Genomic DNA, 49945 nt, shown 5'->3' on the forward strand with positions numbered 1-49945 from the left:
GTCGAGCCAGCTGTTCCGCGGTTGCCGACGTGCCTGTGGCCGTCGTGACGGTCAGGATCGGCCCAGCGACAGCTGTCTGTCCGGCGGCGCGCAGTGCCTGCACGATCCGCTGGCTGGCGGCGGTGTTCACGGCGATTCGGCTGGAGCCAAAGCCTAGCTCGTCCACACTGCTGAAGCCTTCTGCCGTCTCGGCCCCGAGGTCGGCAGCGATGATCGCGTCCGCAACGACGACGCTCTCCAGCGCGGCTGACTCAACGAAGCCGCCACCAATCCCGGCGCTGATGACCAGGCGAAAGTCACCAGCAGCCAGCGCCAGTGCGGTTGAAGCCGCTGCGGACGGAGCGCCCACACCTGCCAGCTCGACTGCAAAGCGAGTATCGCCTTTCAAGCCGCGCAGCACGGCTTCCCGTTCGCCTTCAACCGCGGTCATGACCAGGATGCGTCCATCTGATGTTGTATGCTCCATCGGTTGATTCCCCTTTAAATTCAGGTAATATGCCCCCTTATCATACTGCTTTTTGCAACGATGTTCAAAAAAAGTCGACAAAAAAAAGCGCTCTATGGCGCTTTTTGAGTGAAATTTCGAGCTTTAGCTGATATACAAGCCAAGCATTATCTATAAGATAAAAACAATTCTAATCTGGAAGAACCGCGCATGCAAGCTTATAATAATTATATCGGTTGATCTTTCGTGATCAACTGAAACATGGTAATGTTGCGGTCATAATGGCTTGGGGTCCCATCCTGATTGCGCACTCGAATCATCTCGCTGCTGAACAACTCGATATATCCACAGCCGATCTCGCAATATACGCCCGTAGGGTCCTCTTGCCAGACCGAAACGAGGTGTTGAGACAGCGCTGCGGTGAAAAATTCGATGTTTTTTTGCAGTACGCGTGGCGTTTTCTTGGGTTCCATAACGAAAATCCTCCCTATATGATGCCATTAAAAATCAGCAATTGAGTGTGGTTGAAAAAGATATGCTTTGTCATTCTACTCTATGAAACAGACGTAAACACTGTACCCCTTAATGCTATTTTTGTAAAGCATCCGATTGACCTTTTCAACATCCAGTTGCGTTTACATAGATTTTACATTGTGTTTACACAGCTGTGATGCTAGTGCGTTTCATCTAATAGTACAATAAAGGTTAACAATACTGCATGAATTGATGGAGGCCATATGTTGATAGAGAGTCAGAAAAAGGATAAAGCCGGGTCAGAACGTTATTTTAATCGGGATTTAAGCTGGATTGAATTTAACCGTCGTGTGCTTCAGGAAGCTCAGGATGCAGATACACCGTTGCTGGAGAGAGCCAAATTTTTGGCAATTGTGTCTAGCAATTTAGATGAGTTTATGGCCGTTCGCGTGGCAGAGACGAGAGAGAAGATCAAGGCTGGTTTTATGCAAAAGGATTTTACCGGATATACCCCCTCCGGTTTGTACAAACGCCTGATCAAGCGCACCGTCTCGATGGTATCCGAGCAATATCGGACCTATCGTGATATTTCTCGCCTCTTGACGAAAAAAGGGCTTTTATTACTTGAATATGAAGACTTGAATACGACACAGCGCAAGTCGCTGGATGCGTATTTTCATGAAATTATATTTCCGGTGCTAACGCCGATGGCGGTCGATCAAAGCCGTCCTTTTCCATTGGTTCATAATAAATACGTATATTTAGCAGTCGTCTTGAAACGTCCAGGGGATACCGAGGAGGATAAACCGCTTTTTGCCATAGTGCAGGTGCCTTCCAATATTCCACGTGTTGTTACAGTACCGCTGCGTTCCAACAGTAAGAAGAAATCATTTATTTTAATTGAAGAACTTATTAAGCATCATATCCAAACGCTTTTCACGGGCTATGTTCCGGAGGCGGTTCAGGCCTTTCGGGTTACGCGTAATTCCGATTTGTCCATTAATGAAGAAGAGATTGAAGATTTGCTCGAAGAGATTGAAAAAGAGCTGCGTCGAAGAAGACGCGGTGCACCGGTAAGACTGGAAGTGGAAAAAGGGATTCATCCCTTTGCTCTGGCGGAGCTTCAACGTGAATTTAAGCTGTTCGATCATGTGTTTGAGATAGATGGGCCGCTCGATTTGACGTTTTTATCGTCTTTTGCCGATCATTTGGAGGGGTATTCGCATCTGAAATTTCCGGTAATCAAACCGCTGTATCCCGAAGAGTTGCCCCCGCAAGAGGATATTTTCAACGTACTTCGCAAACGGGACGTGCTGGTATATCATCCGTATGAATCGTTCGATGCGGTGACGGACTTTATTATAGAAGCGTCAGAGGACCCCGATGTGATGGCCATCAAAATGACCCTGTACCGGGTCAACGGGGAATCCAAGCTGATTCCGGCACTGGCACGTGCGGCCGAATCCGGCAAGCAGGTCACGGTGGTGGTGGAACTGAAGGCCCGTTTTGACGAGGAGCGTAATATTGCCTGGGCGCGTACGCTTGAGAAAGCAGGCTGTCATGTGGTGTACGGACTGGTTGGTTTGAAGACGCATGCCAAAATCATTCTTGTTGTGCGCCATGAGCGTAACGTGCTCAAACGATACGTGCATGTGGGAACTGGCAACTACAATGAAAGCACGGCACGCGTATATACGGATATCGGGCTGTTCACGTCAGACCCGGTGCTGGGCGAGGATGCCTCTGAGATGTTTAATGAAATTACGGGCTTCTCCGCACTCAAGACCCTGCAAGCCTTCACGGTAGCCCCGACGGGAATGAAAAATAAGCTGTTCGAGCTGATCCGCAGGGAAGCGGAGCAAGCACTTGCAGGCAAGCCAGCCCGTATCATTGCCAAAATTAATTCTTTATCCAATCAGGAAATGATTGATGAGCTATATGCGGCTTCTCAAGCAGGTGTGAAGATTGATTTAATCATTCGAGGGGTCTGCTGCTTGCGTCCCGGGGTGGAGGGCTTTAGCGAGAATATTCGGGTTATCAGTATTGTCGACCGTTTCCTGGAGCATTCCAGGCTGTTCTACTTTGAAAATGCAGGAAATTCGGAGCTATTTCTGTCCAGCGCGGATTGGATGACTCGCAATCTGACTCGCCGAATTGAGCTGATGTGCCCGATTTATGATGACCGAATCAAAGAAATGCTGGCGGAAATTTTACATTTATCCTTGACCGATAATGTGAAAGCACGGCAGCTTTTGTCTAACGGCAGCTATCAGTTTGTAGCAAGAAACGACGAAGAGGCTCCCATCAGGAGCCAGTTCGAAGCGATGAAGGTTAAAAACTGGAAGAAGGAAGAATGGACCACGACAACGTAAGATTCCAAGCCTTTTGAAAATCTTTAGCGACAGCTACCAGTTCCCGTTGTTCCAGAATCGGTTCACTCTTACTTTCCAGACGAATATGCAGTGCATCGTCTCCTATAGTGGGATGGATGCTGGTAATGATGCCGGACTCACTTCGATCCATGCCGATTGCGAGCTGAAGCAGGGAACCGAGCCGATGCACGCGTTCTTCGTCCGAAGGCTCCAAGATGTCTGCATGTGTACGTAACAGACGAGGCGTCCGATTTTTGGGATGGTAATCAGCGATCAGCGCGGCTAGTACCGTTTCCCGGTGGGATAAACCACCTATGCCAGCGTGCAGGATCCAGAACACGGAATGCTGGCGGAAATGATAATAATTCAAGGCAGCTCCCGTCTTGTAAAGAGTAGCTGCGGTCAGCAGCAAGCGCTTGTCCATGGCTGCGGATGGTGTGTCAGTCAAAACGTCATAAAGCAGCACCGCATATTCATTAACGCGCCGGACATGTGCTTCGCTAACCGGAACTGCGAACGACAGTATATTGCGTATGGAGGCGATGAGCGGATTAGCCACCACGGGCTGCTCGGTATTGACCAGCTCGTGAAACAGCCCGTCCCGCAGGCCCGCTCCACTGATCAAATATGCGCTGCCTTGAGCAGCCTCAAATATCGTTTTTAATATAATGAGTCCAGGTACAATGATGTCGGCTCTGTCTTTGGACAGGCCGGCTGTTTTTTTTCGTTTTTCATAGGGAAGATGGGGCAGAGTATCGTAAAAATAATTGACATCTTCAGCCGTCATTTCGTAATGGTGCGTAACAGGCAACGAGTAATCCTGCCGCTTTTGATTGATTTTCGCCAAGGTGCGCAGAGTGCCGCCCAAACCGATGAATGGCAGGCCCGGATTGGAAAATATCCAGTCATGGCTTTGCAGTGAAGAACGGACAAAGCTCTCCATTTCCTCGATCTGCTGAGGAGACCATTCGCCATTCCTGACCTCCCGTCCAAAGCGCCAATTCATATTGACCGCACCAAAGGGAAAAGAAACGGTATGCAGCCGCTTCCGCTCGCGGAACAGTGTAATTTCGGTACTGCCGCCTCCGATGTCAATAATAATACCGTCGTTTACAATCATTGTATTGACGACACCCAGAAAACCGGCATAGCCCTCCTGCTCCCCGCTCAATATTTCCAGCGTTAAGCCTGTTTCCTCCGCAATCCATTGAACAATTTCGTCCGAATTGACCGCATTGCGGATAGCAGCAGTCGCTGCTGCACGCATACGATCAACCTTATGCATACGGCATACGGTCATAAATTGGCGCAGTAATGGAGCGATGCTTCGAATCGCTTCCCGTTCCATACGACCGCCTGCCCCAACCTTTTCACTTAGTCGGGCAGCCTCTTTGCATTCCTGGACAATCCGGTAAGCTCCTGTCTCTGTTATTTCATAGATCACCAGACGGATGGAGTTGGAACCAATGTCCATAATGCCAATTTTGCTGTTCATGAGTTGACCTCCTTGTCGAAAAAAAACCATTTGCAGGTAAAATCCGCTGCTCCGGGCAAATAAAAATCAGATTATTGTCATTGTACCAGTCATGTCCGGTCCATGCTACCGTTTGCAGTGATCTTGCCGAATTGATATGTGCTCAGGCAATCATCCAAGAATAGCGCATCCCTGTTGAGTATGTATAAGTATGCTGGCGGCGAAAGGAGAGAGGGTTGATGAGACAACTGGCAAGCAAGTGGTTAAAGACGAAGGCGCTGCTCCACCATCCACATACCGCCGTTTATATACCGGACACGTGTCTATACAGTGAAGAACAGCTGCGCATGATGCTGCGGCGGCATGCTTTTGTATTCATAAAGCCCGTGAAGGGAGGCGGAGGAAACGGGGTTATGCGGGTTGCAAGGGAGCGTAGGGAATATACCTGTACGCGTATGGAGAACACATATCGTTTCAATCATTTTAAAGCACTTGTGGCCGGAATCAACGCACTTCGAATCCAGCGTCCATATCTTATTCAGCAAGGCATCCAATTGGCACGCATTCAAGGTAGACCTGTCGACTATCGGGTCAAGGTGGTGAGGGAAGGACAAAATTGGGTTTTTCGTGCAGTGGTCGCACGTCAGGCCCGCCCTGGATTGGTCATTACGAATATGTGCAAAGGTGGGACTCTATTGAAGGGAACAAAGGCGCTTCGGATGATATATCCCCGACGGTTAGCTATCCGGAAGCAGCGGGAAATTGCGGATCTCACCCTGCGCTGCATTCCGGTACTGGAGAGAAGGTTTCCAGGAATCGGGCAGCTGGGGTTTGATTATGGACTTGACCCAAATGGACGGGTATGGATTTTGGAGGTAAACACAAGGCCCCAGTAAAACGTCTTAACAAGGCGCTAAATATAATATATTTGTATAAACTATGAAAATATTTTTTTTGTGTTAAGGCGTCAAAATTCTGTGTATAAATATTGTCCACATTATCCCCTGTCACATACAAGGGTTAACGACACTTACCAACAATTTATACACAGGATTTCCACAATTGACTGTGGATAACAGAACGCTTGTTCCGTTTTTAGTATTTTGATAGAATAGATTTTGAAATAAAAGGAAAGGTTGTGTCGAGGATGGCTATGCTGACGGATGAAATGCTTTTGGATTCCTATCAGATGGCAATCGAGCTTAAACTTGAATGTGACTTCATTGCACTGTTGCTGGCTGAGATTCACAAAAGAAATTTAGAGATGAATACAGCCGTAGTCCTTCATTAGACCGGACAAGCTCTCGTACTGCGACTGTAAAGCCATTCAGGGTTCGGATGACTTTACAGACAATCACTGCAACGAATAGGCACACCGTGAAAAAGGGTATTTCACTCCAACGATTCAAATTTGGAGTAAAATACCCTTTTTTGTCATAGTCTAAAATAAACTACAATTTCATGTTACTGCTGTGACCTGGCGAAAGCTTGGCGTCCGGATCTACATAGACCTTGGCGTTGTTGACTGCCGTAGGTGCTTCACCAAAGCCGACAGCAATCAGCTTGAGCTTGCCTGGATAGGTTGTAATATCCCCTGCGGCGAAGATGCCGGGAATGTTTGTTTCCTGACGAGAATCGACCACAATGGAGTTACTTTCGATTTCAATTCCCCACTCAGCAATCGGGCCAAGGGTGGACACAAATCCAAAGTTAACGATGACATCGTCTACTTCAATTTCTTGAGTCTCTTTGGTTTTTACATGTGCGAGAGTAACCTTTGTAATGGTATCTTCCCCATGCAGTTCTGTAATTTCTGTTGGTGTAATAACATTTACCTTGGAAGCGAGGAGGTTTTCCACACTGTGTTCATGCGCACGGAATTTGTCGCGGCGGTGAATCAATGTAACCTGTTCTGCAATCGGTTCCAGCATAAGCGCCCAGTCGACAGCAGAATCGCCGCCACCGCTGATCAGCACTTTTCGGCCTGCAAATTTGCTCAGGTCGCTGACAAAGTAATGCAAGTTCGTTTTTTCAAAATGCTCTGCACCCGGCAGTTCCAATCTGCGTGGTTCAAAAGCACCTACACCAGCGGTAATGATAACCGCTTTACCATGATACTCGCCGCCCTTGTCCGTTTTTATGATAAAGTGGCGTTCTTCCTTTTTCTCCAACGAAACAACTTTTTCTTCCAATTGTACCTCTGGATTGAAATGGTTCATCTGCTGAACCAGATTGTTGACCAGCTCCTGTGCGGTCACTTTAGGAAAGCCAGCGACGTCGTAAATATATTTTTCAGGATAAAGGGCTGCAAGCTGGCCGCCCAGTTGGGGCATACTTTCAATTAAGGTGACGGATGCCTGGCGCATTCCTCCGTAGAAAGCGGCGAAAATACCGGCTGGACCGCCCCCAATAATGATCAGGTCGCGTAGTTCCGCACCTGTGGATTGAGCTGTCACTCTAAAAACACCTCCAAAAGGGATTATAGTATGAATTGTGGATATTGAATCAGCCGCATAGAGGTTTAATTAGCCATTAGATGCTTGATTCACTGCTTCTTATTATAAACTGCCGGGTTCTACTTGCAAGGCTAAAGCGATTAAAATTTGATGAACAATTCCTGCGTGTATAAAACCTGTTTTAAGAGAAAAGCTTGAATATTTAATGATTAATATACCGGAAGGGGTAGGAATATGAGCAATATTCCCAAAATTGTGATTGTTGGTGCGGGATATGGCGGTATTTTAACAGCTCAGCAATTGCAAAAGGAGCTCAAGCATAATGAGGCGAACGTCACACTGATTAATCGTCATGATTACCACTACATTACGACACATCTCCACATGCCTGCGGCAGGTACGGATACGATTGAGCATTCAAGGATTCCAATTTCGCAGCTAATAGATGAGTTCAAGGTGGATTTAGTCAAAGGAACTGTGAAGGAAATCCTGCCAAAAGAGAAAAAAATCGTGCTTGAGAATGGTTCGTTATCCTACGATTACTTGGTGATTGGGCTGGGAGGGGAGCCGGAAACATTCGGTATTCCAGGAATGGATAAGTTCGCGCTGACGATCCGTAGTATTAACTCTGTTCGCCTGATTCGTGAGCATATTGAATACCAACTCGCTTTGTACAAAAATGACGGTAAACCCGGTCGGCTAAACTTTGTAGTAGGTGGCGCCGGCTTCAGCGGCATCGAATTCATTGCGGAGCTGGCGGATCGTCTGCCACAGCTGGCAAAAGCTTATGACATTGATTTTAATCGGATTCAAATTATTAATGTTGAGGCGGCTCCTACGGCATTACCGGGATTTGACCCAGAGCTGGTGGAATATGCAATGGATGTGCTTAAGCGCAAGGGGGTCAACTTCCGTATCGGTATTCCCATTAAGGAATGCCTGGAGGATGGCGTAATCGTGGGTGAGGGTGAGAAAATCGAAGCCTGCACGGTGGTCTGGACGGGAGGTATCCGTGGAAACGGATTGATTGAGAAAGCCGGATTCGAAGTGATGCGTGGAAGGGTGAAAATCGACGATTTTCTACGTGCACCAGGGCACGATGGCATTTTTATTATCGGGGACAGCTCCCTGATGCTTAATCCTGAAGGGCGCCCCTATCCACCAACAGCCCAAATTGCGATGCAGCAAGGGGTAGTCTGTGCCAAGAATCTGGCAGCCACCCTGCGTAAAAAGGAGCTGCACAAATTCGTATTTTCCAATAAAGGGACCGTTGCTTCGCTTGGAAAAGGCGAGGCTGTTGCAGTGGTGGGCAAACGCAAAATAAAAGGCTGGGTCGCAGCACAGCTGAAAAAAATCGTGGATCTCCGCTATCTGTTCATCATTGGCGGGATTCCGCTAGTGCTGAAAAAGGGACGATTTTTCTAGAGCAGAAAAGGTCTTCACGGTCCTGTACAGGAGCTTGAAGGCCTTTTTAGTCTAGATCAATAGAAAAAAAGTATTGACTTATAACTATACGGCGTCTTATAGTATGGTTGCGAAATACATAGGAGGTCCTTAACGTTGGATTCTGAATTTAATTTCAAGCATGACCCTAATAAAGTAAAAATGTTGTCTGACAAATTTCCCAATCTGGACCCTCAATCCTTGAGCACGCTCGTCCTTTTTATGCAGACATCTCATGAGATTTACAATGGTGTATCCTCCCTGTTGTGCGAATACGGATTATCTGTCGGAAACCTGAAAATTTTAATTTATTTGTTTTTGTATGACCGTTCGTTGACTCCGTCAGAGTTGGCTGAGTATTCCGGGGTTACACGATCAACGATAACGAGTGTAATTGATAAGCTGGAACGGGACGGTCTGGTCCGGCGAAGTACGCTGACGGATCGACGTATGACCGCGATCTCCTTGACTGATAAAGGAAAACAGTTAATGACGGAAAAAATTCCGAAGTTTACTCTGCTATTTGCTGATTTAATGAGTGAATTTACGCAGGAAGATCATATTTATTTTACTATGTTATTACAGAAGCTTTCCTCAGGTCTTGAACGGATAAAACGGGAATAATTAACTCTCCCAGCAGCAATAGTTAGACGTCGTACTATCAGATTGCTTATTAGTTTTTTTTAACTATCATTTCTCAGCGATTATTGGCTAAATCATCATGAAGGAGAGTTTACTGCAATGAATAAAAAGATCATCGTGTACATTCTACTTGTTGTCGCATTAGGTACTGGAGGTACGCTGATGGCAATGAGCGGCAAGGACGCTGTGAGTGTGGCAGCCCAACAAAAAAACACACTGCTTGCCGCAGATACCGTAAATGTCGCTTTTCAGGGCGTAGGGGGAAGAGTGAATACCATTGAGGTGAAGGAGGAACAACAGGTGAAAAAAGGGGATGTGCTCATGACCCTGGATCCTGTGGACCTGAACCTGCAGATTGAGAAATTAAAAACAGATATCGCGCAGGCTGATGTGAAAATAAAGCAGGCTAAAGACGGCTTGCAAAATCAGTCTGAGAAAATTTCAAATTCAGAAAAACAGGGACAATTGGATATTCAGGCTGCGGAAGCCGGAGAATCCTTATTGAACGAAGGTGCACGTGCGGAGGACATCCAAAAACAAAAGCTGGCGATTGAAGCAGCACAGCAATCGTTGGATGCAGCTCTGACAGGAGTGGAGACAGCCAAAACAAACGCGGAGATCGCACAAAAAACAGTAGCATCCAGGCAAGAGGCTCTTGACTTGGCCAAAGTGAATTACAACCGTATCCAAGCGCTGTACGCTGCCGGTGCCGGAACCAAAGCAGAGCTGGATAATGCCAAAAATCAACTGGATAATGCCCAAATTGCATTAGCTGCGGCTAAGGATCAGGTTGCGATTGCGAATAATCAGATTACTGCCGCCAGCAAGCAATCCGACATTGCTCAAAATGGTATCGCTCAGCAGCAAACCGCTTTGGAAAAAATGGAGGCAGGTGCAACCGCTGAGGAACGTCAACAGGCACGTATCAAAACAGAAAAGGCCAAGGAAGCCCTGAATCAAACCTCGCAAACGCGAAGAGATGTCAAGAATAGTGAATATAACGTAGATCTTCTGGCTCAACAAAAGCAGGCATTAAGCGTTCAACTCAAAACCTTGGAATTGCAGCGCGGACGCATGGTGTTGAGGGCATCTACAGACGGTAAAGTGTCCCGCATTGTACCCAAGATGGGAGAAATCGTTGCTACGGGGGCAACTGGCGTCGTTATTGAAAACAACCAGCTATACTACGATATTTATGTGGATGAGGATTCTATCTCGCAGTTTAAAGCAGGGGAAAAAGTGACTTCGCACGTCGTTGCTTTAGACAAAGATATCCAGGGCAAGGTGAGATATATTACCTCTGCTCCGCAGTATACCAACATGAGAATGAGTCGGGATAAAGGTTTATCAGATATCAGCTCCTTCCAAGTACGGGTTGATGTCCCTCGAACATCTGAATTGTTACCTGGAATGACGGTAGAGGTTGTGACGAAATGAAGGCGTTTATAGAAGAATGGAAGCTATTGATCAGCGGCAAGCTGGTATTCGTTATGCTGCTCGTCCCAATTCTGGTAGCGGGATCCCTTGGGTATGTTTTTAAAAACAATCAGCTGAATGATGCCCCTGTCGCCGTAGTCGATTTAGATCATAGCAATTATAGCCGACAGCTTATTAATAAATTGGATGCATCCCAGTATATTGACGTACGCTATGTGCAAGAGAATGAAACCGATCCGAATTTACTTCTATATAATGAGAGGTTTCTTGCAGTGATTTATCTTCCGGCAGGGCTAGAGGAAAACAGGATTAAAGGGGTTCAGAGCAACATCGGCTTTTATGTAGATAACACAGTAGGTCAGGCCACAGGGAATCTGCGTTCGGCGGTCACAGAGATCATTGCCACGGAGAATGCAACACTGGCTGGTGGTGGTTTGAAGGGCATGGGGATGAGTGACAGCCAGGTAACAGGTCTTACTTCCAACATGCTACTCCAGCAGCGTCTGCTGTATAATCCCACCAATGCTACTTTAATGACTTCGGTTATGGGGTTCATCAATACGGTCATGATTTCACTGATTGGTTCTGCTGCACTGACCATTGTCCCGCGTTTACGGGAGCAAGGCAGATTAAAAGAAGAGCTACAGCATTCATCCGGTTTGATTCTAAGGGTGCTACCATATGCGTTAGTAGCATGTGTGTCCTTTTACTTGTCCATTGGTTTGCTCAAGCAGATTGGCGGACTTCGGTTTGAAGCGAATGTATGGCAGATCAGTATTCCGTTTCTACTGTACACGATTAGTCTGAGCTTGTTTGCGATGGCTTTGGGGTGGAGTGCAGCGAATCCGGGAAAAGCCTCTTCGCGTCTCATACTGATTTTAATGCCTTCGTTCTTGCTCAGCGGTGCTCAATTGCCAGTAGCTATGCTGCCTCCATCGCTGCAATATGTTAGTAATATTCTCCCATTGACCTGGCATTTCAAGTTTTTGAGAGGACTGGGATTTAAAGGGGGAAGTCTGAAATATTTTATTCCTCAGCTTGGCGGCTTTTTGATCTTGTTAAGTGGTCTGTTGCTTGTTATTTTTATTCAGATCGCTCTGGAGAAAAGAAAGCTGGCAAAAAGCGAGGATACATCTGCAGTGGTGGAGCCTGTGCTATAATAATCACAGCTATAATCACTTGGGTTGCTATCTTGTTAATAATACAAATATAAATTTTGAGGCGCCCGTGAGGGGGCCTATTCTCTTCTTTCATGGCTTTGAGGTTGATAAAAAAGGATTCCGTGTCCCGAAAGCGGGAATTCACGAAATCCTTGATTGGGTGTTGCAAAATGGTTTCGACGTTTATGCTTTACAGCTTCAGCATGTCTTCGAATGTTTCTTCGTTCAACACACTGCCTACATAGAAGGAGCCAAATTCTCCGTAACGGGCACTAACTTCGTCAAAACGCATTTCGTAGATTAGCTTTTTGAATTGAAGGGCGTCGTCGGAGAACAGCGTTACCCCCCATTCCCAATCGTCAAAGCCAACGGAACCGGAAATGATTTGCTTCACCTTGCCAGCATAACTGCGTCCGATCAAACCGTGGCCGCGCATCAGGGTGCGGCGCTCGTCCATTGAAAGCATGTACCAGTTGTCGTTCAGATCACGTTTTTTGTTCATCGGATAGAAACAAATATAACGGGCCTTGTTCAAAACAGGCTTCAAGCGAGCGACGATTTGCGGATTTTGCATTGGATCTTCATCCTTGCCCAAATAGTTGCTCAGTTCTACTACGCTCACATATGAGTAGGTTTTAGTTGTATATTTGGCGAAGGTTGTTTTATTAAAATCGTTTTCCAGCTTATTGAGATCTTCCAGTGTTTCACGCAGATGCATCATAACGAAATCCGCCTTTTGTCCAACGATCGTATAGACAGCAGAGCTACCTAGACCCGCTTCCTCGGTCACGTCCCATTCTTTCATAAATTCTTGAAGCTCGTCCAACGCTCCGGCGCGTTCCTCGTCGTCTGCCGTTTTCCATGCCGTCCAGTTGATGGACCGGAAATCGTGAAGCGCATACCAGCCTTCCAGTGTGGAGGCTACTTCGTTAGGTGTTGCCAGGGGTTGTTGAGGTTGATGTTGATTCACGATCTACACTCCTTTGCAATCTGTAAATGATAATCGGCACAGCCGAAAGATGTGTGCTTCAATCTGTCTTGTTGGTATCCAATCCGTAATGCTTAACCATTATATTGTAGCTCAAAGCAAAGCTTTTCACCAATGAAAGAAGTGTGAAGAATTTTATTTTTGCCGTGATGCAGGTCACAAAGTCATAAAATAGTTAGTATTCACGAAAAAAGGAGAACACAGACGAATACGGCTGCCAAAATGGAGAACAATTGCCCTTATTTTGTTGGTCCCAGTAGAGGGCAAGTATGATAGAATAGAAAAACATCTTGGAGACCGTTATGTCAGGAAAGGAAGAATGTTGGGATGCGGATGAAAAACCTGCTGCACTATACTGAGAACCACCGCTACTGCGTTTATCGGGAATTTGGCTTGAGCGCACTGGATGAATTGATGCTGGGAAGCGTCTATCAGCCGATGGTAGGTGCATTTGCGGTCAGTCTATATCGACTGTTGTTCCAGCATGTGCCAGTCGGACAGATCGGTTATTCGCCGCTGGAGCAGCAGCGTCGTCTTTTTTTGACACTGGGACTGGAGCCGAGTGAGAAGGGACGCAAGTATTTGATTGAACAGACCTCCAAGCTGGAGGCTGTCGGTCTGCTACAGACGTCCAGGCTGTATGCACCGGAAACGGACGACTATATGTATGAATATGAGATGCAGCCGCCGCTTGCACCTGCCGAATTTTTCAGAACGCAGCATCTTACCCTTTTGTTGAGAGACAAAATCGGTAAGTTTGCGGTGCTTTCTCTGAGAGAGTCGTTATGGAGCAGAGAATCTAGCGAGTGGTCGCAATCTTCCTATAATAAAGAGAATATTTCGGTTCCGTTTTATGAGCTGTTTGAACTGAACACCCATGTTATAGATTATGAGCTGGAGCAGGCGCTGTCTGAAGTGTCCACAGGCCGTCAGACTGGGGCATTGACGTCAGGGACGGAAGAAGCGCTGAACTACGCAGACATCATTCTTCGTTTTCCGCGTGAGTCTGTCAATCGTAAACACGTGGAGCGTCTGCGTTTTGAGCATGAGCAGTTAGGCATGGTGAATTACGTTGTCCGCAAATTTGGTCTATCTGTACAGGACATCAGCCGCTTGCTGGATGAGGACGGTATTTTTACCGAAGCAGGCGATTTACTGCTCGACGAGCTTCAGCTTCGGGCTAGCCAGCAATCCAGACAGGATCGGAAGCGGCAGGAGGAACAGCAGGTGCAGGCTGCCAAGGTGGTTGCTTTACGTCAGAGGGAAGCTTCTATACCTGAAGAGCCGCCCGCAGAGCAGGCGGTTGAAATGGAGTTTTATGTGGAGGTGCCACCACAGTTCACAGCCAAGTGTGACATTCATCAATATAATATGATGTTGCGCAACGAGCCTTATCGCCGTTTGCTGCAAACCTTTTTTCCCGGCACAGTTCCCGGCAACCTGCTGGATATATTCGAAAAAATTGATATCAGCTATAAGCTGCCCGGTGAAGTCATCAACGTGCTTATTCATTACTTGATGTCCCTGCTCGTGTCGGGGAGTGATCAGCGGATCAACCGTAATTTTGTCGAGGCCGTTGCATCCAACATGCTGCTAAAGCAGGTAAATACTTATGAAAAAGCCGTTCAATATATACGGGATCAAGCCAAGGTAAAGGGAAAACAGTCCGCTGCTTCTACTTCCGGCGGCCGCACCCGCTCATATGGCAAAAATAATGGCTCTGCCAAGCCATCCATTCCGATCGTACAGGATCAGCCTTCCGAGGAATCCGTATCCGAGGAAGAACTGGATGAACTGCTGCGGCTGGCCGAACGTATGCAATCCGGTAAACAGAAAAAGGTGTAGTGGATTTTAAGGTGTTAAGTTTTTAGTCCTTAACTTATTAAGCGAAGCCAATTCAAATATGTGTCGACTTTATGGCGGTCGGCAGCGGAGCGGGCAGAATTGTTCTGAAGAAGCGAAGCGTTTGCCTTTATCCCCGGATTTTAACCTTTAAATCCCTATTTCAATAGGAAAAATCTGGGGATAACAGCAATCGGAAGAACAATCTGCACGCGAAGCGTCTCCCCCTCCATAACTCCGCACATTTTAGAAAGGAGGAGTGTTCTTGGAATCACTGGGGGATTTGTTACAGCAGATGCAGAACCCTTCGTTCCGCCAGCGCACGCGCAATGTGGCCGATCAGGTACTCAATGATCCACTGGTGCGGGAATTTTGCAATGCGCATCCTGATGTGGATGAAGCGCAATTGCGACTCAATATGAGCATGCTCTTTCAGTATGCCCGGGATCGTCGAAATTGTGACAATTGCCCGGGACTGGAACGGTGTCCTAACGATTTTCAGGGTCACTTTTGCAAGCTGGGTGTAGAATATCCGAATGGAACAGCGGAAATCGTGGACATTCGCACCCCGTGCGCCAAGCTGGTTGCTTCCCAGCATGAACAACGGGTGCGTCAGCGAATTAAAAGCTTTTATGTGGACGAGCGCGCACTGTTGGAAGGATATAATGCTGTTGAAATTGCGCGCAAGGATTTGCAACGAGTGCCTGCTGTTAATCAGGTATTCCGTTATATTGAAGAAACCAAAAGTCAGGGTTTATTAAAAAAAGGACTGTATCTTGAAGGTACGTTTGGTACGGGAAAAACCTTCTTAATGGGATACTTACTGCACGAGCTGGCCTTGTTCGGGCTGAACGGTGTGATCGTGTATATGCCTGATTTTGTAGAGGACTTAAAGTCCATGTTTCAGGATGGGCAGAAATTGAAGGAAACGACCGAAATGCTAAAAAATTGTGACCTGCTCGTATTTGACGATATTGGAGCGGAAAATTTAAGCCCTTGGGTACGGGATCATGTGATGGGCTCTATTTTGAATTACCGAATGAACCGCAAGCCCACCTTTTATACCTCCAATTACACGTTGGAAGGGCTGGAGAAGCATCTCAGCTTTACGAGCAAGGATGGAGAGGAAATGTACAAGGGACAACGTTTAATGGACCGGATTCGTCCTTTTGTAGATGTCATTGCTGTGAAGGGGAAAAACCAGCGGGGGTAAGGGGACATCTGTCCGCTATTTTGATATCTTACAATTAAAAAACTATTGTGATATACTTAAAAGGTGTCGAAAAAGACATTACAGGTTATAATAATCTTGACTTTTCTATAAAGGAGGAACATACAATGGCAATTGTTAACGTGTCCGATCAATCCTTCAACGCAGAAGTCGAAGGCACAGGAACCGTTTTGGTTGATTTTTGGGCGCCATGGTGCGGTCCTTGCAAAATGATCGCTCCTATTCTGGAGGATCTGTCCACAGAGGTTGGCGATAGCGTCAAAATCGCGAAAGTGAACGTGGATGAAAATCCAGAGTCTGCTTCCCGTTTCGGTGTTATGAGTATTCCTACCCTGATCGTCTTCAAAGACGGACAGCCTGTTGATAAAGTTGTAGGTCTGAACTCAAAAGAAGCGCTGAAAAACATGCTTACCAAACACCAATAATCATTGCATGTGACCCATGCTCCTGCGGGGGTCTGGGAGCGGCATGAATGGTCAATGCCTCCGGTTGAATATACCGGGGGCGTTTTTGTGTATTATTCCTGTATAATTATAACGTAGTTAGAAGTCATTTAAGAATGGAAGGAGGAACCGGGCAGATGAAATCTTATGCGGAGGACTTGCACGATCAGGAGAAGGCGCTGGAGAACATACGGCATAAATTAGCATTACTGCCGGATGCATCGGGGTGTTATCTGATGAAGAACGGCGAAGGCACCATCATTTATGTCGGCAAGGCCAAAGTGCTGAAAAACCGGGTCCGTTCCTATTTTACAGGTAGCCATAACGGCAAGACGCAGCGACTGGTTGCCGACATCCGTGATTTTGAATATATCGTAACAGCCAGTAATATGGAGGCGCTCATTCTGGAGTGCAACCTGATTAAAAAGTATCAGCCACGCTATAATGTGCTGCTGAAGGATGATAAAACCTTTCCGTATTTGAAAATTACGAACGAGGCCCACCCCAAGCTGGAGGTGACCCGGCGCGTTCTGAAAGATAAAGCAAAGTATTTTGGACCTTATCCCAACTCCTACGCGGCACATCAGACGAAGAAGCTGCTGGATCGCATGTATCCTTTACGCAAGTGCGGTGTGATGCCCAAGGAAGTATGCCTGTATTATCACATGCATCAATGCTTGGGACCTTGTGTGAAAGAGGTCGATAAGGAAACGTATGACCAGATTGGTCAGGAGATCGGTTCCTTTTTGAGCGGGGGACATGAGGAAATTAAAAAAGATCTTCAGCGTAAAATGCAGGAGGCCGCAGAGGAGCTGTACTTTGAGCGTGCCAAGGAGCTGCGGGATCAAATTATCAGTATTGACGCCATGATGGAAAAGCAGAAAATTACAACCTCTGATGCCAAGGATCGCGATGTATTTGGGTTTTCGGTAGACAAGGGCTGGATGTGTGTGCAGATTCTATATGTTCGCAAGGGTAAAATGATCGAACGGCATATGTCGACTTTTCCTTTCTACGGCGAGGCTTACAGCGATTTTATGTCCTATGTGACGCAATATTACAGTGATAATCCCGCAGTACCACAGGAAATTTTGCTGCCGGATACACCCAAGCTGGTAAGGCAGACGGAACAGGCTGCACAGAATGCAGAGAATTCTGCCGAGCATTCTGCCGACACATTGCTGGTGGCTGAAGAACGAGCTTCTTATGCGGAGGCAGCACATCCAGAAATAGAAGCCCAACTTTCCGGTGGACTCGAGGAACCGGCTACGGCGGCTCTTGCTCTGGCTGAATGGCTGGATGTAAAGGTGTATGTACCACAGCGTGGGCTAAAGAAACAAATGACGGAGATGGCAACGGAAAATGCACGTGTCGCTTTGGATGAGAAGTTCAAGCTGATCGAACGCGACGAGGAGCGGACAACCAAGGCTGCAAGCAATCTGGGACGTGCGATTGGACTGGATCGCTTGCACCGGGTGGAGGCATTTGATAACTCCAACATACAAGGCTCTGACCCTGTATCGGCCATGATTGTGTTTATTGACGGCAAGCCTGCCAAAAAAGAGTATCGGAAATATAAAATCCGTTCTGTGCAGGGGCCAGATGACTATGAAACGATGCGTGAGGTTATTCGGCGCCGATATGAACGTGTGCTGAAGGAGAATCTGGAGCGTCCCGATCTGATTGTTGTCGATGGTGGACGTGGGCAAATTAAGGCAGCGACCGATGTGCTGGAAAATGAGCTGGGTTTATTCATTCCGGTGTGTGGTCTCGTGAAGGATGCTAAGCATAGAACTTCCCAGCTACTGGTGGGAGAATCCAATGAGGCTGTGAAATTAGCACGTAATAGCGAAGAATTTTATCTGCTGCAACGGATTCAGGACGAGGTTCACCGTTTTGCGATTACATTCCACCGGGAGCAACGTGGCAAATCAATGGTAACGTCCCGTCTGGACTCCATTCCGGGCATTGGCGAGAAGCGGCGCAAGCTGCTGCTGAAGCATTTTGGTTCCCTCAAAAAAATAAGAGAGGCCAGCGTCGAAGACTTCCGGCCTCTCTCTATTGGTGATAAGCTTGCGCGTCAAATTATAGCTGCCCTTCGGGAGGAGGAGTCGTAGAATACGGCTCCTCTTTTTTCACAGGCTCAAACATGATTCGATTAGGCTTTTTTGGACTAAACCAGTAAATAACGTAACCCACAATGGCTGGAAGTAAGATCCAGAACAAACCTGCGCTCAGGTTCACGGTATCTCCCAAACTCATCACACTAAAGCCCATGAGAATGCTGTCAAAAATAACGTGGCTGAACATGGCGGCGATAAAGCCGTAACGCAGGAACACAAAGCTGAACAACAATCCGATGAAGGTCAGCTCAATCGGTCTAGAAATCACCGGATAGATTGGATACAGTGTATGTCCCAGTGCCCATATGAGCGTGGTGATCAGGCAAGCGACAAAAGTGTTTCTCACTATTTTTTTCACCATTGGAATACCGAACAGACGATATACGGCCTCCTCTCCAATACCTGCCATCCAAGCCATAATCGGCAGCAGCCACGGATAAGCCATGTTGTAAGGAGATTGCGTGGCATCTGTTGTGGAGAACGTATTGAGTGTGCGTTCCAGCACAAAGAACAAAATGGATTGTACTCCGAGCAATATAAAGGCCCACAAGTAGCCGACATACATACTGCGAAGCACATACAGCCCGTAGCCCGGCTCTTTGGCACGTGGCCATGCATTCAGTCCAACCTGACGCATGAGCCCGTCACCGCCGACCAGGGAGAAGTAGAGTGCTACGGCCATAGCGAGGGAAACACCAATCTGGAAAATCATCAGAAATATAAGCATTCCCTTACTGCCTGCTTCTGCTTGTAATAAAGGCAGCATGTTCAACGTCCCCGCTATGGTAGCAACAAAATACACAACGGACAGAACAATACCGCGTACGAAGGAAGTATGGCGCCGTGTGAGTGATGCGTACACGATCGCGAGTATGCCCAATACTAAGCTAAACAAGGCATAACCCGCATAGGTCATCCAGTTCGCCCAGTACGTTTGCTTGTTGACATAATCGGTATAGGACGATGGGGCAGAAAAGCTCTGTGTGAACGAGCGAACATCCCCGTCTTCAAAAGTAAACGCCAGTGTAAGTACCGAGGAGCCGATTTGTTTACCGACTACAGTATAGCTTAATCCCCCCTCCCCTTCACTGGTCGCGAGCTTCAAGTCCGATGGCTTAAAGCCAAAGCGTTTGACCCATACGGACGCCGCTTGCTCTTTTGCTTCAAGCGTCATGTCGCCCTCAGCCACACGTATCAGCCTGCTGCGAGCTTGCTTATCCGTAGAAATATCGGCTTGTGTGTAATTGGTACTGGAGGTCACACGTTTAAAGCTAACAACTTTCCCGGTCGATAAATCCACATGAATTTGCAATTTGCCCTTCGTAGAAGGATCAGCAAGATCGACTCGAAAAGTTTCATAAGGGTAGCTTTTTTTCCATGTACGGTCGTACTGTTGAAGCAGTTTTTCTCTGGATAAATAACCGTAAAAATCCGTTTCTGCCTGATAGGTGACGACAGGCTTTTCTGACGGTGATTCCGTATAGCCCAGCTCGGAGCGGGCGAATTCTAATGCGTGTATAACCGCTTCTTGTTTGCTGATCGTCGCTGTGTTCATCAATGATTCCGAACTTGGATTGCTAAGCGAGGGAATAAGCAATTGAAAGATAAAAAAGCAAATCAGGCCAATCCCGCCCAACAAGCCTAATCTTTTGAAATTGGCCGAGAGCACGACCGGTTTCCCGATAGGATTCATGAGTTTCCTCCTTAATCTGTAAATAAGTGCATCCATTAAAGATATCACACTGCACAGGTTCCCGCCAACACAGCTGTGATATTCATGAAAATGGAGTGAAAGCATCCTAAAGTTTCAATAAAATAAGATAAACTGCGATTAAACGCTACCTATTCGCAAAATAAAGCGAAATTAACGTTTTTTCGACGAAATCGGTTTTGTGATCTGGATACAGAAGGATTATAATCTTGAGGCAATGCCTATAAAACAATAGGTAACGCTATACATTTGAGCCGAATTTCCATAGGAAAACGGGGGAACCATGTTACTGGGGTGAATTTTACAGCCGGTCTTGCACCGGACGTGTGAATAGGGCTACTGTACTGCCCGAATCCGTCAGCTAACCTCGTAGGCTGTGAACAGGAACCCAGTCAGGCACTCGGTTTTCCGGTGTCTTTTTTTGTGTGTATAAGTGTGAGTAAAAGTTTGCTGAGTTAAGGACGCTCCGCGTTCCATTTGATCTTCCGATCGCTGTTGACTCTGAATTTTATTGGATTAGATAAACCCTGATAAGGTTAAAATTCAGAGGCAAAGGCGAGCGCTACCGCTTCTCCAGATTCAAATGGACCGCTGCGCTGCTGCCCGCCTTAAAGTCACCAAACGTTTCATAAGGTAGTGAGGTATGAAGTAGTGAGTGTTGAAAGGCAAAAGTATCCCGCTTTGCGGATACTTTTCTGTTTTCTCTAAAAGAAACGGACGAAAGAAACTGAAAAGAGATTGGTGATTTTATGAGCTGGCAGTAGCGGAGGAACAATCTGCACCCGGAGCGATCTCCATACTCATAATTCAACAAGTAGGAGAAGTGATGATTCATGAACCCCAATGCCAGCTGGCTTCGGCTTTCTCCACCACAGATATTTGTTGCAGGCTTTGCCGTTATCATACTGATAGGCAGTTTATTGTTAATGCTACCCATTTCAAATACAACGGGGAAGCCGCTTGCGTTTGTAGACGCTTTATTTACAGCGGCCTCTGCGACCTGTGTCACAGGGCTTGTCGTTAAGGACACGGGAACCTTTTTTACAACCTTTGGTCAGGTGGTGATCGCTGCGCTCATTCAGGTCGGCGGTCTCGGTTTTATGACCATGGCCACCCTGATCGCGCTGGTGTTCAAGCGTCGCATCTCCTTGCGGGAGCGTCTCATTTTGCAGGAGGCGATGAATCAGACCTCTGTAGAGGGAATCGTTGGCTTGATCCGTAAAGTTTTATTGTATTCGCTGGTCATTGAGGGTGTGTGCGCTACGATATTTGCCGTTCGCTGGTCTTTTGATATGCCTGTAGGCAGGGCGATTTATTTTGGAATCTGGCATGCGATTTCCATGTTTAACAATGCTGGGTTTGATTTATTCGGTCACTTTCACAGTCTGACAGGTTATGTATATGATCCCGTTGTTAATTTTACAGCTATTTTTTTGATTATCTCGGGAGGCATCGGCTTTGTGGTGATGTCGGATCTGGCAGAATATCGCAAACGCAAGAGACTGTCCTTGCATACCAAGGTCGTACTTAGCATGACCGCTGTACTGATTATAGTCGGTACCCTCGTCATCTTTGTTTTTGAGTTTACGAATCCGAAAACATTAGGCTCGTTGAATTGGGGAGGCAAGCTACTGGGATCATTATTCCAGTCGGTAACCCCTCGTACCGCTGGTGCTAATACGCTGGACATCGCAGGCTTGCGGCAGGCTACGCAATTTTTCATCATTATATTAATGTTCATAGGGGCTTCCCCTGGCTCAACTGGGGGCGGGATTAAGACAACAACGTTTGCGCTGCTCATTGGAGCAGTGTTTTCCATGCTGCGAGGCCGAGAAGATATTGTATTGTTCAAGTATCGGCTTGCACAAGCACGAATTTACAAAGCTTTGACCATAACTTTGCTGGGGCTGTTGTTCGTGATCGGGGTAACGATGATTTTATCGGCAACCGAAGATCATCATTTTCTGATGATTTTGTTCGAAACAGTGTCTGCCTTTGGAACGGTGGGACTGTCGATGGGGCTTACATCTGATTTGACAGTTATCGGCAAGCTGGTCATTACCCTGACGATGTTTGCAGGCCGACTCGGCCCGCTCACGCTGGCTTATGCACTGGGACCCAAAAAGGGTAAGGAGTTATATCGGCATCCGGAAGGCAAAATGATTATAGGATAAGGGAGTTTTCGAGTAATATGAAAACGCAGCAGTTTGTAGTTATTGGCTTGGGACGATTTGGCTCAAGCCTGGCTTTGCAATTGGTGGACATGGGGTGCGAGGTACTTGGCATCGACCGGAACGAGGACGTTGTAGACAGTATGAGTGAGATGCTGACGCATACTGTCGTAGCCGATGCTACCGATGAGGATTCTTTGCGGTCACTGGGTATCCGTAATTTCGATTGCGGTATTGTTGCTATTGGAGATGACATTCAGGTAAGCATTCTGACCGCCATATTGCTGAAGGAGCTGGGTGTGAGAAAAGTCGTAGCGAAAGCTATATCTATTCTGCACGGACGGGCGTTGGAAAAGCTCGGTGTAGATCGCGTCATTTATCCTGAACGGGATATGGGAATACGGGTGGCCCACCAGCTGGTTACGCCTAATTTGCTCGACTATTTGGAGCTATCCAAAGAATACAGCATTGTGGAGCTCAATGTACCTGGATGTCTCAATGGTAAAACGTTATCAGAGCTGAATGCCCGTACCCGCTTTGGCTGCAGTATTGTAGCGCTTCATACGGCTAACGGTATTCTCATTGCACCAACGGCTATGGATCGGCTAAAAGCAGACGATATTATGGTCATCATCGGTTCCAATGACAATATCGCCCGCTTCGAGGATGAGGTCGTTAACGTCAATGAAGAAGGCTAGCCCTACTACACCATACGATAGCCTGCAAATGAGGCACGTGTCTCACTAATCCAGCTTCGCGCTGTCGAGCTGAGATCTGCCGTCTCCGAATAAATGAGAGAGGTCGTTCGGCGTGTCTCCTTCAAGTCGGGCAAGTACAGCGCAGTGAGTCCGTTATCCCGCAGCAGTTCGCTGCGCAAATAGGATTTGGGCAGCAACGCCGAAGCCTTACAGGTTGGAAGCAAGCGTACAATGGCCTCGAAGGAGTCGATTTCCATCCGGATATCGGGCATAATGCCGCTGCGCTGGAACAAGTCATCTGTCAAGCTGCGATACCAGGTTCCTTTGGAAAAAATAATCATCGGCAATCCTTGCAGGTCTTTCATTGAGACCGTTCCTGCTCTGGCTGTTAATTCATGTCCGATCGGAACGACCAGCTCCAAGTGATCGTCAAATAGCGGAATGCAACGCAGCCCGGCCTCATGAATGGCAGACCCGACAACCCCGGCGTCTGCTTTTTTGTCGCGTACAAAAGCGACGATTTCATGGGTTTTGCCTGTGAGCAGCTTCAGCTCGGTTTGGGGATGCTTGCTCATGAAAGCTTCAACGAGGGTGGGCAGCGTCGTTTGGAGTGTCGTGAGACTTGCACCCAGGGTGAGCATGCTCTGGGCTTCGTTCTTGTGCCGGGACAGCTTTTGCAAAAAGCGGAGCTGTCGTTGCCGCTGCTCCAGCGCGAAGGTATATACAAACCGTCCTGTAGACGTAATTTCGAGCCGTTTGCCCCTTCGATCAAAGAGCAGTACACCCAGTTCTTCCTCCAGCTTGGCGATTTTACGGGATAGGGCAGGCTGGGAGAGATTAAGCAGTTTGGAGGCTTTATTCAAGCTGGATTGCTCCACAATGACGGCAAAGGCGTTCAAATCCTCAAACATACCATCCACTTCCTCTCTATATGCAAAAAAGACATAATAATTAATACGTATATTGCAATTCCATTATAAGCCGAAAAGGAGTAACATAAAAGCGACACAAGATGTTCACACTTTAGTTTTTCCTTTTAAGGGGCACCTTGTTGGACATTTCCTGTCGGGATCTGTCATTTTATATGTTATATCACTATTGAAAACGCTATTATTAGGAGAAGGGAGCATTACCTAGATGAGAGGATTTTATTCCAGAAAGCTGCATTCACTTCTTGGCGTCATTCCGCTGGCTCTTTTTTTTGTTGAGCATTTGGTGACGAACTTCACTGCAGTGGAGGGCGGGAAGGAAGGGTTCAACCGCAGCGTGGCCTTCCTGAATGGTTTGCCACTGGTGATTGTGCTTGAAACATTATTCATTTACTTGCCATTGCTATTCCACGGAATTTATGGCTTGTATATCGCTTACCAGGCTGATCCGAATGTCAAAAATTTTGGCTATTCGCGCAACTGGCGCTTTCTGTTCCAGCGTATTTCCGGCGTTATTACGTTCGTGTTCATTATCTGGCACGTGTTTGACACGCGCATCCAGGTGGCACTGGGCAATGTAACACATGAGGAACTGGGCGGTGTAATGTATGGCATTGTAACGAACCCGGTTTATTTTATTTTGTATTTAATCAGCGTTGTGTCGGCATCCTTTCACTTTGCTAACGGACTGTGGGCATTTATGGTCAGTTGGGGGATCACAGTGGGACCGCGTGCGCAAAAGGTATCCTCCTATATTTGCATGACCCTGTTCGTGGTGGTGTCTATCGGTTTCATCGCTTCCCTGTTGGCATTCCGCAGCGCGGAATTCCAGGAAACGGCCACCGCTTTGGTGCAATGCAGCGCTATTCAACAGCTACTGTAAAAAACGAATTCACATGATATATCATTTGCATTACATCGTTTGCAGATGCTATTTCCAATCGTAAGAGAGGATTTGGCTAAAATCCTGAAAAAAAGGAGTGAGCAGAAATGGCAGCATCCAACATTATTGTCGTGGGCGGCGGTCTGGCGGGTCTGATGGCTACGATCAAGGCGGCAGAGGCAGGGGTTCACGTTCATTTATTTTCTTTGGTTCCGGTAAAAAGATCCCACTCCGTTTGTGCTCAAGGCGGCATCAACGGGGCAGTGAATACCAAGGGCGAGGGAGACTCACCCTGGATTCATTTTGATGATTCGGTCTATGGCGGGGATTTTCTGGCCAACCAGCCCCCGGTAAAAGCAATGTGTGAAGCGGCTCCAGGGATTATCCATCTCATGGACCGTATGGGTGTCATGTTTAACCGGACACCGGAAGGATTGCTGGATTTTCGTCGCTTTGGCGGTACTCAGCATCATCGGACAGCCTTTGCTGGAGCAACGACCGGCCAGCAGCTTCTGTATGCTTTGGATGAGCAAGTTCGGCGCTGGGAATCCGAGGGCTTGGTGACCAAATATGAAAACTGGGAGTTTTTACAGGCGGTACTGGATGATGAAGGGATCTGTCGAGGTATTTGTGCGCAGGATTTACGCACGATGGAAGTGAAAACTTTTGCGGCGGATGCCGTTATTTTGGCATCGGGTGGTCCCGGCATTATTTTCGGCAAAACCACGAATTCCGTGATTAATACCGGCACGGCTGCCGGTGCGGTGTATCAGCAGGGTGTACGCTATGCGAATGGTGAATTTATCCAGATTCATCCGACGGCTATACCGGGTGATGACAAGCTGCGTCTGATGTCTGAGTCGGCACGGGGAGAGGGTGGCCGTATTTGGACGTACAAAGACGGCAAGCCGTGGTATTTCCTCGAGGAAAAGTATCCGGCTTATGGAAATCTGGTTCCACGCGATATTGCGACACGTGAAATATTCAGCGTATGCGTCGATGAAGGGCTCGGCATTAATGGCGAGAATATGGTATATCTCGATTTGTCCCACAAGGACCCGAAAGAGCTGGACGTGAAGCTGGGCGGTATTATTGAAATTTATGAAAAATTCGTCGGTGACGATCCGCGTAAAATCCCGATGAAAATTTTCCCGGCTGTGCATTATTCAATGGGCGGCATGTGGGTCGATTACAATCAGATGACGAATATACCGGGGCTGTTTGCCGCTGGAGAATGTGAATTCCAATATCACGGAGCGAACCGTTTGGGCGCAAATTCGTTGTTGTCAGCTATTTACGGCGGGATGGTGGCTGGACCGAAGGCTGTGGAATACATTAAGAGCATCAAAAAGTCCGCACAGGATGTAGCTTCCTCCGTGTTCGATGCGGCGGTAAAACAGCAGTCGGAGAAGTACGAGCGTATTTTGCATATGAACGGGAAAGAAAATGCCTATGTGCTTCATAAAGAGCTGGGTGAGTGGATGACGAACAATATGACGGTGGTTCGTTATAACGACAAGCTGGAAGCTACAATCCAAAAGATCAAAGAGCTGAAGGAGCGTTATGCCAACATTAACATCAATGATGCTTCACGCTGGAACAATGCGGGTGCGGCGTTTACACGCCAGCTGTGGAATATGATGGAGCTGGCTGAAGCGATGACCAAGGGGGCGCTGCTGCGCAACGAAAGCCGTGGTGCTCACTACAAGCCGGACTTCCCAGATCGTAACGATGAGGAGTTCCTGAAAACGACCATTGCGGAATGGACACCGGAAGGACCACAAATTTCGTATGAACCGGTTGACGTCTCACTGATCAAGCCGCGTATTCGGGATTATTCCAAGAACAAATAAATAGAAGGGAGTGTATTTTAGATGTCGGAGCAAGCAGTGAAATCGAATAAAACAGTGAAGTTCGTTGTGACCCGTCAGAATGATCCTAACTCCAATTCCTATACGGAAGAATTCGAATTACCTTATCGCCCGGGCATGAATGTGATTAGCGCACTGATGGAAATTCAGCGCAACCCGGTAGACAGCCATGGCAAAGAGACCGCCCCGGTATGTTGGGAGTCGAACTGTCTGGAGGAAGTATGCGGAGCCTGCTCTATGGTAATTAACGGCAAGCCGCGTCAGGCCTGTGCCGCGCTTGTAGATAAGCTGGAGCAGCCGATTACGATTGCGCCGATGAGCACATTCCCGGTTGTGCGGGATTTGGTCATCGACCGCAGCCGGATGTTTAACGCACTCAAGAAGGTCAAAGCATGGATTCCGATTGACGGCACCTACGATCTGGGCCCTGGCCCTAGAATGCCGGAGAAAAAGCGTCAATGGGCGTATGAGCTGTCCAAGTGCATGACCTGCGGAGTTTGCCTGGAGGCTTGCCCGAATGTCAACGAGAAGACAACGTTCATTGGACCTGCGGCGATATCTCAGGTTCGCCTGTTTAACAGCCACCCGACAGGGGAAATGAATCAGGAGGAGCGGCTGGATGCATTGATGACAGACGATGGGCTGGAGGGCTGTGGTAATTCACAAAACTGCGTACGTTCTTGCCCGAAAGGCATTCCATTGACAACCTCCATTGCTGAAATGAACAAGCAAACGACAAAACATATGTTCAAGCGTTGGCTGACTGTATAGCCCGACCAGTAATATGTCATTCAAATCAAAACAGGCTTTTTCCCATCGGAGAAAGCCTGTTTTTGTGTTCATAAGAGATGGAGGGAGCATGAGGGAGGAGAGTAGTATAGCACTTATGGTATAATTATGGTATTGTGTATCGTTTTTGGAGAAATGGAGGCTGGACAGGTGACTGTGCAAATGATAACGAATCGACCCGTTACCAGGTCGGATGTAATGAAAGGATTAAAGGAGCTGGGGGTTCGCAGCGGTATGACGCTGCTTGTTCATTCGTCGATGCGCAGCTTCGGACGCTTTGTTCCAGGCGGGGCCTCCGCCATTCTTGCGGCATTGACGGAAGCGATTGGCCCGGAAGGAACGCTGGTCATGCCGACACAGTCTCATGACTTGACTGATCCGTCGACCTGGATGAACCCGCCTTTGGATGAGTCATGGTGGGAACTTGTACGCGAGGAAATGCCCGCTTATGATCCGACTTGGACGCTGACCGGGGGCATGGGGGTCATTGTAGAAACGTTCCGCGGTCTACCGGGAACAGAGCGTAGCGGGCATCCGCATGTTTCCTTGGCGGCGCGTGGACCTGCAGCTTCGGAATTACTGGCAGATCACCAGCTCGACTATGGACTGGGTGAGCATTCGCCGCTGGCGAAGCTGTACGAGGCAGATGCCTACGTGCTGCTCCTGGGCTGCGGACATGACAGCAATACGTCTTTGCATTTGGCGGAATATCGAGCAACGTACAACGGACGTGAAAAAATCACCCATCAAGCCCCCATAATAGTGGATGGAGCCAAAGTGTGGGTCACTTATGAGGATTATAATATTACCTCCGATGATTTCGAGCAGCTGGGATATGATTTTGAACGGGATTGTCCTAAGTGCTTTACACGGGTCAACATCGGAGAGGCTTCATGCTTTTTTGCAAGGCAACGCGATTTGGTAGATTATGGGGAACAGTGGTTGTCCACCAATCGTTAAAGCTTCCGAGGGAGTGAAAAGTTCTGAATAATAAGCTAGAGGAATAGATAGCAAGGGGGCACGCATATGGAGAAGACGCCGCAAACCCGCCGCGAGAGTCAGGATGATCCTTGCAAAGAGGCCGCAATCCCTCCCGGTTCTTCGCGGCGCTCCACTTCTAATGAGCCAGCCAATCCTTCGCGCCGCCGTTTTTTGAAAAAAGCGGCTTTAGCCACAGCGGGAACCGCACTTTTGGCTGGAGGATACGCTTCCTTATGGGAGCCTAATCATTTGGAAATTACACGCTTCACCTTGTCTCTGCCCCGTCTACCGGCTGCTTTTGACGGTATCAGAGTTGTACATTTCAGTGATGTGCACTTGGGCTTTCATATGGATGAGCAGGACCTGCGCGAGCTTGCTGACCGGATTGCCGGACTGGAGCCGGATTTGCTCTGTTTTACAGGCGATATTGTGGATGATTATGCGATATCCATGAAGGCTGCTGTTCCGATTATGGCTTCCATGCACGCCACTCTTGGCAAATTCGCTATTTTGGGCAATCATGATTATAGAGGCTTACCAGCCGGAGTACAGGAATTATACCCGAAGACTGGATTTACGTTGCTGCGAAACGATCATGTGATTGTGGAACGCGCTGGACAGCGTGTGGCAATGGTGGGTTTAGAGGATAGCATTATGGGAAAACCTAATCCGCGGCGTGCCGTTCATGGACTTCCTGATGAGATGTGCAAGCTGTTGCTGATGCATGAGCCGGATTATGCGGACGTGGCGGCCCGAATGTCCTTTGATCTTCAACTGTCGGGGCATACGCATGGAGGACAGGTGCGTTTGCCTGTCATCGGAGCACCAATGCCGCCTCCGGGTGGACGCAAGTACATCCAGGGATTATTTCATGTAGGAGCAAGCAGGATGCCTCTTTATGTCAGCAGGGGGATTGGTATGACACATCTGCCGATTCGTGTGCTGTGCAGACCGGAGCTGAGTGTCATTACGCTAAAATCTGGTCAATAGACTGGAACTACATAAAGAAGGTTTGAATGTAGTGTAGAAGATGTAGCTGTTTCGGACAAAGGAGTGAGATTCAGATGGAGCGTATTGCTGTCATTTCAGATATTCATGGCAATTGGCCTGCCTGTGAGGCGGTACTGGAGGATATTGCTTCCCGAGGTATTAGCCGTGTATTTTGTTTGGGGGATCTGATCGGCAAAGGGCCTAGCCCGTGCGAGGTTCTGGATGCAGTCCGTCAGCATTGTGAAATTGTCGTGCGGGGGAATTGGGATGAGCTGGTCAGCATTACCGATGATCTCAATTTTAGCTGGCAAGCCGAGCGCTTGGGTAAAGAGCGGGTACAGTATCTGGCACAGTTACCGTTTCACTATGATTTCGGGATGAGCGGTCATCGTATCCGTCTGGTGCATGCTTCGCCCCAAAGTGTGTATCACCGCGTACAGCCTTGGGATGAGCCGGAAAAAAGATTAGCTATGTTTGATCCGTTGGCTGAGGAGAATGAAAAGGACGCTTTTGCTCCGGATGTGGTGGGTTATGGAGATGTACACAATGCCTTTATCCAGCATTTTCAGGGGAAGACGCTATTTAATGTCGGAAGCGTCGGGAATCCGCTGGATGTCACTCAGGCTTCGTACTGTATTCTGGAAGGAAATCTGGGAGAAGAGCAAGCTACTCCTTTTTCCATTCAGTTTGTACGCGTACCTTACGATATAGAACTGGCGGTAAAACAAGCGGAGGAAGCAGATGTCCCTTCTCTGTCGTATTATATTCGTGAGTTGCGCACAGGCATTTACCGGGGAATTCAGGATCTGGATTAAGTGTGAAAAACGCTCATTCCAACAAGCCAATCTATCTCCGCAGGAGGGATCATTGTGCTGACTAAAGAAATGCTTCGTTTGGGGCTGCCGGAGCTTTACACCCACCGTGTCCGATTACGCCAGCTAAGAGCGGAGGATTATCCTGCATTGGAGCGAATGCTGTCCGATCCTTTAGTAATCCGATACGTAAATCGGATTCGCAAGCCCGTCTACGTACGAATGCGGCGTCTGGTTGCCCAGATCAAAGTAGCTGGGGATTCTCTGGATTCCCTGCACTTTGCGGTGGAATGGCATAGAGGAGATACACGCGCAGATAACGGAGTGGATGCATCAGATGATACCGAGATAGCCAAGGGATTTCCCTCTTCACAGCTGCTCGGTATCGCTTCGTTTCAGCAGTGGAATGAGGGTACGGGTGAGGCGAAGCTAGGCTATATTTTAGATCGTCCATTTTGGGGACAGGGACTGGCTACAGAGATCGTGGAAGTGATGCTGAAATTTGGTTTCGAATCTTTGAAGCTCAGGCGAATTGAAGGTCGTTGCCAAGAGGATAACCAGGCTTCCGTGCGTGTGCTGGTCAAAAATAAGCTGCGTTTGCTCCGCAGCATTCGTTCCTATGATCCTTCAGGAGAGGTACCGAGTGTATTGGTGTTCTCGATTACCCAAGGGGATTATGCGTAGAAATGGAAGAGGAATATTTTGTTACAAAGATGAAATATAACTGCAAAACAACTCTAACACAGGACGGGTACAATACAGACATGACCCCCTTTTGAATAATATATGTTGCTGAGACCCGAAGCTTCGGGTCCTCTTTTTTTGTGTTTTTATTGCCCTACCTGCCATCAGAGGCGCTTCCTATGATTCATAGGAACGGTTCAAGCTGGTTACCAATTCTGGAAGCCATTCATGTAGGGATATAAACGAATACCCCTCTGACTGTGCTTTGGTCGTATCCATGTGTACCACGATTGCTCAATACCGAATGGAGTCAGTACCAGTATTTTTCCCGTTCCTGAATCACTCCTTATGGGCTTGTTTTTATTATAAAGAGAAGACGAAATCTTGGCTGCAAAGGATATGAGGCAATAAATATTATGTTATCTACAAAAAAATGCTTAATATCGCTTAACAAATCGTGCAATAATGCTTATAATTGATGTATGGAGGTGATACTTATTTATCAAGAAGAACGGTTAGTGAAAATTCTTGAAAGGCTTCAGGAAGAAAAAATGATTTCGAATCAGGAAATATGCGATATGCTCGGTATTTCCAGAGACACTGCGCGGCGGGATTTCATTAAATTAGTGGATGAAGGTACCGCGATACGAACTCATGGAGGTATTGCTCTACCCCAGTTGAAGGACAAAATAAAAGCATATAAGGAAAGAGTTGATGCTTCTTCTGAAGATAAATATGAAATTGGAAAAATAGCTGCCTCTTATATCAACAAAGGCGACCTTTGCTTTCTGGACGTCTCAACGACAGTAAAATTTCTTTGTGATCATCTCAATACAATCTCTACAGTGTATACGCATTCCCTTGATAATGCAGAAGCTCTATCTAACAACAATAAGGTCGATATATGCCTGTTAGGTGGAAAGTTTAATCATGAAAATCGCTTTTTTTTCGATGTTCATGTGGCATCTCAGTTAAATGATATTTACTTTGATAAAGTTTTTCTGGGTGCAGCTGGTATTTTAAAGGATGGCATCTATTTTTCAAATCTTGAAGACGCGGTCATCAAAGATGTAGTAGCAAAACGATCGAAAGAGGTTATTCTGTTGGCGGATTCACGGAAATTTAATCAAATCAGTTCCTATAAGGGGATTGATTTTAGTGATATTGACATGATCATTACAAATGAAAAGCCACCAGATAGCTTTAGAAAGATTTTTGAGGAGAATAACATTGAGATCAGGCTTATTAAATGAAGGGAAGACAGTCAAAGATTATTTCGAGGGGGGCTAATATGACAAAGATAAAAGCAGTTTTCAGTGACATAGACGGGACTTTAATTAATTCAAATCATGTTATAACCGAGAAGACCAAGCTTGCAGTCCAAAAAGCAACAAACCTGGGTATTCCATTTGTCCTTGTTTCTGCCAGAATGCCAAGTGGAATCTTGCCACTCCAAAAAGAATTGGAAATCAATTCACCCATTATTTGCTACAGTGGTTCCCTGGTAATAGACTGTAGAAGTAATACAACTATTCTCAGCAAAAGCTTGCCCCAAGAGAATGTTATTGGTATTTATGAGGTTGTAAAAAGCAAATTCTCCAACATTCAAATTAACATCTACAGCCATGATCAATGGGTTGTTGAAAATCCGCAAGACGAATGGGTTGTTCAAGAGCAAGATATCACAGGGGCTCAGCCTACTCAGGCCAACCTTAAAACCTTCATAAACGAAAACCCTCAAGTGCATAAAATTCTCTGTATGGGCCCGGCTGAACAAATCGAACAGCTTGAGGAAGTATTAAAGAAAGACAACACTGCTCTAACCATCTACAAATCAAAAGACACGTATCTGGAAATTATGTCTGGAGATGCATCCAAATCTAAAGCAATTCAGCAGATCATCAGCCATTATAATCTAAAGAAGGAAGAAATTATGGCAATCGGCGATAATTTCAATGATATTGATATGCTGAAATTTGCAGGGCTGGGCATCGCAATGGGAAATGCGCCTGACGAAGTTAAAAAGTATGCAAACCAAGTGACATCCAGCAATGATGAAGAAGGATTAAGTTTGAGTTTAGTGGAGAACGTTATCAGTTAAAGGCGTTCGCCTTTGCAATGGGATTCTACCCTTAAAGGGCTTATACAATCCAGAGAATCCCGTTGCAACAGCGATCATAAGAAGCATAAGTTCAAATTAATTCTCCCGCGCTGAATCACCGCATGACCTTATTCCCCGAGAAGTTTCAAGAAATTGGCTGGCACCGTAATTTGCTGATTATTAATCATAATCCTCCGAAGCTCTTCTATGGAGTCTTCTTCACCTCTCGCGTCTTTAATCTCCTTGATTTCACGATGCAGCCGTTCCATTTGAAGATCAAGCGCATTCGCAGAATCTGCCGCATTCTTTAATTCACGTGTCAGACTTTCCGGAACAGACTGGTTATATTTATAAAAGATTTTATGCTCCAGACTTGCCCAGAAATCCATCGCAATCGTCCGGATTTGCACCTCTACACAGACTAGCTCTTGACAGTCCGACATAAATACAGGGACTTGGACCAGCAAATGCAGACTCTGATAGCCGTTTGGTTTGGGATTCTTGATGTAATCCTTGATTTCCAGTACCTTCAAGTCATTTTGTCTCTGAAGCATGTTGCTGACATCATAAATGTCAGAAATAAAAGAACAGGTAATACGCAGTCCGGCGATATCCTTAATATGATTTTTGACAGCATCGAGGGAAAGTTCGCTATTTTTCCGAAGCATTTTATTCATAATGCTCTCAGGAGATTTAAGTCGTGATTTGGTATGCTCAATAGGGCTATAATCGTGCAGGGCCTGAAATTCCTGTTTTAATATTTCAATCTTGGTTTCCATTTCATCGAGTGCGAATTTATAGATCAGCATAAAACGCGTGATGTCATGCTTTAGCTTTTTGAGCTTGTCCATTGGATCTTCTAAATACATATGTAATTCTCCTCACACATAGATGTCATTATCTTACCAAGCGTTCGCTTTGCAACGGAACTCTTGCCTTTTATAAGGAAAGGATGCAGACCGGCAATGCCGTTGCAACAGCGTTCGTATGGTCAGCTTAAAGCACCATTAAAGTGCCACCGAAATTTTACGTTTTTCTTTGAAATAAACCCATTCGCGGAAACCGATGTCCTTCAGCATCGCCTTCACTTCATCCCAATCCTCGCCTACACGCGAAGGCTTATGGGCATCTGAACCAAAAGTGACCTCTACGCCAAAATGATGCGCTCTTTCTAAAATAGATGCGGATGGGTACCATCCGCCACTCAGCTTGGTTTTACCCGAGGTGTTAATTTCAATGGCCACGCCGGACTCCGCAATCACCCGCAAGGTTTCATCAATCGCCTCATCGGCAGGAATGTCCGAAAAGGCCGGGAAATTCCCCTTCATCGCGTCAATATGACCGAGAATTTGAAACATGCCGCTACGTGCAGACTCCTGAATAAGTGAATAGTAGGCTTGCTTGACCTCGATTTTGCGAGCGTCACTTAATTTTTTCCAACGGCTACGGTTAAAAATACTGTCCCCTTCAACGCTGTGGACCGACCCAATGAGGTAATCAAACGGATAAGGGGCCAGCGTGGAACGATACAGCTCCGCATAATCAGGAAAATAATCGGTTTCCAATCCAAGCAAGACGTCAATGCGGCCTTCGTATTCCCTTTTAAGCTGTTGCACCTCTTCTACATACTCGGCCAGCTGCGATTTTGCCATATAAATTTTCGGAAAAGCCTGGTCTTGTTCGCTGCCCAGGAAAGGGGAGTGGTCCGAAATACCAATCGCTTGCAAGCCTGACTGAATGCCAGCTTCGATATAATCCCGAATGTTGCCGTCTGCATGACCGCAGCGGAAATGATGGGTGTGCAGATCAAATTTCATAACCTGTCTTCCTTTCGTAATCAAGGTTTATATTTCTATGGTGTTCATAGCGAATTACGTTATTCAGAACTGGTAAAATTCGTTTCCGGCATCCCCTTCAGATCACTTAAAAATTGCTGCATGGCTGAGTTTAGATATCGGCCGGATTTATAAATCACTCCTACCGGGTGACTAACCTCCAATTCGGGAATATGGATCATTTTTAATGAGCCTGCACGCAGCTCGGAAGTGACCGACAATCTGGAGATAATGGCAGCACCCAAATTAATTTCGACCATTCGTTTGACTTCCTCACTGCTCGACAACTCGATTACAACGTGAGGCACAATCTGGTGTTTTTTAAATACATCATCCACGAATTTCCTTCCTACCGTATCTGGTGAGAGCAGAATAAGCGGAATTTCCCGAAGGGCTTCAATGGTAGCGTGCGGTTGGGAGGCCAGTGGATGAGTAGGAGACACGACAAGCTCAAAGGAATCATAATACAGAATTGAAGTGCTCAAATTCGGATTACGTTCGATCAGATAGCCGATACCCACATCAATTAATCCGTTCTCTACCTGCTGATAGATCATAGAGGAGGCCATAGATTGAATGGAGGTTTTGATGAGCGGGAACTGATCCTGAAAGTAGGAAAGCACGCGCGGTAAAATTTGAATGGCGATGGATGTGGTCGTACCCAGTGCAATATGGCCCTGCGGCGTTTCATTTAGATCGTACAATTTCTGCCGTAATTCCTCGACAACCTCTAGTATCCGCTCGGCGTGCTCCAAAAAAACAGTTCCCCGGTCGGTCAGGGTGACGGGCTGGTTGCGGTCGATCAGAATGGTTTTGAATTCGTCCTCAAGGCTTTTGATCTGGGCAGACACCGCGGGCTGCGTCAAATTGAGAAGTTCTCCGGCTTTTCGGAAGCTCATAGTTTTGGAAATCATGATAAGTGTTTCAAGTTGACTGATGTTCATGAAGTTCCTCCTCTTTTTTCTTAATTCTGTCGCAGCCGTATAGACTGAGTATTGTTGGCCAATTCACCTGTTCATATGTAAAACCGTCGATATGCTTGATTTCATTAAATTATAGGTTATTCGGGCAGGAAGGGCAATGAATCAAAGCAGAGCATCGTGAAATATGGTATATTGGGAAACAAAGACTAAAGTCCTGATATTCATCAAAAATAACCAGTTTAATTCTGATGGGAAGTGGGATATAGGACATTATTCACATTTTTTGTGATTTGGCTATAAAAAATTGCCGGGAAGCTGTCGATAAGTGATAGAGAGAGTATTTTGTTGAGGGTCGATTCGTTTGTAACCTTAATTAAATTAAAAATTCTAATTAAAATGGGACTTTTGTTGTATGTCTAAAAGCCCATCGTAAAGGGGCGCAATGATCGTGAAGGCAGAAGTGATAAATCCTTTTTTGGAGTCGGCGCGACGGGTCATTGAACAACTGATCCAAGTCTCTCCCTCACCCGGCAATCTCGGTGTGAAAAATGTCGAGCTGGTAGATGACCATATTTGGATTATGATCGGGATGACCGGACAGCTTAGCGGAAATATTGTGTTCGGCCTGAATGAACAGGTGGCGCTGCGTATGGTATCAGCGATGATGGGCGGATTTGTCTTGACTGAAATTGACGAGATGGGAAAAAGTGCGATTTCCGAATTGGGCAATATGATTAGCGGTAATGCCAGTACGATTTTGTCCAGTCAGGGAATTGTTGTAGACATCACGCCTCCGCAAGTCATGAAATCGGAAAACTTGACTACTTTTGTACCTCAGCGTGCCCTTTTTATTCCGCTTACTGTGGAAGGAGTCGGTGAGCTGGATATTCAGGTGATGATCTCTTAATATTAAAGAAGAAGGTGTTCTTTAATATGGGGGGATGACCGTGAGTATATTGCAAGATAAGGTGGTTGTCATTACAGGGGCATCCAGCGGAATTGGTGCTCTCTGTGCACGGCTGTTGAGCGACAAGGGTGCGATCCCTATATTGACAGCGCGCTCGCAGGAGCGGTTGGAGCAGGTGTCTGCTGGAATCAGCGGCAGACATGAGCTGATCCCACTGGATGTCACCCGTCAGGAGCAGGTAGAGGCCGTCGCTGCCCGAGTATTGGAGCAGTACGGGCGGGTCGATATTTTGCTCAATAATGCGGGTTACGGAAAATTTGAGTATTTTCATGAAACAGACCTGACGGAGTTTGAACGAATGATGGACGTGAACTACATGGGAGCTGTTCGCTGCATCAAGGCGTTTTTGCCGCAAATGACAGAGCGGCGCAGCGGGCAGATTGTCAATGTAGCGTCTATGGCCGGGAAAATCGGGACAGCCAAATCGGCTTCCTACACAGCGACGAAGCATGCATTGCTCGGATTCAGCAATGCACTGCGGCAAGAGCTGCGCGGGAGCGGAGTGACCGTGACGACGATAAACCCCGGGCCGATTGACACGCCATTTTTTGAGCTCGCAGATCCTTCAGGCGGATATGTTCGTAATGTAGGCTGGTTTATGCTAAAGCCGGATAAGGTAGCACAGCACATGGTGAGGGCAATAGAGCTTCGTAGGGAAGAGGTTAATCTGCCGCGGTGGGTATCTCCTTTTCTCAAGCTGTATCAGCTTGCTCCCAGACTGACCGACAGGCTGGGTCATGGTGTGATGAACAAGAAATAAAAGATGTCCCAAAAGCCATGGGTATGGTGAGGGGCATCTTTTATTTTTGTGATTTGGTAACGGGGCTATTTTCGCATATAATGGAGAGTAACGAATTTACGTATAGGGGTTGGACCTTTTCATGACATTGAATTTTGAATCGCTTGGCATTGAGGCAGATCTGTTGACCAAACTGGCTGAGCATGAAATTACGCAGCCTTCGCCGGTTCAGGCGCAGGCTATACCCGAAATCATTAAGGGAAGGCATGTATTGGCGCGTTCGCAGACGGGTACAGGGAAGACACTGGCCTATTTGCTGCCGCTGCTGCAAGCGATTGACCCACAGAAAAAGGCTACACAAAAGATGATACTGGCTCCAAGTCAGGAACTGGCGATGCAAATTGTTCGCGAGGGTCAGCGTTATGGAGAGCATCGCGGAATCCGTGTGCTTGGTCTGATTGGCGGAGCAGCTATCAAACGCCAGATCGAGAAGCTAAAGGATCATCCGCAGCTTGTAGTTGGCACACCAGGACGTGTACGGGAACTCATTGCTGCGAAAAAACTGAAAATGCACAACATTACAACCATTGTTATTGACGAGGTGGACCAGATGTTCCAGCTCGGCGGAGCAGGTGATGTGAAGAACATATTGGGTACCGCCCAGCGTGACCGTCAATTGGTATTTTTGTCCGCAACGCTGAATGATGAGATTCAGGCGCTGGCGAAGCGTGAGATGAATGATTACGCGGAAATCGGCATTGATCCCGATCAGAAGACAGCCAGTGGACTGGAGCACTATTACTTTGTAACCGAAGAGCGGGATAAGGTGGATATGCTGCGTCGTCTGGTGCGTCATTTTAATCCAAGAAAAGCGCTGGTATTCGTGAATACAACAAATGCGATCGGGGAGATTGAAGCCAAGCTCAATCATATGGGACTGACTACAGCATCCCTGTATGGTGATGCGGATAAAGTCACGCGCAGCAACGTGCTGGCCCGATTCCGGGAGGACAAGCTCAAGGTGCTGATCGCTTCCGATGTGGCAGCTCGCGGTCTGGACATTGAGGGACTGGAGATGGTCATTCATTTTGATCCGGCTACGGACAGTCAAGCCTATGTTCACCGTGCAGGACGTACAGGACGTATGGGGCGCAAAGGACTGGTTGTGTCCGTTGTTACCGAACGTGAAACGTTCATTATGCGCAAATTCTCCCGTGAACTGGACATTAACATCACAGAGCGTGCGTTATATGGAGGACGTGTTGTGGTGCCGCGTCCGGCGGATGCCAAGCGTGCGCCTGTGAGACCATCCGAGTCCAGAACGACTTCTGACAGGGCGGAAAACGGCAAGGCGCCTGCTCGTAGTGAGAACGGACGTCCCGGCAGGGCTACCGCAATGGGTTCGGCTCCAGGCAAGAGCAAGGGAGCAGCTTTGTCCAAAGCAGGAAAAGCGCAGCGCGAGCGTGATCGTAAAAACAAGGGTGCGCCAAGATGGCTGAAGGAAAAAGGGTCGAAGCCGAACGAATAAGGACCGAACGGATAAGGGAGAAGAGGGGGAGCCATGGAACAACAGCCTGTATTGCAAATTAACGGATTGACTGGCGGATACAGTGCCAAGCGTCCGGTGCTGCATCAGATTTCGCTCGATGTAAAGCCAGGCGAAATGGTGGGACTGATTGGTCTGAACGGGGCCGGGAAAAGTACGACCATGAAGCATATTTTGGGTCTGATGACACCGCAGGCCGGAGAAATACGCGTGCAGGGACATAAGCAGGAGGAGAATCCCGAGCAATATCAGGGAGCCATTGCTTTTGTACCCGAATCTCCAGAGTTGTATCCTGAAATGACGGTGATGGAGCATATGGAGTTCACCGCCAGGGCTTATGGAGTCAGTGAAGCGGATTTCCGCACACGCAGTAATCAGATGCTGGATTTGTTCCGTATGCGAGATAAGAGCGGAAGCATGTCCATGCATCTTTCCAAGGGGATGCGCCAGAAAGTCATGATTATGTGCGCATTTTTAGCAGGACCGCCGTTGTATGTCATTGATGAACCATTTTTGGGTCTGGACCCGCTGGGTATTCGTTCTCTGCTTGACTTTATGCTGGAAATGAAGCGTTCAGGCTCGTCCATTTTGCTCAGTTCTCATATTTTGTCCACGATTGAAAATTATTGTGATCGTTTCATTGTGCTTCATCAGGGTACCATTATTGCACAGGGTACGCTGAATGAAGTGACAGCACAGGCGGGTAAGCCGGGCATGCCGCTGGAAGATGCATTTTATGAGCTGGTACAGGGCAGGGAATGAGCATGGACTTGCAACGTTTGCATAAAGAAAGACGTGTTGCGTTCTGGGGACAGGTGCTGCCCTATCTGGGCTATGTCATTCAGAGCGGTCTGGCAGTAGTCTTCGGCTTTGCGCTGATTGCTTTTGCTGCATGGTACACGTCGCTGCTGATGCATACTCCACCGGATTTGCCCATCCGCTGGATCATGCTGATTGTAGCTATTCCGATTGCTCATGCGAGCTTTCGCACGTATTTGAACGCGGCGGATATTGTCTTCCTGCGTCCACAGGAATATGCGATGCAGCATTATTTTAAGGCCAGCCGCATTCGGGGTGTGGTGTATAAAATATTTGGGCTGCTGCTGCTGTCCATTATCGCGTGGCCGCTGTATATTCGCAGCGATGCCGCACCTAAGCCGTTGCTGCTGACCCTGCTGCTGTTCGTGCTGTTGAAGCTGCTGTTCAGCTATGGCGGCTGGCAGGAGCTTCGCATCGTATCGGTTGGCGCCAGCGCAGGCTATCGCCTGCTTCGGTGGGTGTTGGCTGTGCTAATGGTAGCCGCATGGCTGTGGCAGCCTCCGTTGCACAGCTTGCCGTTTATCGTATTGGTCAGCGTGGTCTACGTGCTCGTTCTGCGTTTTCCGGTTAAGCTGTTAGTAGCTTGGGAAAAGCTGATCCGGACAGAAAGCATGCAGGCTGCTCGGGTGCTACGTACTTTAGGCTGGTTCGTTGATGTACCTGCCCTTACGCAGAGAGTAACTCCGCGCCGCTGGCTTTCCTGGCTGGGGGGCAATATACCGTGGGACAGAAAGGGAGCGTATCGCTATCTGCTGTTTAAGACGTTTTTACGTACAGAACCCGCAGGTATTGTTATTCGGTTAGGTATTTTGGGTCTGTTAATTATATATATCACCCATACAGGCTGGGTCGGTATTGCGGTGTATTTATTTTTTGTATTTCTCATTGGCGTACAAATCACTTCGCTAAGGCAGTATCACAAGGATTCGTTATGGCTTCAGCTGTATCCGATCCCTGCACATCATCGTCGTGCGTCTTTTCTGGACTTTGTCGTCCGAATGATGTTGCCCGCTGCTGTAGTCCTGTGGCTCCCATTCCTGGTGAAAGGAACTGAGGATCTACTATCTACGCTGCTGACGCTGGTTGGTGGAGTTCTTGTGGTATTTCTGATCCGGGGTACACAGGCGAAAAAATGGCGGTTGGACGGACAAGATGAGGAAGAGGTGTGATCTGGTCCAAATGAAACAAAGAAGAGGCTAATTCGCAAGCAGCAGGGGCTGTCTGCGGATTAGCCTCTTTCTTGCGTTTGCGCTATCGTCAGCCGTGGGTGCAGATACCCGTTTTAAATGAAGATCGTTCTACTGATAATAACTAATAAAATGAACAATACCAAAATGGTTCCTGTGCTTGTGAATGCGCCGTAACCACCGTAACCGCCTCTTGTTTCTTCTGCTCCCATGCCCATTCTCCTCTCGACATTGTAATAAAGGATACCCGTATCTTATGAGGCGGCTTCCCGGATGGCGTGGGCCAATGTTCGGATAGGTTGCCGAATCGCCTTATATTTTTTATCAGATACGGGAGTATAGAAAGGAAAAGATACTCATTAGCGAGAATAGAAGAAGTATGTAATCATTATCACTTGGAAAGTGGGAAAGACGAGATGCTGGTAGATAAGCTGCTCGTAAACATATTTCTTGTGTTTGTACCGTTGCTGGTATATAGCGCTTTGTCGGATCATCGACATATGAAACATGCCCCGTTGCTTATGGGAGGGGTGCTGGGCGTGTCTTCTGTGCTGTGCATTACTTTTGCGTACATTTGGTATGGCTTATACTGGGATCTCCGCTATGTTCCTTTGATTCTGTCCGTGCTATATTTTGGCCCAAAGGCAGGATTGCTGAATATAACAGTGATGGTGTTAGTTCGTATATATGTAGGTCCTGAGTCGATTCAAGTGGGGCTTCTCAGCATGATTTTGTGTTATCTGGGTCCTTTCTTGGTGAGAAAAAGGTTTATGCAGATCAAGGGTATGTTTTTACGGGTAGGCATCAATATGCTGATGAGTATATGGGCCAGCATGGTTATGCTGATCATTCTTCTGATACATTCCTGGGCTAATGGCAAGCTGGATAAGGATGAAATAGAACTGATCAAGATCATTTTCGGGTTTGGTGTGATTCAATTCTTAAGTGTTGGGGCCTCTTCATTCTGGATGGAGTTTAGTCTGGAACGGGAAGAAATGAGGAGAAAGATTCGACAGGCTGAGCGTATCAACACATTGGGTGAACTGGCTGCCTCTATGGCCCATGAAGTACGGAATCCGTTGACTGTCATTAAAGGGTTCCTGCAAATGGTTCAGTCAGGGCTGGAAGGAAAAAATCGCAGGTATATTGCTTTGGCGCTGGCAGAGGTAGATCGGGCTGAAAGAATTATTAGCGACTATCTGAACTTATCCAGACCGCAGATTGGCAAAACAGAGTTGATGGATCTGTCGGGCATGGTGCAACAGATTGTTCTGCTTCTAAAGCCGATGGCAACCAAGCAAGGGGTAAGACTGTACACAGAGCTGAGAAATGAAATATACGTACATACGGATCGTAACCAGCTGTTACAGGCGTTAGTACATGTGACGAGAAATGCAATTGAGGCTGCGGAAGATGGAGGCAGGGTATACATAACGCTGGCAATTCAGGAAGAGAAGGCGTGTCTGAATATTAGGGATAATGGCAAAGGCATGAGCCAGGAGCATCTGGAGCGAGTGGGCACTCTGTTTTTTTCGACAAAAGAGGTAGGAACGGGTCTGGGAACGGCCGTCTCCTTTCGAATCATTGAAGCAATGAACGGGAGTATACGCTATGAGAGTGAGCCGGGAGTCGGGACCAAGGTGATTATTTTGCTGCCGCTGGCACAGGAAACCTTGCTCGCTGCTGAAGGTTAATCTGTCCGAGAGAGTGCTTGACAAGCACTCAGCGGATCAAAAAGCGGTATGCCGCAATATTCGGCATACCGCTTCATTATGTTATACATTTAGCCCGCTACCGTTAGGCGTTCAACAAATCCTGTGCGCCACGGTAAACAATGTCATACAAGTCTTCCAGATATTCTTCCTCAATGCAGGAGAACGCGATCCGGAGGTCGTGCTCACCCAGCGCAATCGTCCCTACTCCATATTGCTCCAGCAAATGTGTACGCAGCCGTTCGGCGGACAAGCCGTTCAGCTTGAGACACATGAAATAACCCGAGTTGAAAGGGTAGTAGCTCCATACATCTCCGTATTTCCCGCTATCAAGCAGTGCTTTAACCTTATTAGCCCGCCCCTTCATAATTTGGAACTTTTCTTGCTTTTGCTGCTCAAAATCAGGAGATTTGAGGGCATCCAGTACGAAGGTTTGGGACGGGTGAGGGCCACTCGAAATCGTTGCCCGGATAATCCCCAGTGCTTTTTGCTCTAGTGCGTTCAGTACATCCTGATTCTCGGAAGCAAAGGTAATAAATCCGACACGGAAACCCCAAACGTATTCTTCTTTGGTGGCTCCGTCGACTTTGACTGGTAAAATTCTCGGATGAAGTCCGGCTAACTGACCAAATAGCGATTCATGCAGGGAGTCCTCGAAGAACAGACCAAAATAAGCATCGTCCGTCACTACTACAACATTGATGCCTGCTTCTGCGGCTTCTTGAATGGCTGCAACAATCGCTTTCCCCTCTTCGGCGCCCGGTGTATAGCCAGTTGGATTGTTAGGGAAGTTCAATATAACGATCGCTTTGCCGTACTCTTTTTGCGCGAGCAGCGCATCACGCAGCCCCTCGCTATTAAAACGGTTGTCCTCCGTGAACAACGGGTAATTCACCAAGCGTCCGTGACGGCGAATCCCGAATGTCAGCTCATAATTTTCCCAGTTTTTGTCCGGATAAATGACGGCATCGCCTTCATCTGTGAACAGGTCGGCAACGATACTCAAACCGTGGGTCAGCGCGTTCGTAACTACGGGAAGGCCGAAGCCTTTTCCAGCCAGCGAAGGATTTTCCTTCAGCATTTTATCGCGCCATACGCTGCGCAGTTCAGGTTTGCCCGCAGGGGGAGCATAAGGGTATAAATCCTTGGGACTGTAAGCAGACAGCTTCTCCTGAATAACCTGCAAATGCATAGGACCATTGCCTTCAATAGCAATACCGATCGTAGCATTATATTTTTTGGCCATTTTTCCGGCTTCGGCAGATTGGCTCAAAATTCCTTCTTTTGGAAAATAAATTTCTTTACCTAAAAGGGAAAGCATTTGATATACATGCTCGTTGCCTGACTGAATGTTGTGGTTTAGCTGGGCTACCAGTGGATTCATTCCCGTTTCATCCTTCCAAGTCATTTTGATTACATATTATAGCATTACACTCGGTAAGCGTCACGCAAAAGCATTAAGGGGACGTAACTGAAAGTAAGCGGCTTAAATTGAGGATGCCAAATTTTCTGTAGTAGCAGCGATATGATCATAGGCTTTTTTTAATTCACTCATAGCATCCGAATTGGTGGAAATCTGATCCGTGATATCTTCAATTTTTTGCATCATCGACGACATTGCTTTTACAATTTCATTTATTTGAATGAAGATGTCTTCTGCGGATAGTTTGCTGGAGGCCGCCATTTTTCTAACTTCATTGGCGACCACCTCAAAGCCACGTCCCTGTTCACCGGCTCGGGCAGCTTCAATGGCGGCATTCAAACCTAGCAAATGAGATTGAGAAGCAATATCCTTGACAACACTAGTGACTGATTGGATACTTTTGAGCTGATCTCTGACTACTGCAGATTCCGTATTCAACTTTGCCATATGGTCTACAATCAGCTTCGAAGCTTCCAATACCTCATCCGTGTTAGCAGTCATTTCCTCCACCATTGCTATCAGCTCTGCCGTACTTTCCTGGAGAACGGTTTCGCGTTTCGTGATGTCAGTTGCTATCTTGATGACGGCCTGGACATGATCTTCTTTAAGGATAGGCATATAAGTTGCCTCTAGTGTTAACTTTCTTCCATCTTTTGTAACTCGTACAATTTTATCTTGAAAGGCTCTTCCTTGACGCAAATTACTCCATAAGTCAGCATACGCATGACTGGATACAAATTCTTGCAAGCAAAGCTGGCTGTGATGAATACCAACAATTTCATCAACCTTATATCCCATTGTACTAGCGAAAAGTTCATTGGACCAAGTGACTTGTCCTTGCGTGTCAAACATGATCATGCCTAAATTGTTTTGAATGGTTGATAAAACAGCTAATCGTTGATCAATTGTGTCTTTGTCTAACATGAATACCACACTCTCCTTGAGGTACCAGTACCTGATTTTTGATGTACAAATGTTGTCTGCGCTGCTGTTCTTTGCAATCCTGCTCCAGACGGTGCCAGCCCTCCTAAGATTCGGAGAGAGTAGTGGTATGCGGGAAGAACCCGCTCGTCAAAGACAAGCCGCTGAGCTGTTGCTGGCGAGCACCTTGACGGATCCATACGGCGCAATGCCTGAATGTTCCAAGGACACTAAAAAAGCACTTAACGACCGCTATATTTTATCAAGCTCTCGCGCAGTTGGGCAAGTTCCTTTTGTACAGCTATTGATCGCTGGTGCTCGCAAGCTGATTCAGCTTCATGCTAACTGTCAGAGAGCCTTTCTTGTGCCGAATCCGAGAGCGGTACGCCGAGTTGGACAGCCCCTACATTAACGGAGTTGCGCACACTAATTTTTTGCGTATTGGCGGCGCGGCGCTTATATTATTATTTAACGGGATAGAGAAATCCAAAGAATAGCAAAAGGAGGTGCAGATGTTGCTGGATACGTCTGCGTCATCGTTTATCCTGCTGCCCGCCTTTGCCAAAATTGTGTGCGAGCCGGGTTGGAAATGGCAGGTGCGCGAAAAGCCGATGCCAAACTATGATTTATTTTATGTATGGAGCGGAGAAGGGACGGTTGTATTAAACGGGGAAGCCTATCCGGTGAGCAAGGGCAGCTGCTTCCTGTTCAAGCCCGGGGATGATACCCGGGCCACACATAACCCGCAAAAGCCGCTTATACTGACTTATATTCATTTTGATCTTTCTGAGCAGCCGAAGCTTATCCCTGCAAGCTACCGCATGCTGGAGGAAACATTTGAGGTGGAGCATATGCTTGCCAGATACGTCCGTCTGCGCTTGGAGCGTGCTTACGGAGCTGAAGAGGAAGGCAGGCTGATCTTGAAGCAATTGATGATTCATCTGCTGCGTGCCGACCGTAAGGAGCCGCAGGAGCAGCAGGCCAGCAACCAGCTCACCGAGGTCATTCGGGAAACGGCCAACTATGTGCGTCAGCATCCGGGACTTCCTCATCGTGTCGAGGATTTAGCGGCACGGGCAGGGCTGTCGCCGCGTTATTTTTCAATTAAATTCAAGGAGCTGCTGGGCGTTTCCGCGCAATCTCATATAATCAGTATGCGGATTGAACGCGCACAGCATCTATTGTTGCATGCCGGGATGAATGTGACTGAGGTGGCAGAGGCCTTGGGATACCGAGATATCTTTTTCTTCAGCCGTCAATTCAAGCAATATACAGGGAAAAGTCCGTCCGAGATCAGGTGAAGCTATGATGGTGGACGAGCTGTTTCAGATTCAGGCCTATTGGACGCTATCAGCCAGAAGTGAAATGAGAGTATGGTTTTGAGAGCTACCGTATGAACGTATGACAATAAAGATACAACAAAAAGGACCTAGGCAATAATGCATTATTGCCGGGTCCTTTTTGTATGTGTAGCAGTCACGCACTGGCGGTAAACCCGGTTACGCTTTGGCATCATGGCGGAAGCAGCCGAGACGCTGCCCCATTCTTACCACTTCGCCCAGCTTCAACGCGGGATCTGGCTCAAACGTACCGTTTTCAGTCAGTAGAACGACAGTTGATCCAAATTCGAAATACGCGAGATCGTCACCTTTTTTCCATGAAACGGCTTGATCATCCGTATACTTGATGCTGCTCACGTTCATTGCACCCACTTTGACGATAGCCACCTCACCGTATTCATGAGCAATGTACGTAATTTGTCGCTCATTACGGCTAAGGACTCCCCTCATATGCTGCAAGCCGAAGTCATTTACGGGATATACCTTGCCGCGCAGATGCTCCTTCTCCACCAGTGTACCGGATACTGGCGCATGAATGCGATGATAATCCGTCGGGCTGAGATAAAGCACAAAAGCATAGCCGTGTGTGTACTTCTCAAGACGCGGCGAGCGGTTAAGCAGCTCATCCAGCGTATAATCCTGTCCTTTGACATTCAAGAGAGTGCCGGACGTAATTGATCCAGTGAAAGTAATCCGTGCATCCACCGGACTGGTCATCACCTGGGCGTTCGTATCAATCGGGCGCATGCCCGCTTTTAATTTGCGTGTAAAATAGGCATTCAGGGAGCGATATTCTTTCCAATCCTGTTCCGCCTCATGCGTCTGGATCTGGTACGTACGTATAAAGGTGGGGATAAAAAGTCGGCTTGCACCGCTTTGCGCGAAGGAGCCCACAATCCGGCACACCCACTTGCGCGATGATAGCTCCGTCATAAGCCGCAGCCACTGTTTTGCCATTACAGATCCCCCTTGTTCATTTCCGAGCCGTCTTGGCCGGAACCTGTCCGGCCGCTCTGAACTATATTGACACAGAATGTGACGTAAATCAATACAGTAGACGGCCCGGTGAACGTTCAGTGTCTGCTGAAGGCATCCGCTCAAGAAGCCAGCGGGCGTATGCCATTGGCTGAGTGTACGTTTCTTTCCAGACATTGTTCATACCTGCCTGGCTGAAGCCGTAGCGCTGGTCGCGACCATTGCACTCGATAAAAAAAACCTTGCCCTCCTGGGTAATTCCCAAATCCAAACCAACGTCGGCGAGACGGGGAAGGTTCTGTGCCAGACGATGAACGATTTGTAACGAGAGTCTCTCCAGCTCATTCATCAGGCGGGCTGTATTCGAAGTTTGAACCGCCTGTGCTTGTGACAACACCTCCAGTAAGGAACGGGCTGTACCACCCTGTGCCACATTGGAGACAAAGGTGTGGGAAGGAGCAATTTTGGCAAACATGCCTGTCACTCCCCATACGCCACCATATCCACGCTGAACGGTCACACGGATATCAAAAGGGCGATCGTCGCACAGAGCAAGCGGTATGGTTTCCTGTACGATGTGAGGCACATGCAGTAGCCGCTTATGCAGAAATAAAGGCAGTTCTCCGACATGTAAGCGCAGCGTGGACCAGCGCTCAGGCATAGCGGGATGAGCACATTGCAGGGTCCAGTGTCCATGGGAACGACGTAGACGCATAATTCCTCTGCCAACACTTCCACTGCTGGGTTTGATTACAACATCTCCGATTTGCTCCATCAGAGTATGGATTGAGGACAGGTTACCTTGCAATGTTTTGGGAAGGTGGATGCGCAACAACGGGTCTTCCTGCAAAATCGCATGTATATGGTCCTTGCGGAAACGGTTTTGTTCGTTAAAAATATAGATTCCCTTTTTTACCAGCCTGTTGATATCTCTGGCATTTTCATTATGCCGATAAAGAGTCCGATTGTGAATGACCGGTGGCAACGGAAGAGTCATCTGCCGATACTCGTTGCCGTGTTTAACAAAAGCCCGGCATGTTCCAGTCGCTATATGAATCTCTTCCAGATGAAGAAAGCAGGGGATGAGCCCATAGCTTAACCCGGCGTCTTCGTAATTGGCGATAGATTCATATCGTGTCTTCATGGCGGGAATGCCCCGGTAGGTTGCCGGGTTGAGCATGACACCGACATGCAACATGAGTATGTCCGCCTCCTTGTAGTCACTCCAACTGACCATACTGTGATTCTAGTCCATCATATGTATGAAAGATCGGCCAGGCATGGACGCTCGCCTTGCGGTGCGCCCAAAGTGAGAAGCCAGGCACCTTTGAGCGAAGGAGGCGATATGATACTAGATGAGTGTTGAAGGGTGTTGGAATAAGAGACGAAAGTAGGTGAAGGATGGATGCAGAGGCCCAAGGTAGCGGTCGTTACACCGGGCTCTTTTGTTATACCTTCGCCCCGCAGCAGTTCTGTGGAGCGGGTCATTGCCTGTATGGTACCATTAGCCAGCCATGAGCTTCAGGCACTGATCTATGGGATAAAGGGAGTAGAGGCACCGGATCATGGAGACGTGGACGGAGTCCCGTGCATGCGTTATACGCAAGGGGCAAGTTATATTCCCGAGGTGATTGCTGACTTGAAGAGGTGGTCACCTGCAGTAGTAGATGTACACAACCGCCCGACTGCTGCGTATGCCATTCGCGAGGCTTTGCCTAATAGCCGAGTAGTGCTGACTTTGCATTCGACCACTTTTATCCGTCAGCCCCATCTTAGACGGGAGGACATTGGCAGACTGCTGCTGCCGCTGGATCGGATTATCGTGAATAGCGCTTATTTGGGGGCAAGCGTCGCCGCCAACAGTCCTGCCATCGTTAGGGAACGCATCGTCGTAAACAAGCTGGGGATACATCCCGATGATTTTCTGCCACGCCGGACTCCAGTGGGAGAAGCAGTCAGAGCGGCGCGATTGGACGATTTCGGCTGGTCAGGTCGACGAATCGTGCTATACGCAGGCAGATTAATGCCGGGGAAAGGCGTGCACCGGCTGCTCAAGGCTCTGCGCCGGGTGGCTCGCGCGTGTCCGGATGTGCTGCTGCTCATTGCAGGCAGTGCCTTTTACGGTCACGACCGCCCCACACCGTACACGGCTTCGTTGCATCGGCAGATGCGTAAACTAAGATTGGGAAAGCACGTCCAATTTCTAGACTATGTTCCCCATCCGGCGTTGGCCTCGCTATATCAGCTAGCCGACGTGACTGTCGTTCCATCAGTGGAGGATGAAGCCTTCGGGCTGGTCAATCTGGAGGCTATGGCGGCAGAAGTGCCCGTGGTTGCTTCCCGTATCGGCGGCATTCCGGAGGTTGTACGACACGGCGAAACGGGCTGGCTTGTTAATCCATCCCCCG

Annotated in this window: 46 protein-coding genes and 1 riboswitch; of the genes, 31 read left to right on the forward strand and 15 right to left on the reverse strand. The window is 47.6% G+C overall.

What is annotated here, in order from left to right:
• Both L693_RS0111920 and L693_RS0111925 read right to left on the reverse strand, forming a co-directional pair.
• Positions 1 to 466 (reverse strand): phosphorylase family protein (locus L693_RS0111920; protein WP_025717433.1); only part of this gene is annotated, 466 nt, incomplete at its 3' end.
• Positions 467 to 672: 206 nt separating this feature from the next.
• Entirely contained in the window at positions 673 to 918 is a 246-nt protein-coding gene (locus L693_RS0111925; protein ID WP_007431922.1) for a hypothetical protein, read from the reverse strand.
• A gap of 264 nt (positions 919 to 1182) precedes the next feature.
• Here L693_RS0111925 and ppk1 point away from each other — a divergent pair, with 264 nt between their 5' ends.
• On the forward strand, positions 1183 to 3291 hold the full coding sequence (gene ppk1, locus L693_RS0111930) for a polyphosphate kinase 1 (protein ID WP_025717434.1): 2109 nt from the start codon (positions 1183 to 1185) through the stop codon (positions 3289 to 3291).
• Here the strand turns inward: ppk1 and L693_RS0111935 are convergent.
• The gene (locus L693_RS0111935; protein WP_025717435.1) at positions 3251 to 4786 is read right to left on the reverse strand and encodes a Ppx/GppA phosphatase family protein; all 1536 of its coding nucleotides are present in this window, start codon (positions 4784 to 4786) and stop codon (positions 3251 to 3253) included. The two genes, ppk1 and L693_RS0111935, sit on opposite strands and share 41 nt — an antisense overlap.
• Positions 4787 to 5004: 218 nt before the next feature.
• On the opposite strand from L693_RS0111935, the gene L693_RS0111940 reads away from it, so the two are divergent.
• Both L693_RS0111940 and L693_RS0111945 read left to right on the forward strand, forming a co-directional pair.
• A complete protein-coding gene (locus L693_RS0111940) occupies positions 5005 to 5661 on the forward strand; it encodes a YheC/YheD family protein (protein ID WP_025717436.1) in 657 nt (218 codons plus the stop codon).
• A gap of 251 nt (positions 5662 to 5912) precedes the next feature.
• Positions 5913 to 6056, forward strand: coding sequence for a sporulation histidine kinase inhibitor Sda (locus L693_RS0111945; RefSeq protein ID WP_007431918.1), 144 nt, complete (start codon positions 5913 to 5915; stop codon positions 6054 to 6056).
• 160 nt (positions 6057 to 6216) lie between these two features.
• On the opposite strand, the gene L693_RS0111950 is transcribed toward L693_RS0111945, so the two are convergent.
• Positions 6217 to 7221 carry an NAD(P)/FAD-dependent oxidoreductase gene (locus L693_RS0111950; RefSeq protein ID WP_025717437.1) on the reverse strand — a complete coding sequence of 335 codons (1005 nt, stop codon included), beginning with the start codon at positions 7219 to 7221 and terminating at the stop codon, positions 6217 to 6219.
• Positions 7222 to 7455: 234 nt separating this feature from the next.
• Between L693_RS0111950 and L693_RS0111955 the strand changes: the two genes are divergently transcribed.
• From L693_RS0111955 to L693_RS0111970, 4 genes are all read left to right on the forward strand, one after another.
• Positions 7456 to 8646, forward strand: coding sequence for an NAD(P)/FAD-dependent oxidoreductase (locus L693_RS0111955; protein WP_025717438.1), 1191 nt, complete (start codon positions 7456 to 7458; stop codon positions 8644 to 8646).
• A gap of 180 nt (positions 8647 to 8826) precedes the next feature.
• Positions 8827 to 9288, forward strand: coding sequence for a MarR family winged helix-turn-helix transcriptional regulator (locus L693_RS0111960; protein ID WP_442950177.1), 462 nt, complete (start codon positions 8827 to 8829; stop codon positions 9286 to 9288).
• A 117-nt stretch (positions 9289 to 9405) separates the two neighbouring features.
• Positions 9406 to 10743, forward strand: a complete 1338-nt coding sequence (locus L693_RS0111965; protein WP_025717440.1) for an HlyD family secretion protein — start codon at positions 9406 to 9408, stop codon at positions 10741 to 10743.
• Positions 10740 to 11903 carry an ABC transporter permease gene (locus L693_RS0111970; protein ID WP_025717441.1) on the forward strand — a complete coding sequence of 388 codons (1164 nt, stop codon included), beginning with the start codon at positions 10740 to 10742 and terminating at the stop codon, positions 11901 to 11903. The genes L693_RS0111965 and L693_RS0111970 overlap by 4 nt, the downstream gene beginning before the upstream one ends.
• A 190-nt stretch (positions 11904 to 12093) precedes the next feature.
• Here L693_RS0111970 and hemQ read toward each other — a convergent pair whose 3' ends face one another.
• Complete coding sequence (gene hemQ, locus L693_RS0111975) at positions 12094 to 12873, reverse strand: hydrogen peroxide-dependent heme synthase (protein ID WP_025717442.1); 780 nt, start codon at positions 12871 to 12873, stop codon at positions 12094 to 12096.
• A gap of 345 nt (positions 12874 to 13218) precedes the next feature.
• Between hemQ and L693_RS0111980 the strand changes: the two genes are divergently transcribed.
• The 4 genes from L693_RS0111980 (at position 13219) to uvrC (ending at position 18524) form a co-directional block, all read left to right on the forward strand.
• Positions 13219 to 14736 (forward strand): DnaD domain protein, encoded by a 1518-nt coding sequence (locus tag L693_RS0111980; RefSeq protein WP_025717443.1) that lies wholly within the window; start codon positions 13219 to 13221, stop codon positions 14734 to 14736.
• A gap of 262 nt (positions 14737 to 14998) precedes the next feature.
• Positions 14999 to 15946, forward strand: a complete 948-nt coding sequence (dnaI, locus tag L693_RS0111985; RefSeq protein WP_025717444.1) for a primosomal protein DnaI — start codon at positions 14999 to 15001, stop codon at positions 15944 to 15946.
• A gap of 125 nt (positions 15947 to 16071) precedes the next feature.
• Positions 16072 to 16389 (forward strand): thioredoxin, encoded by a 318-nt coding sequence (trxA, locus tag L693_RS0111990; RefSeq protein WP_007431909.1) that lies wholly within the window; start codon positions 16072 to 16074, stop codon positions 16387 to 16389.
• Between the two features lie 155 nt (positions 16390 to 16544).
• Positions 16545 to 18524 carry an excinuclease ABC subunit UvrC gene (gene uvrC, locus L693_RS0111995; RefSeq protein WP_025717445.1) on the forward strand — a complete coding sequence of 660 codons (1980 nt, stop codon included), beginning with the start codon at positions 16545 to 16547 and terminating at the stop codon, positions 18522 to 18524.
• On the opposite strand, the gene L693_RS0112000 is transcribed toward uvrC, so the two are convergent.
• The gene (locus L693_RS0112000; protein ID WP_025717446.1) at positions 18493 to 20223 is read right to left on the reverse strand and encodes a CPBP family intramembrane glutamic endopeptidase; all 1731 of its coding nucleotides are present in this window, start codon (positions 20221 to 20223) and stop codon (positions 18493 to 18495) included. The two genes, uvrC and L693_RS0112000, sit on opposite strands and share 32 nt — an antisense overlap.
• A 260-nt stretch (positions 20224 to 20483) precedes the next feature.
• Positions 20484 to 20632, forward strand: a riboswitch (cyclic di-AMP (ydaO/yuaA leader).
• A 442-nt stretch (positions 20633 to 21074) separates the two neighbouring features.
• Between L693_RS0112000 and L693_RS0112005 the strand changes: the two genes are divergently transcribed.
• Both L693_RS0112005 and L693_RS0112010 read left to right on the forward strand, forming a co-directional pair.
• Positions 21075 to 22415 carry a TrkH family potassium uptake protein gene (locus L693_RS0112005; RefSeq protein ID WP_025717447.1) on the forward strand — a complete coding sequence of 447 codons (1341 nt, stop codon included), beginning with the start codon at positions 21075 to 21077 and terminating at the stop codon, positions 22413 to 22415.
• Positions 22416 to 22432: 17 nt separating this feature from the next.
• Positions 22433 to 23110 (forward strand): potassium channel family protein, encoded by a 678-nt coding sequence (locus L693_RS0112010; protein WP_025717448.1) that lies wholly within the window; start codon positions 22433 to 22435, stop codon positions 23108 to 23110.
• Between the two features lie 5 nt (positions 23111 to 23115).
• Here L693_RS0112010 and L693_RS0112015 read toward each other — a convergent pair whose 3' ends face one another.
• Positions 23116 to 24021, reverse strand: coding sequence for a LysR family transcriptional regulator (locus tag L693_RS0112015; RefSeq protein ID WP_025717449.1), 906 nt, complete (start codon positions 24019 to 24021; stop codon positions 23116 to 23118).
• Positions 24022 to 24247: 226 nt separating this feature from the next.
• Here L693_RS0112015 and L693_RS0112020 point away from each other — a divergent pair, with 226 nt between their 5' ends.
• The 9 genes from L693_RS0112020 to L693_RS0112060 all read left to right on the forward strand — a co-directional run bounded on the left by L693_RS0112020 (position 24248) and on the right by L693_RS0112060 (position 33150).
• Positions 24248 to 24922 (forward strand): succinate dehydrogenase cytochrome b558 subunit, encoded by a 675-nt coding sequence (locus L693_RS0112020; protein ID WP_025717450.1) that lies wholly within the window; start codon positions 24248 to 24250, stop codon positions 24920 to 24922.
• 107 nt (positions 24923 to 25029) lie between these two features.
• Positions 25030 to 26775, forward strand: coding sequence for a succinate dehydrogenase flavoprotein subunit (gene sdhA, locus L693_RS0112025; RefSeq protein ID WP_025717451.1), 1746 nt, complete (start codon positions 25030 to 25032; stop codon positions 26773 to 26775).
• Positions 26776 to 26796: 21 nt separating this feature from the next.
• On the forward strand, positions 26797 to 27564 hold the full coding sequence (gene sdhB / locus L693_RS0112030) for a succinate dehydrogenase iron-sulfur subunit (RefSeq protein WP_025717452.1): 768 nt from the start codon (positions 26797 to 26799) through the stop codon (positions 27562 to 27564).
• A gap of 168 nt (positions 27565 to 27732) precedes the next feature.
• Positions 27733 to 28542 (forward strand): aminoglycoside N(3)-acetyltransferase, encoded by an 810-nt coding sequence (locus L693_RS0112035; protein ID WP_025717453.1) that lies wholly within the window; start codon positions 27733 to 27735, stop codon positions 28540 to 28542.
• A gap of 66 nt (positions 28543 to 28608) precedes the next feature.
• Complete coding sequence (locus L693_RS0112040) at positions 28609 to 29553, forward strand: metallophosphoesterase (protein WP_025717454.1); 945 nt, start codon at positions 28609 to 28611, stop codon at positions 29551 to 29553.
• Positions 29554 to 29627: 74 nt separating this feature from the next.
• Complete coding sequence (locus L693_RS0112045) at positions 29628 to 30368, forward strand: metallophosphoesterase family protein (protein WP_025717455.1); 741 nt, start codon at positions 29628 to 29630, stop codon at positions 30366 to 30368.
• A 54-nt stretch (positions 30369 to 30422) separates the two neighbouring features.
• Positions 30423 to 31049: a GNAT family N-acetyltransferase gene (locus L693_RS0112050; RefSeq protein ID WP_025717456.1), complete on the forward strand. Its 627-nt coding sequence runs from the start codon at positions 30423 to 30425 to the stop codon at positions 31047 to 31049.
• A 518-nt stretch (positions 31050 to 31567) separates the two neighbouring features.
• Positions 31568 to 32302 carry a DeoR/GlpR family DNA-binding transcription regulator gene (locus L693_RS0112055; protein WP_049825143.1) on the forward strand — a complete coding sequence of 245 codons (735 nt, stop codon included), beginning with the start codon at positions 31568 to 31570 and terminating at the stop codon, positions 32300 to 32302.
• A gap of 38 nt (positions 32303 to 32340) precedes the next feature.
• Positions 32341 to 33150 (forward strand): Cof-type HAD-IIB family hydrolase, encoded by an 810-nt coding sequence (locus tag L693_RS0112060; protein WP_025717458.1) that lies wholly within the window; start codon positions 32341 to 32343, stop codon positions 33148 to 33150.
• 128 nt (positions 33151 to 33278) lie between these two features.
• On the opposite strand, the gene L693_RS0112065 is transcribed toward L693_RS0112060, so the two are convergent.
• The 3 genes from L693_RS0112065 to L693_RS0112075 form a co-directional block, all read right to left on the reverse strand.
• The gene (locus tag L693_RS0112065) at positions 33279 to 34019 is read right to left on the reverse strand and encodes a GTP pyrophosphokinase (RefSeq protein WP_025717459.1); all 741 of its coding nucleotides are present in this window, start codon (positions 34017 to 34019) and stop codon (positions 33279 to 33281) included.
• A 138-nt stretch (positions 34020 to 34157) separates the two neighbouring features.
• Positions 34158 to 34967, reverse strand: coding sequence for a histidinol-phosphatase (locus L693_RS0112070; RefSeq protein WP_025717460.1), 810 nt, complete (start codon positions 34965 to 34967; stop codon positions 34158 to 34160).
• Between the two features lie 59 nt (positions 34968 to 35026).
• Complete coding sequence (locus L693_RS0112075) at positions 35027 to 35929, reverse strand: LysR family transcriptional regulator (RefSeq protein ID WP_025717461.1); 903 nt, start codon at positions 35927 to 35929, stop codon at positions 35027 to 35029.
• 427 nt (positions 35930 to 36356) lie between these two features.
• Between L693_RS0112075 and L693_RS0112080 the strand changes: the two genes are divergently transcribed.
• The 5 genes from L693_RS0112080 (at position 36357) to L693_RS0112100 (ending at position 41148) form a co-directional block, all read left to right on the forward strand.
• Entirely contained in the window at positions 36357 to 36815 is a 459-nt protein-coding gene (locus L693_RS0112080) for a chemotaxis protein CheX (RefSeq protein WP_025717462.1), read from the forward strand.
• Positions 36816 to 36855: 40 nt separating this feature from the next.
• A complete protein-coding gene (locus L693_RS0112085; protein WP_025717463.1) occupies positions 36856 to 37635 on the forward strand; it encodes an SDR family NAD(P)-dependent oxidoreductase in 780 nt (259 codons plus the stop codon).
• Between the two features lie 121 nt (positions 37636 to 37756).
• A complete protein-coding gene (locus L693_RS0112090; RefSeq protein WP_025717464.1) occupies positions 37757 to 39142 on the forward strand; it encodes a DEAD/DEAH box helicase in 1386 nt (461 codons plus the stop codon).
• Positions 39143 to 39175: 33 nt separating this feature from the next.
• Positions 39176 to 39922, forward strand: a complete 747-nt coding sequence (locus L693_RS0112095; RefSeq protein WP_025717465.1) for an ABC transporter ATP-binding protein — start codon at positions 39176 to 39178, stop codon at positions 39920 to 39922.
• Between the two features lie 2 nt (positions 39923 to 39924).
• Positions 39925 to 41148 carry an ABC transporter permease gene (locus L693_RS0112100; RefSeq protein ID WP_025717466.1) on the forward strand — a complete coding sequence of 408 codons (1224 nt, stop codon included), beginning with the start codon at positions 39925 to 39927 and terminating at the stop codon, positions 41146 to 41148.
• A 113-nt stretch (positions 41149 to 41261) separates the two neighbouring features.
• Here the strand turns inward: L693_RS0112100 and L693_RS31400 are convergent, their stop codons facing one another.
• Positions 41262 to 41378 carry a YjcZ family sporulation protein gene (locus L693_RS31400; protein ID WP_208811956.1) on the reverse strand — a complete coding sequence of 39 codons (117 nt, stop codon included), beginning with the start codon at positions 41376 to 41378 and terminating at the stop codon, positions 41262 to 41264.
• A 204-nt stretch (positions 41379 to 41582) separates the two neighbouring features.
• On the opposite strand from L693_RS31400, the gene L693_RS0112110 reads away from it, so the two are divergent.
• Positions 41583 to 42860, forward strand: coding sequence for an ATP-binding protein (locus tag L693_RS0112110; protein ID WP_025717467.1), 1278 nt, complete (start codon positions 41583 to 41585; stop codon positions 42858 to 42860).
• Positions 42861 to 42963: 103 nt separating this feature from the next.
• Here the strand turns inward: L693_RS0112110 and L693_RS0112115 are convergent, their stop codons facing one another.
• On the reverse strand, positions 42964 to 44262 hold the full coding sequence (locus L693_RS0112115; protein ID WP_025717468.1) for an aminotransferase class I/II-fold pyridoxal phosphate-dependent enzyme: 1299 nt from the start codon (positions 44260 to 44262) through the stop codon (positions 42964 to 42966).
• A 102-nt stretch (positions 44263 to 44364) separates the two neighbouring features.
• Positions 44365 to 45225, reverse strand: a complete 861-nt coding sequence (locus L693_RS0112120; RefSeq protein ID WP_025717469.1) for a methyl-accepting chemotaxis protein — start codon at positions 45223 to 45225, stop codon at positions 44365 to 44367.
• A 127-nt stretch (positions 45226 to 45352) separates the two neighbouring features.
• Here L693_RS0112120 and L693_RS0112125 point away from each other — a divergent pair, with 127 nt between their 5' ends.
• Positions 45353 to 45634 (forward strand): hypothetical protein, encoded by a 282-nt coding sequence (locus tag L693_RS0112125; protein WP_025717470.1) that lies wholly within the window; start codon positions 45353 to 45355, stop codon positions 45632 to 45634.
• A 103-nt stretch (positions 45635 to 45737) separates the two neighbouring features.
• A complete protein-coding gene (locus tag L693_RS0112130) occupies positions 45738 to 46523 on the forward strand; it encodes a helix-turn-helix domain-containing protein (RefSeq protein ID WP_025717471.1) in 786 nt (261 codons plus the stop codon).
• A 198-nt stretch (positions 46524 to 46721) separates the two neighbouring features.
• On the opposite strand, the gene asd is transcribed toward L693_RS0112130, so the two are convergent.
• Positions 46722 to 47519 carry an archaetidylserine decarboxylase gene (asd, locus tag L693_RS0112135; protein WP_025717472.1) on the reverse strand — a complete coding sequence of 266 codons (798 nt, stop codon included), beginning with the start codon at positions 47517 to 47519 and terminating at the stop codon, positions 46722 to 46724.
• 88 nt (positions 47520 to 47607) lie between these two features.
• Positions 47608 to 48735, reverse strand: coding sequence for a YheC/YheD family endospore coat-associated protein (locus L693_RS0112140; RefSeq protein ID WP_025717473.1), 1128 nt, complete (start codon positions 48733 to 48735; stop codon positions 47608 to 47610).
• A 207-nt stretch (positions 48736 to 48942) separates the two neighbouring features.
• Between L693_RS0112140 and L693_RS0112145 the strand changes: the two genes are divergently transcribed.
• The coding region (locus tag L693_RS0112145) for a glycosyltransferase family 4 protein (RefSeq protein WP_025717474.1) at positions 48943 to 49945 on the forward strand (1003 nt) is incomplete at its 3' end.

This window comes from Paenibacillus sp. 1-18 (genome assembly GCF_000520755.1).
In the GTDB taxonomy this organism is placed as follows: domain Bacteria; phylum Bacillota; class Bacilli; order Paenibacillales; family Paenibacillaceae; genus Paenibacillus; species Paenibacillus brasilensis.

Excerpts from the sequence above, each read along its gene's own strand:
- L693_RS0112075 (WP_025717461.1), bottom strand. The coding sequence starts at position 35,929 with ATGAACATCAGTCAACTTGAAACACTTATCATGATTTCCAAAACTATG.
- L693_RS0111955 (WP_025717438.1), top strand. The coding sequence starts at position 7,456 with ATGAGCAATATTCCCAAAATTGTGATTGTTGGTGCGGGATATGGCGGT.
- L693_RS0112090 (WP_025717464.1), top strand. The coding sequence starts at position 37,757 with ATGACATTGAATTTTGAATCGCTTGGCATTGAGGCAGATCTGTTGACC.
- L693_RS0112000 (WP_025717446.1), bottom strand. The coding sequence starts at position 20,223 with ATGAATCCTATCGGGAAACCGGTCGTGCTCTCGGCCAATTTCAAAAGA.
- L693_RS0112125 (WP_025717470.1), top strand. The coding sequence starts at position 45,353 with ATGCGGGAAGAACCCGCTCGTCAAAGACAAGCCGCTGAGCTGTTGCTG.
- L693_RS0112140 (WP_025717473.1), bottom strand. The coding sequence starts at position 48,735 with ATGTTGCATGTCGGTGTCATGCTCAACCCGGCAACCTACCGGGGCATT.
- L693_RS0112115 (WP_025717468.1), bottom strand. The coding sequence starts at position 44,262 with ATGAATCCACTGGTAGCCCAGCTAAACCACAACATTCAGTCAGGCAAC.
- L693_RS0112095 (WP_025717465.1), top strand. The coding sequence starts at position 39,176 with ATGGAACAACAGCCTGTATTGCAAATTAACGGATTGACTGGCGGATAC.
- uvrC (WP_025717445.1), top strand. The coding sequence starts at position 16,545 with ATGAAATCTTATGCGGAGGACTTGCACGATCAGGAGAAGGCGCTGGAG.
- L693_RS0112010 (WP_025717448.1), top strand. The coding sequence starts at position 22,433 with ATGAAAACGCAGCAGTTTGTAGTTATTGGCTTGGGACGATTTGGCTCA.
- L693_RS0112040 (WP_025717454.1), top strand. The coding sequence starts at position 28,609 with ATGGAGAAGACGCCGCAAACCCGCCGCGAGAGTCAGGATGATCCTTGC.
- L693_RS0112020 (WP_025717450.1), top strand. The coding sequence starts at position 24,248 with ATGAGAGGATTTTATTCCAGAAAGCTGCATTCACTTCTTGGCGTCATT.
- L693_RS0112110 (WP_025717467.1), top strand. The coding sequence starts at position 41,583 with ATGCTGGTAGATAAGCTGCTCGTAAACATATTTCTTGTGTTTGTACCG.
- sdhA (WP_025717451.1), top strand. The coding sequence starts at position 25,030 with ATGGCAGCATCCAACATTATTGTCGTGGGCGGCGGTCTGGCGGGTCTG.
- L693_RS0112060 (WP_025717458.1), top strand. The coding sequence starts at position 32,341 with ATGACAAAGATAAAAGCAGTTTTCAGTGACATAGACGGGACTTTAATT.
- L693_RS0111980 (WP_025717443.1), top strand. The coding sequence starts at position 13,219 with ATGCGGATGAAAAACCTGCTGCACTATACTGAGAACCACCGCTACTGC.
- L693_RS0111970 (WP_025717441.1), top strand. The coding sequence starts at position 10,740 with ATGAAGGCGTTTATAGAAGAATGGAAGCTATTGATCAGCGGCAAGCTG.
- L693_RS0112100 (WP_025717466.1), top strand. The coding sequence starts at position 39,925 with ATGGACTTGCAACGTTTGCATAAAGAAAGACGTGTTGCGTTCTGGGGA.
- L693_RS0112015 (WP_025717449.1), bottom strand. The coding sequence starts at position 24,021 with ATGTTTGAGGATTTGAACGCCTTTGCCGTCATTGTGGAGCAATCCAGC.
- L693_RS0111940 (WP_025717436.1), top strand. The coding sequence starts at position 5,005 with ATGAGACAACTGGCAAGCAAGTGGTTAAAGACGAAGGCGCTGCTCCAC.
- L693_RS0112070 (WP_025717460.1), bottom strand. The coding sequence starts at position 34,967 with ATGAAATTTGATCTGCACACCCATCATTTCCGCTGCGGTCATGCAGAC.
- ppk1 (WP_025717434.1), top strand. The coding sequence starts at position 1,183 with ATGTTGATAGAGAGTCAGAAAAAGGATAAAGCCGGGTCAGAACGTTAT.
- L693_RS0111925 (WP_007431922.1), bottom strand. The coding sequence starts at position 918 with ATGGAACCCAAGAAAACGCCACGCGTACTGCAAAAAAACATCGAATTT.
- L693_RS0111945 (WP_007431918.1), top strand. The coding sequence starts at position 5,913 with ATGGCTATGCTGACGGATGAAATGCTTTTGGATTCCTATCAGATGGCA.
- trxA (WP_007431909.1), top strand. The coding sequence starts at position 16,072 with ATGGCAATTGTTAACGTGTCCGATCAATCCTTCAACGCAGAAGTCGAA.
- L693_RS0112120 (WP_025717469.1), bottom strand. The coding sequence starts at position 45,225 with ATGTTAGACAAAGACACAATTGATCAACGATTAGCTGTTTTATCAACC.
- L693_RS0112045 (WP_025717455.1), top strand. The coding sequence starts at position 29,628 with ATGGAGCGTATTGCTGTCATTTCAGATATTCATGGCAATTGGCCTGCC.
- L693_RS0112005 (WP_025717447.1), top strand. The coding sequence starts at position 21,075 with ATGAACCCCAATGCCAGCTGGCTTCGGCTTTCTCCACCACAGATATTT.
- L693_RS31400 (WP_208811956.1), bottom strand. The coding sequence starts at position 41,378 with ATGGGAGCAGAAGAAACAAGAGGCGGTTACGGTGGTTACGGCGCATTC.
- L693_RS0112065 (WP_025717459.1), bottom strand. The coding sequence starts at position 34,019 with ATGTATTTAGAAGATCCAATGGACAAGCTCAAAAAGCTAAAGCATGAC.
- L693_RS0111935 (WP_025717435.1), bottom strand. The coding sequence starts at position 4,786 with ATGAACAGCAAAATTGGCATTATGGACATTGGTTCCAACTCCATCCGT.
- sdhB (WP_025717452.1), top strand. The coding sequence starts at position 26,797 with ATGTCGGAGCAAGCAGTGAAATCGAATAAAACAGTGAAGTTCGTTGTG.
- L693_RS0111960 (WP_442950177.1), top strand. The coding sequence starts at position 8,827 with ATGTTGTCTGACAAATTTCCCAATCTGGACCCTCAATCCTTGAGCACG.
- asd (WP_025717472.1), bottom strand. The coding sequence starts at position 47,519 with ATGGCAAAACAGTGGCTGCGGCTTATGACGGAGCTATCATCGCGCAAG.
- L693_RS0111965 (WP_025717440.1), top strand. The coding sequence starts at position 9,406 with ATGAATAAAAAGATCATCGTGTACATTCTACTTGTTGTCGCATTAGGT.